Source organism: Streptomyces sp. R818 (genome assembly GCF_056172735.1).
Genome location: NZ_JAOCNE010000002.1, coordinates 207,061 through 261,334, shown reverse-complemented (window position 1 = coordinate 261,334; position 54,274 = coordinate 207,061). Strand labels below are relative to the sequence as shown.

The 54,274-nt window shown below is 72.4% G+C and carries 59 protein-coding genes and 1 tRNA gene (2 of these 60 running past the window's edge); 27 read left to right on the top strand and 33 right to left on the bottom strand.

Going from position 1 to position 54,274, the window contains the following annotated elements; all coding sequences use genetic code 11:
• A protein-coding gene (locus N5I75_RS03985) for an FMN-binding protein (protein ID WP_476674323.1) crosses the window boundary here: on the bottom strand, positions 1-424 show its 5' portion. 23 nt of this gene lie to the left of the window's left edge; 424 of the gene's 447 nt are visible here — the first part of the coding sequence; it begins with the start codon at positions 422-424; its stop codon lies off the left edge, out of view.
• A gap of 25 nt (positions 425-449) precedes the next feature.
• The gene (locus tag N5I75_RS03980) at positions 450-1,787 is read right to left on the bottom strand and encodes a ferredoxin reductase family protein (RefSeq protein WP_476674322.1); all 1,338 of its coding nucleotides are present in this window, start codon (positions 1,785-1,787) and stop codon (positions 450-452) included.
• 223 nt (positions 1,788-2,010) lie between these two features.
• Between N5I75_RS03980 and N5I75_RS03975 the strand changes: the two genes are divergently transcribed.
• Together N5I75_RS03975 and N5I75_RS03970 are read left to right on the top strand one after the other, a co-directional pair.
• Positions 2,011-2,724: a response regulator transcription factor gene (locus N5I75_RS03975; protein WP_476674320.1), complete on the top strand. Its 714-nt coding sequence runs from the start codon at positions 2,011-2,013 to the stop codon at positions 2,722-2,724.
• 23 nt (positions 2,725-2,747) lie between these two features.
• Entirely contained in the window at positions 2,748-4,193 is a 1,446-nt protein-coding gene (locus tag N5I75_RS03970; RefSeq protein ID WP_476674742.1) for a sensor histidine kinase, read from the top strand.
• Positions 4,194-4,431: 238 nt separating this feature from the next.
• Here the strand turns inward: N5I75_RS03970 and N5I75_RS03965 are convergent, their stop codons facing one another.
• On the bottom strand, positions 4,432-4,761 hold the full coding sequence (locus tag N5I75_RS03965; protein WP_476674318.1) for a WhiB family transcriptional regulator: 330 nt from the start codon (positions 4,759-4,761) through the stop codon (positions 4,432-4,434).
• Between the two features lie 164 nt (positions 4,762-4,925).
• Between N5I75_RS03965 and N5I75_RS03960 the strand changes: the two genes are divergently transcribed.
• Together N5I75_RS03960 and N5I75_RS03955 are read left to right on the top strand one after the other, a co-directional pair.
• Positions 4,926-5,369 carry a cupin domain-containing protein gene (locus N5I75_RS03960; protein ID WP_476674316.1) on the top strand — a complete coding sequence of 148 codons (444 nt, stop codon included), beginning with the start codon at positions 4,926-4,928 and terminating at the stop codon, positions 5,367-5,369.
• A 124-nt stretch (positions 5,370-5,493) separates the two neighbouring features.
• Complete coding sequence (locus tag N5I75_RS03955) at positions 5,494-6,738, top strand: globin domain-containing protein (protein ID WP_476674740.1); 1,245 nt, start codon at positions 5,494-5,496, stop codon at positions 6,736-6,738.
• Positions 6,739-6,794: 56 nt separating this feature from the next.
• On the opposite strand, the gene N5I75_RS03950 is transcribed toward N5I75_RS03955, so the two are convergent.
• From N5I75_RS03950 to N5I75_RS03940, 3 genes are all read right to left on the bottom strand, one after another.
• A complete protein-coding gene (locus N5I75_RS03950; protein ID WP_476674314.1) occupies positions 6,795-7,970 on the bottom strand; it encodes a helix-turn-helix domain-containing protein in 1,176 nt (391 codons plus the stop codon).
• 101 nt (positions 7,971-8,071) lie between these two features.
• On the bottom strand, positions 8,072-9,175 hold the full coding sequence (locus N5I75_RS03945; RefSeq protein WP_476674312.1) for a winged helix DNA-binding domain-containing protein: 1,104 nt from the start codon (positions 9,173-9,175) through the stop codon (positions 8,072-8,074).
• Positions 9,176-9,231: 56 nt separating this feature from the next.
• Positions 9,232-9,654 (bottom strand): VOC family protein, encoded by a 423-nt coding sequence (locus N5I75_RS03940; RefSeq protein ID WP_476674310.1) that lies wholly within the window; start codon positions 9,652-9,654, stop codon positions 9,232-9,234.
• 133 nt (positions 9,655-9,787) lie between these two features.
• On the opposite strand from N5I75_RS03940, the gene N5I75_RS03935 reads away from it, so the two are divergent.
• Positions 9,788-10,786 carry a helix-turn-helix transcriptional regulator gene (locus N5I75_RS03935; protein ID WP_476674308.1) on the top strand — a complete coding sequence of 333 codons (999 nt, stop codon included), beginning with the start codon at positions 9,788-9,790 and terminating at the stop codon, positions 10,784-10,786.
• Here N5I75_RS03935 and N5I75_RS03930 read toward each other — a convergent pair.
• The 3 genes from N5I75_RS03930 to ctaD all read right to left on the bottom strand — a co-directional run bounded on the left by N5I75_RS03930 (position 10,747) and on the right by ctaD (position 13,843).
• Positions 10,747-11,136, bottom strand: a complete 390-nt coding sequence (locus N5I75_RS03930; protein ID WP_476674306.1) for a ribosomal maturation YjgA family protein — start codon at positions 11,134-11,136, stop codon at positions 10,747-10,749. The two genes, N5I75_RS03935 and N5I75_RS03930, sit on opposite strands and share 40 nt — an antisense overlap.
• Positions 11,137-11,184: 48 nt before the next feature.
• Positions 11,185-12,153 carry a S8 family peptidase gene (locus N5I75_RS03925; protein WP_476674304.1) on the bottom strand — a complete coding sequence of 323 codons (969 nt, stop codon included), beginning with the start codon at positions 12,151-12,153 and terminating at the stop codon, positions 11,185-11,187.
• A 70-nt stretch (positions 12,154-12,223) separates the two neighbouring features.
• The gene (gene ctaD, locus N5I75_RS03920) at positions 12,224-13,843 is read right to left on the bottom strand and encodes an aa3-type cytochrome oxidase subunit I (protein WP_476674302.1); all 1,620 of its coding nucleotides are present in this window, start codon (positions 13,841-13,843) and stop codon (positions 12,224-12,226) included.
• Positions 13,844-13,959: 116 nt separating this feature from the next.
• On the opposite strand from ctaD, the gene N5I75_RS03915 reads away from it, so the two are divergent.
• Together N5I75_RS03915 and N5I75_RS03910 are read left to right on the top strand one after the other, a co-directional pair.
• Positions 13,960-14,517, top strand: a complete 558-nt coding sequence (locus N5I75_RS03915; RefSeq protein ID WP_476674300.1) for an RNA polymerase sigma factor — start codon at positions 13,960-13,962, stop codon at positions 14,515-14,517.
• Entirely contained in the window at positions 14,510-14,941 is a 432-nt protein-coding gene (locus N5I75_RS03910) for a hypothetical protein (RefSeq protein WP_476674298.1), read from the top strand. The genes N5I75_RS03915 and N5I75_RS03910 overlap by 8 nt, the downstream gene beginning before the upstream one ends.
• 105 nt (positions 14,942-15,046) lie before the next feature.
• On the opposite strand, the gene N5I75_RS03905 is transcribed toward N5I75_RS03910, so the two are convergent.
• Positions 15,047-15,268, bottom strand: a complete 222-nt coding sequence (locus N5I75_RS03905; protein ID WP_476674297.1) for a DUF7489 domain-containing protein — start codon at positions 15,266-15,268, stop codon at positions 15,047-15,049.
• Positions 15,269-15,471: 203 nt separating this feature from the next.
• On the opposite strand from N5I75_RS03905, the gene N5I75_RS03900 reads away from it, so the two are divergent.
• Together N5I75_RS03900 and N5I75_RS03895 are read left to right on the top strand one after the other, a co-directional pair.
• On the top strand, positions 15,472-16,479 hold the full coding sequence (locus tag N5I75_RS03900) for an NAD-dependent epimerase/dehydratase family protein (protein ID WP_476674295.1): 1,008 nt from the start codon (positions 15,472-15,474) through the stop codon (positions 16,477-16,479).
• A 93-nt stretch (positions 16,480-16,572) separates the two neighbouring features.
• Positions 16,573-17,694, top strand: coding sequence for an NAD(P)/FAD-dependent oxidoreductase (locus tag N5I75_RS03895; RefSeq protein ID WP_476674293.1), 1,122 nt, complete (start codon positions 16,573-16,575; stop codon positions 17,692-17,694).
• Here the strand turns inward: N5I75_RS03895 and N5I75_RS03890 are convergent.
• A complete protein-coding gene (locus N5I75_RS03890; RefSeq protein WP_476674291.1) occupies positions 17,681-18,403 on the bottom strand; it encodes a VOC family protein in 723 nt (240 codons plus the stop codon). The two genes, N5I75_RS03895 and N5I75_RS03890, sit on opposite strands and share 14 nt — an antisense overlap.
• Positions 18,404-18,509: 106 nt before the next feature.
• Here N5I75_RS03890 and N5I75_RS03885 point away from each other — a divergent pair, with 106 nt between their 5' ends.
• Positions 18,510-19,214 (top strand): HAD family hydrolase, encoded by a 705-nt coding sequence (locus N5I75_RS03885; protein WP_476674289.1) that lies wholly within the window; start codon positions 18,510-18,512, stop codon positions 19,212-19,214.
• On the opposite strand, the gene N5I75_RS03880 is transcribed toward N5I75_RS03885, so the two are convergent.
• A complete protein-coding gene (locus N5I75_RS03880; protein WP_476674287.1) occupies positions 19,135-19,965 on the bottom strand; it encodes a MerR family transcriptional regulator in 831 nt (276 codons plus the stop codon). The genes N5I75_RS03885 and N5I75_RS03880 overlap by 80 nt on opposite strands.
• Before the next feature lie 238 nt (positions 19,966-20,203).
• Here N5I75_RS03880 and thrS point away from each other — a divergent pair, with 238 nt between their 5' ends.
• Positions 20,204-21,439 carry a threonine--tRNA ligase gene (gene thrS / locus N5I75_RS03875; protein ID WP_476674738.1) on the top strand — a complete coding sequence of 412 codons (1,236 nt, stop codon included), beginning with the start codon at positions 20,204-20,206 and terminating at the stop codon, positions 21,437-21,439.
• 28 nt (positions 21,440-21,467) lie between these two features.
• On the opposite strand, the gene N5I75_RS03870 is transcribed toward thrS, so the two are convergent.
• On the bottom strand, positions 21,468-22,043 hold the full coding sequence (locus tag N5I75_RS03870; RefSeq protein ID WP_476674285.1) for a CGNR zinc finger domain-containing protein: 576 nt from the start codon (positions 22,041-22,043) through the stop codon (positions 21,468-21,470).
• A 248-nt stretch (positions 22,044-22,291) separates the two neighbouring features.
• Here N5I75_RS03870 and N5I75_RS03865 point away from each other — a divergent pair, with 248 nt between their 5' ends.
• From N5I75_RS03865 to N5I75_RS03850, 4 genes are all read left to right on the top strand, one after another.
• Entirely contained in the window at positions 22,292-22,756 is a 465-nt protein-coding gene (locus N5I75_RS03865; protein WP_476674283.1) for a VOC family protein, read from the top strand.
• Between the two features lie 21 nt (positions 22,757-22,777).
• A complete protein-coding gene (locus N5I75_RS03860; protein WP_476674281.1) occupies positions 22,778-23,692 on the top strand; it encodes a pyridoxamine 5'-phosphate oxidase family protein in 915 nt (304 codons plus the stop codon).
• A 252-nt stretch (positions 23,693-23,944) separates the two neighbouring features.
• Entirely contained in the window at positions 23,945-25,045 is a 1,101-nt protein-coding gene (locus N5I75_RS03855) for a glycoside hydrolase family 43 protein (protein WP_476674279.1), read from the top strand.
• Positions 25,046-25,117: 72 nt separating this feature from the next.
• Positions 25,118-25,621 carry an N-acetyltransferase family protein gene (locus tag N5I75_RS03850; RefSeq protein ID WP_476674277.1) on the top strand — a complete coding sequence of 168 codons (504 nt, stop codon included), beginning with the start codon at positions 25,118-25,120 and terminating at the stop codon, positions 25,619-25,621.
• On the opposite strand, the gene N5I75_RS03845 is transcribed toward N5I75_RS03850, so the two are convergent.
• On the bottom strand, positions 25,614-26,174 hold the full coding sequence (locus tag N5I75_RS03845; RefSeq protein WP_476674275.1) for a putative immunity protein: 561 nt from the start codon (positions 26,172-26,174) through the stop codon (positions 25,614-25,616). The genes N5I75_RS03850 and N5I75_RS03845 overlap by 8 nt on opposite strands.
• A 137-nt stretch (positions 26,175-26,311) precedes the next feature.
• Here N5I75_RS03845 and N5I75_RS03840 point away from each other — a divergent pair, with 137 nt between their 5' ends.
• Complete coding sequence (locus N5I75_RS03840) at positions 26,312-26,572, top strand: hypothetical protein (RefSeq protein WP_476674273.1); 261 nt, start codon at positions 26,312-26,314, stop codon at positions 26,570-26,572.
• Positions 26,573-26,696: 124 nt separating this feature from the next.
• On the opposite strand, the gene N5I75_RS03835 is transcribed toward N5I75_RS03840, so the two are convergent.
• Both N5I75_RS03835 and N5I75_RS03830 read right to left on the bottom strand, forming a co-directional pair.
• The gene (locus tag N5I75_RS03835; RefSeq protein ID WP_476674271.1) at positions 26,697-26,924 is read right to left on the bottom strand and encodes a hypothetical protein; all 228 of its coding nucleotides are present in this window, start codon (positions 26,922-26,924) and stop codon (positions 26,697-26,699) included.
• 59 nt (positions 26,925-26,983) lie between these two features.
• The gene (locus N5I75_RS03830; RefSeq protein ID WP_476674269.1) at positions 26,984-27,763 is read right to left on the bottom strand and encodes an SDR family oxidoreductase; all 780 of its coding nucleotides are present in this window, start codon (positions 27,761-27,763) and stop codon (positions 26,984-26,986) included.
• Here N5I75_RS03830 and N5I75_RS03825 point away from each other — a divergent pair.
• Positions 27,762-28,178, top strand: a complete 417-nt coding sequence (locus tag N5I75_RS03825) for a CBS domain-containing protein (protein WP_476674267.1) — start codon at positions 27,762-27,764, stop codon at positions 28,176-28,178. The genes N5I75_RS03830 and N5I75_RS03825 overlap by 2 nt on opposite strands.
• Positions 28,179-28,208: 30 nt before the next feature.
• Here the strand turns inward: N5I75_RS03825 and N5I75_RS03820 are convergent, their stop codons facing one another.
• Positions 28,209-29,075, bottom strand: coding sequence for an AraC family transcriptional regulator (locus N5I75_RS03820; RefSeq protein ID WP_476674265.1), 867 nt, complete (start codon positions 29,073-29,075; stop codon positions 28,209-28,211).
• A 265-nt stretch (positions 29,076-29,340) separates the two neighbouring features.
• Here N5I75_RS03820 and N5I75_RS03815 point away from each other — a divergent pair, with 265 nt between their 5' ends.
• Entirely contained in the window at positions 29,341-30,579 is a 1,239-nt protein-coding gene (locus N5I75_RS03815) for a cytochrome P450 family protein (protein ID WP_476674263.1), read from the top strand.
• Here the strand turns inward: N5I75_RS03815 and N5I75_RS03810 are convergent.
• Positions 30,576-31,616 carry a LacI family DNA-binding transcriptional regulator gene (locus N5I75_RS03810; RefSeq protein ID WP_476674261.1) on the bottom strand — a complete coding sequence of 347 codons (1,041 nt, stop codon included), beginning with the start codon at positions 31,614-31,616 and terminating at the stop codon, positions 30,576-30,578. The genes N5I75_RS03815 and N5I75_RS03810 overlap by 4 nt on opposite strands.
• 506 nt (positions 31,617-32,122) lie before the next feature.
• Between N5I75_RS03810 and N5I75_RS03805 the strand changes: the two genes are divergently transcribed.
• Both N5I75_RS03805 and N5I75_RS03800 read left to right on the top strand, forming a co-directional pair.
• On the top strand, positions 32,123-33,499 hold the full coding sequence (locus N5I75_RS03805; protein ID WP_476674259.1) for an extracellular catalytic domain type 1 short-chain-length polyhydroxyalkanoate depolymerase: 1,377 nt from the start codon (positions 32,123-32,125) through the stop codon (positions 33,497-33,499).
• A 117-nt stretch (positions 33,500-33,616) separates the two neighbouring features.
• Positions 33,617-34,882 (top strand): GDSL-type esterase/lipase family protein, encoded by a 1,266-nt coding sequence (locus N5I75_RS03800; protein ID WP_476674257.1) that lies wholly within the window; start codon positions 33,617-33,619, stop codon positions 34,880-34,882.
• Here the strand turns inward: N5I75_RS03800 and N5I75_RS03795 are convergent.
• Positions 34,851-36,131: an RsbRD N-terminal domain-containing protein gene (locus tag N5I75_RS03795; protein ID WP_476674255.1), complete on the bottom strand. Its 1,281-nt coding sequence runs from the start codon at positions 36,129-36,131 to the stop codon at positions 34,851-34,853. The genes N5I75_RS03800 and N5I75_RS03795 overlap by 32 nt on opposite strands.
• A gap of 277 nt (positions 36,132-36,408) precedes the next feature.
• Here N5I75_RS03795 and N5I75_RS03790 point away from each other — a divergent pair, with 277 nt between their 5' ends.
• Complete coding sequence (locus tag N5I75_RS03790) at positions 36,409-37,374, top strand: alpha/beta hydrolase (protein WP_476674253.1); 966 nt, start codon at positions 36,409-36,411, stop codon at positions 37,372-37,374.
• A 122-nt stretch (positions 37,375-37,496) separates the two neighbouring features.
• Positions 37,497-37,724: a DUF5133 domain-containing protein gene (locus N5I75_RS03785; protein ID WP_476674251.1), complete on the top strand. Its 228-nt coding sequence runs from the start codon at positions 37,497-37,499 to the stop codon at positions 37,722-37,724.
• A 9-nt stretch (positions 37,725-37,733) separates the two neighbouring features.
• On the opposite strand, the gene N5I75_RS03780 is transcribed toward N5I75_RS03785, so the two are convergent.
• Positions 37,734-38,126 carry a thiol-disulfide oxidoreductase DCC family protein gene (locus N5I75_RS03780; RefSeq protein ID WP_476674249.1) on the bottom strand — a complete coding sequence of 131 codons (393 nt, stop codon included), beginning with the start codon at positions 38,124-38,126 and terminating at the stop codon, positions 37,734-37,736.
• A gap of 17 nt (positions 38,127-38,143) precedes the next feature.
• Positions 38,144-40,105 (bottom strand): heavy metal translocating P-type ATPase, encoded by a 1,962-nt coding sequence (locus N5I75_RS03775; RefSeq protein ID WP_476674247.1) that lies wholly within the window; start codon positions 40,103-40,105, stop codon positions 38,144-38,146.
• A gap of 127 nt (positions 40,106-40,232) precedes the next feature.
• Between N5I75_RS03775 and N5I75_RS03770 the strand changes: the two genes are divergently transcribed.
• Positions 40,233-40,604 (top strand): ArsR/SmtB family transcription factor, encoded by a 372-nt coding sequence (locus tag N5I75_RS03770; RefSeq protein ID WP_476674245.1) that lies wholly within the window; start codon positions 40,233-40,235, stop codon positions 40,602-40,604.
• Positions 40,605-40,618: 14 nt separating this feature from the next.
• Here the strand turns inward: N5I75_RS03770 and N5I75_RS03765 are convergent, their stop codons facing one another.
• From N5I75_RS03765 to N5I75_RS03750, 4 genes are all read right to left on the bottom strand, one after another.
• Positions 40,619-42,001: a mycothione reductase gene (locus N5I75_RS03765; protein ID WP_476674244.1), complete on the bottom strand. Its 1,383-nt coding sequence runs from the start codon at positions 41,999-42,001 to the stop codon at positions 40,619-40,621.
• A gap of 120 nt (positions 42,002-42,121) precedes the next feature.
• Positions 42,122-42,331 (bottom strand): hypothetical protein, encoded by a 210-nt coding sequence (locus N5I75_RS03760; protein WP_476674242.1) that lies wholly within the window; start codon positions 42,329-42,331, stop codon positions 42,122-42,124.
• A gap of 17 nt (positions 42,332-42,348) precedes the next feature.
• Complete coding sequence (locus tag N5I75_RS03755) at positions 42,349-43,407, bottom strand: glucose 1-dehydrogenase (protein ID WP_476674240.1); 1,059 nt, start codon at positions 43,405-43,407, stop codon at positions 42,349-42,351.
• Between the two features lie 42 nt (positions 43,408-43,449).
• Entirely contained in the window at positions 43,450-44,013 is a 564-nt protein-coding gene (locus tag N5I75_RS03750; protein ID WP_476674238.1) for a DUF488 domain-containing protein, read from the bottom strand.
• Between the two features lie 435 nt (positions 44,014-44,448).
• On the opposite strand from N5I75_RS03750, the gene N5I75_RS03745 reads away from it, so the two are divergent.
• Entirely contained in the window at positions 44,449-44,898 is a 450-nt protein-coding gene (locus tag N5I75_RS03745; protein ID WP_476674236.1) for an STAS domain-containing protein, read from the top strand.
• 253 nt (positions 44,899-45,151) lie between these two features.
• Entirely contained in the window at positions 45,152-45,745 is a 594-nt protein-coding gene (locus tag N5I75_RS03740; protein WP_476674736.1) for a DUF5701 family protein, read from the top strand.
• 34 nt (positions 45,746-45,779) lie between these two features.
• On the opposite strand, the gene N5I75_RS03735 is transcribed toward N5I75_RS03740, so the two are convergent.
• Positions 45,780-46,706, bottom strand: coding sequence for an NADP-dependent oxidoreductase (locus N5I75_RS03735; RefSeq protein WP_476674734.1), 927 nt, complete (start codon positions 46,704-46,706; stop codon positions 45,780-45,782).
• Between the two features lie 329 nt (positions 46,707-47,035).
• On the opposite strand from N5I75_RS03735, the gene N5I75_RS03730 reads away from it, so the two are divergent.
• Positions 47,036-47,842: a bestrophin-like domain gene (locus N5I75_RS03730; RefSeq protein ID WP_476674234.1), complete on the top strand. Its 807-nt coding sequence runs from the start codon at positions 47,036-47,038 to the stop codon at positions 47,840-47,842.
• A 51-nt stretch (positions 47,843-47,893) separates the two neighbouring features.
• On the opposite strand, the gene N5I75_RS03725 is transcribed toward N5I75_RS03730, so the two are convergent.
• From N5I75_RS03725 to N5I75_RS03695, 7 genes are all read right to left on the bottom strand, one after another.
• Positions 47,894-50,227: a hypothetical protein gene (locus tag N5I75_RS03725; RefSeq protein ID WP_476674232.1), complete on the bottom strand. Its 2,334-nt coding sequence runs from the start codon at positions 50,225-50,227 to the stop codon at positions 47,894-47,896.
• Positions 50,228-50,230: 3 nt separating this feature from the next.
• Positions 50,231-50,302, bottom strand: a tRNA-Pro gene (locus N5I75_RS03720).
• Positions 50,303-50,338: 36 nt separating this feature from the next.
• Positions 50,339-50,842: a nuclear transport factor 2 family protein gene (locus N5I75_RS03715; protein WP_476674230.1), complete on the bottom strand. Its 504-nt coding sequence runs from the start codon at positions 50,840-50,842 to the stop codon at positions 50,339-50,341.
• 128 nt (positions 50,843-50,970) lie between these two features.
• Positions 50,971-51,420, bottom strand: a complete 450-nt coding sequence (locus tag N5I75_RS03710; protein ID WP_476674228.1) for a helix-turn-helix domain-containing protein — start codon at positions 51,418-51,420, stop codon at positions 50,971-50,973.
• A 93-nt stretch (positions 51,421-51,513) separates the two neighbouring features.
• Positions 51,514-52,092: a DUF1062 domain-containing protein gene (locus N5I75_RS03705; RefSeq protein ID WP_476674226.1), complete on the bottom strand. Its 579-nt coding sequence runs from the start codon at positions 52,090-52,092 to the stop codon at positions 51,514-51,516.
• A gap of 156 nt (positions 52,093-52,248) precedes the next feature.
• Positions 52,249-53,319, bottom strand: coding sequence for a bile acid:sodium symporter family protein (locus N5I75_RS03700; protein WP_476674224.1), 1,071 nt, complete (start codon positions 53,317-53,319; stop codon positions 52,249-52,251).
• Positions 53,316-53,966: a phosphatase PAP2 family protein gene (locus N5I75_RS03695; protein ID WP_476674222.1), complete on the bottom strand. Its 651-nt coding sequence runs from the start codon at positions 53,964-53,966 to the stop codon at positions 53,316-53,318. The genes N5I75_RS03700 and N5I75_RS03695 overlap by 4 nt, the downstream gene beginning before the upstream one ends.
• Before the next feature lie 142 nt (positions 53,967-54,108).
• On the opposite strand from N5I75_RS03695, the gene N5I75_RS03690 reads away from it, so the two are divergent.
• Positions 54,109-54,274: the start of a BlaI/MecI/CopY family transcriptional regulator gene (locus N5I75_RS03690; RefSeq protein WP_476674220.1), read on the top strand. Its footprint extends 206 nt past the window's final position; 166 of the gene's 372 nt are visible here — the first part of the coding sequence; its start codon is at positions 54,109-54,111; its stop codon lies beyond the right edge, outside the window.

The following is a 54,274-nucleotide window of genomic DNA, read 5'->3' as shown; positions in this document are numbered from 1 at the left end:
CCGCTTGCAGGGACTCCGCGTAGGCGTCGCTGGTGATCGTCGCGCCGGTGACCGTGTCGACGTCGGCGCTCTGGACCTCCAGCGTCTGGGCCACCAGCTTCGGTACGGCCGCCGCCGTCTGCGGGTGGTTGGGCTGCTGGAGCAGTTTCACGGCGGTGATCCTGTCACCTTCGAAGGTGACCTGGACCTGGACCGGTCCCTTCTCCGTCGTGATGGTCGACCCGGTGACCACCTGGGACGACGCCGAGGACGACGAGGATCCGGTCGGGGCCGAGGCGGACGCCGAGGGCACCGGGGCGGCGGGCTCCACGACGGCCTCCGTCGCCGTCGTACCGGCGACGGAGGGCTCGTAGCGCCAGACGGCGACCAGGCCGACGATGCTGAAGGCGACGACGGGTATGGCGCGGGGGACGGTTCGCTTCACGTCTGCTTCCTCGTGGTCGTCGGCGTCAGTCGGCCAGGCTGAAGCGCTCGAAGTGGATCTGTTCCTTGGGCACGCCGAGATCGCCGAGCGTGCGCAGGACGGCGTTCATCATCGGCGGCGGCCCGCACAGGAAGACGTCGCGGTCGGCGAGGTCGGGCACGAGGCGGGCCAGTTCGCGCGGCGCGAGCCGGTCGGGGACGGGCGGGCCCGTCACCAGGTGCAGCTCGGCGCCCTTGGCGAGGGCGAGGCCGCGCAGTTCGTCGTGGAGGACGGCGTCGCGCTCGGCGGCGACCCGGTAGATGACGACGGTGTGGCCGTCCAGGTCCTCCAGGAGCGCGCGGATCGGGGTGACACCGACACCGCCCGCGATGAGCAGTGACGCGCTCCGCGTCCGGTGCAGGGCGGTGAAAGCCCCGTACGGGCCCTCCGCGAAGACACGTGTGCCGGGCTTCAGGTGTCGCAGGTTCGCGCTGCCCTCCCCCACCGCCTTCGCGGTCAGGCGCAGGCCGCGGCCGTCAGGTGCGGCGGAGAGCGAGAACGGGTTGGCCTGCCACCAGCGGCCCTTGGTCAGGAATCGCCACAGGAAGAACTGGCCTGCCTGGGCGGGGAGTTGGTCGAGATCACGGCCGGTGATGTGCACGGAGACCACGTTGTCCGACTCGGGGACGACGGCCGAGACGCGGAACTGATGGCGCTGGTTGCGCCACAGCGGCAGGACGACGCGGCCGACGAGGACCGCGCCGAGGGCCACGCCCCACAGCGCGTACCAGTACGCGGTGGCGACGGACGACGACGTGAACGTCGTACCGACCGCGACCTGATGGGTGAAGGCGAGCACCACGGCGACATACGTGTACAGGTGGATGAAGTGCCAGGTCTCGTAGGCGAGACGGCGGCGGGCCCAGCGGGCGGAGACCGCGCCGACGACGAGGATGAGGCCGAGGGCGACGACCGCGCGCAGGACGCCTTCCGTCGTCTCGGCGAGGTCCACGATCTCCGTGACGGGCCCGACGCCCGCGCCGTCCGCGTAGCCGAAGCCGATGAAGACGGCGTGGGCGAGCAGCGACCACAGCAGGGCGAAGCCGGTCCAGCGGTGCCAACTGGTGAGGCGGTCCATGCCGATGCGGCGGTCGAGCCAGGGCAGCCGTGCCACGAGGACCAGCTGGAACGCCATGACCAGCGCGCTGTAGAGGCCGGCGAGGCGGCCGATGACGATGAGCGCGTTGGAGGCGAAGCCCGCCTGGGCGAAGAACCAGGCGACGACGGAGGCGTTGGCGGCGAGCACCGCGTAAAGGCCCGTGCGGGCCACCACTCTGGGGCGTATCGCCGTGGGCGGCGCGGAGGGTGACTGGACGGTCGTCACGGGACGGCAGCTCCTTGGTGGGGGACGGCTGGGTCGTGCGGCGGGGGACGGCTGGGTCGTGCGGCGGAGGCGCCGGGGTCTGTCGGGCGGGGGCGCCGGGGTCTGTCGGGCGGGGCGCTTTCGAGCTTGGCCCGGGGAAGCTGTCGGGAACCTGTCGGACTGCTGACAACTCCTTATCAATGAGCCCGCTGTGTGAGCCGGGGCACACGGTCCGACCTGCGGCATGACGCACTATGAACGGGTGGAAAAAGTGCGCCTCCTGGTCGTCGACGACGACCCCCCGATCGCCGATCTCGTCGCGACCGTCGCCCGCTACGAGGGCTGGGACGCCGTCACCGCGAACTCCGGCGAGGAGGCGCTGACGCTGGCCGGCGAGTTCCGGCCGGACATCGTGGTGCTCGACCTGATGCTGCCGGGGGTGGACGGTTTCGGCGTCCTCGACCGGCTGCGGGCGGCGGGCACGATGGTGCCGGTGGTCTTTCTCACCGCGCGGGACGCGGTCGCCGACCGGGTGGCGGGGCTGACCCGGGGCGGCGACGACTACCTGGTCAAACCGTTCGCGGTGGAGGAGCTGATGGCACGCCTGCGCACGGTCCTGCGGCGCAGCGCCGGGCCTGACTTCCAGCGGTCCGTGCTGCGGATCGGCGAGCTGTCGATGGACGAGGACACCCACGAGGTGCGCCACGGCGAGCGCTCCCTGACCCTCACCCCCACCGAGTACGAGGTGCTGCGCTTCCTGATGCGCAAGTCGCCGACCGTCATGACGAAGGCGCAGATCCTCGACCACGTCTGGGAGTACGGCTTCGGCGGGCGCTCGAACGTCGTGGAACTGGTCGTCAGCCGCCTGCGCCGCAAGCTGGACGACGACGACAGCGGGGCGCCGGTGATCCAGACGGTGCGCGGTTTCGGCTACGTCATACGGCAGGCGAGCGAGTGACACGTGTGCGAGGTGTGCGCAGGTTGCTCGTGCGGGTGCGGGGCACGTATCGGCGGCTGCGGCTCGGTACCCGGCTCGCGCTCGGCCTCGGCGCCCTCGCCCTCGTCGTGTTCGCCGTCGTCGGCACCGCCCTGACCACGTACATGCGGGACTACCTGACGCACCAGCTCGACGACCAGCTCGGGCTCGCCCAGGTCGCCCAGTCCAAGAGCATCGCGGCGAACGGCACGCTCCAGGGCAAGAAGTACTACCGCTGGTACTACGCCGTGTACGACGTGTCGGGCCGCACCGCCGAGCTGCGCTCCCCCGAGGAACGCGGCGACCTGCCCCGCGACATCGCGCCGCTCACCTCCCTGGCCGAGACACAGATCTCCGACCGCACCGAGGTGCTGCGCACCGTGCACCTCGACGGCGACGGCGAGTACCGGCTGCGGGCCTGCGCCGTGGAGCCCGGAGTGGTGCTGGTCAGCGCGGCGCCGACCCATGACATCGACGACACGTTGCGGCGGCTGATCGGGGTCCAGGTCGTCGCGTTCGCGCTGGCGCTGGCCGCGCTCGTGGAGTTCGGCCGCCGCATGCTGCGCCGTGGCCTGAACCCGCTCAGCGACATGGCCCACACCGCGCACGGCATCGCCTCGCACGACCTCACCGAGTCCGCGGCCCGGCTGCCGGTCCGCGCCGACAAGCGGGGCGGAGGGCCCGAGGTCGAGGAGTTGCGGGCCGCGTTCAACACGATGCTGGAACACATCGACGACTCCCTCGCCGTCCGCGCGGAGGCCGAACAGCGGCTGCGCCGCTTCGTCGCCGACGCCTCGCACGAGCTGCGGACCCCGCTCATGTCCGTACGGGGTTACGCCGACCTCTTCCAGTACGCGGCGGCCAACGCGCCCGAGGAACGCGACAAACACCTGGCACGGTTGCGCGCCGAAGCCGCCCGCATGGGGGTGCTCCTCGACGACCTGCTGCTGCTCGCGCGGCTCGACGCGGCCGAGATGGACGCGCCGCTCCGGTTGCGCGACGCGGACCTCGTGGAGCTGGCCGAGGAGGCCGCCGCCGCGTTCCGGGCCGGGAACCCCGGCCGCCCGCTCACGGTGACGGTTCCGCCGGGCGCGGCCCCGCTGCGGCTGCGCGTCGACGCGGACCGCGTCCGGCAGGTGCTCGACAACCTGCTCGCCAACGCGGCCGTGCACACACCCGCCGGCACACATGTGTCCGTGGAGGTCGTGCGGGAGCGGGACACGGCGGTGGTGCGGATCGAGGACGCGGGGCCCGGCATCCCGCCCGCCGACCGGGCGAAGGTCTTCGACCGCTTCTACCGCGTCGACAAGGCCCGCACCCGCGAGCGCGGTGGCAGCGGGCTCGGCCTCTCGGTCGCCCGCTCCCTCACCCACGCGCACGGCGGCACGCTGACCCTCACCAGCCGGCCGGGGTCGACGGTGTTCACGGTGCGGCTGCCGCTTCCTTCCTGACGGGTGCCACGGCGGTGGCCGGTGCCTGCGCGGCGGCGACGAGCATCAGGAGCAGCACCGGGACCATCACGGCGCGCAGCCCGTGGTGTTCGCCGAGGAAGCCGAGCGCGGGCGGGCCCGCGAGCAGCGCGACGTAGCCGATCCGGGAGGTCAGCGCGGTGCGGCCGACCGTGTCGGGGCCGGACTCGGGCCGCCGCGCGCCTGCGCGACTCCGCGAACTTCCGAGTTCGCCGGACGCTCAGGCGGCCGTCGTCCCCGGTCCCGGCCGGCCGCGCACCCCGCGTCGTCGCACGGCGCGTCGTTCCTCCTCCGTGGTGCCGCCCCAGATGCCGTCCACGAACCCGGAGTTCATGGCCCATCGCAGGCACTGCCGTACCACGGGGCAGGTGCGGCAGACCTCCTTGGCCTCGTCGATCTGTACGAGGACGGCGAAACCGGTGCCGTTGCCGATCGGGAAGAAGAGGTCGGGGTCCAGACCCTGGCACGCGGCCGCCTCACGCCAGTCCGCCGCAGGCCCGTCCGCCGCAGGCCGGTCCGCCCCGTGTCGATCCGTGCCATGTCCGTCCATGAGCTTCCTCCCGTGCGCAGCCCGCTCTCTGCTTCTGAAGACAGATCGGTCGCCGGTTCTGTGACATCGCCGAGCCAGGCTCGCTCCATAGACAGCGCCCGCTCCGCACCACACACTGTCCGACACCGTTTTCCCCTCAGAGAACCGTCCCGGAAAGGACCGTCATGCGCCCTCTGTCACGTCTGGCAGTGATCGGCACCGCATGCGCCACCCTCGCTCTGTCCGCCGCCACCGCCACCACCGCCCACGCGACACCCGGCGGCCCCGGCGTCACCGCGAAGCTCATCGCCCGCACCACCGTCGGCGACCGGGACTACATCCTGCGCGAGATAACCGTCCCGCCCGGACAGGGCACCGGCTGGCACTACCACGACGGCACCTTGTACGGCTTCGTGAGACAGGGCACTCTCAGCCACTTCGACGCCACCTGCGCCTCGGACGGCGTCTACAAGAAGGGGAGTTCACTCAAGGAACCGTCCGGCGCCGATCATGTGCATCTGGGCCTGAACCGTGGCACCGCCGACGTCGTCCTCGATGTTCTCTATGTGCTGCCGCACGGCGCCCCCTTCGCGCAGGACGCGCCCAATCCGGGGTGTGACTTCGGGTGACGGTGCGTCAGCGGCCGGAAACACACCCCCGGTAAAACGCGCCACGCACCCGGCTGACCCCTTCTCCCTAAGGTGTTGCGGTGCGTAACAGGTACGCATGTCGCACACAGCGATAGGGGTCACCTTGCTCTCCTCACAGTCGGCACCGGTCGTCCGTGCCACGCTCCCTGCGGTCGGAGCCTCCCTCGGTGCCAGCACCGAACTCTTCTACACGCGCATGTTCCAGGAGCGCCCCGACCTGCTGCGCGGCCTGTTCAACCGCGCCAACCAGGCCAACGGGGCGCAGCGCGAGGCGCTCGCGGGCGCGGTGGCTGCCTTCGCCACCGCGCTCGTGGAGCGCCCCGACGAACGCCCGGACGCCGTGCTCGGCCGCATCGCCAACAAACACGCCTCATTAGGGATCACGTCCGACCAGTACACGCTCGTGGGCCGTCATCTGCTCGGCGCGGTCAAGGAGGTCCTCGGCGACGCCGTCACCCCGGCCGTGGCCGCCGCCTGGGACGAGGTGTACTGGCTGATGGCCAACGCGCTCATCGCGATGGAGGCCCGCCTGTACGCCGAGGCCGGTGTCGGGGACGGGGTCGTGTGGCGCGACATGGAGATCGCCGAGCGCACCGAGGAGACGGCCGACACCGCGTCACTCGTCCTGCGCCGCCCCGACGGGCTCCCCAGCGAGCCGTTCCTGCCGGGCCAGTACATCAGCGTCCAGGTCGAACTCCCGGACGGGGCACGGCAGATACGCCAGTACAGCCTCACCACGGCGCCCGGCCGCAAGACCTGGCGCGTCACCGTGAAGCGGGAGCGCTCGGCCGACGGGCAGTTCCCCGAGGGCGAGGTGTCGACCTGGCTGCACACCCACGCACGAGTGGGCCTGACCCTTCAGGTGTCGCTGCCCTTCGGCGACCTCGTGCTCCCCGACGGCGACTCCCCGCTGCTGCTCGCCTCCGCGGGCATCGGCACCACGCCCATGCTCTCCATGCTCGACCATCTGGCCACCGTCTCGCCGGACCGCCCGGTCGTCGTCGTCCACGCCGACCGCTCCCCCGCCCAGCACGCCCACCGGCTCGAACTGACCGAACTGGTGGGCCGGCTGTCACACGCTTCGTTGCACCTGTGGTACGAGAACGGTGCCGGAGAGTGGGACGAGACCAATGCCGGTGAACCGGGCGAGCCGTTCCCCCAAGAAGTACGTGTACGCGAAGGCTGGGCCGACGTCACCGGCCTCGCACTGCCCGCGGACACCACCGCCTTCCTGTGCGGTCCGCTGCCGTTCATGCAGGCGGTCCGCGGCGACCTGCTGGCCCACGGGATCGGCCCCGCGGCCATCCACTACGAGGTGTTCGGCCCCGACCTCTGGCTCAGCAAGTAGACACACCCGGTGGCTCGGCCCGGCCGGGTCGCGCCGGGCCGAGCCACCGGACCGCCTCAGTTCCCGGCGCACGGGACGCGCCCGCGGCGCTCGTCCTCCGCCAGGAAGAACAGGGCGACCTCCGCCTGGAGCCGGTGGAGCGGCCGGTCGAGGTCGAGGCTGGTCAGCTCCCTGATGCAGCGCAGCCGGTACGTCATGGTGTGGCGGTGGATGAAGAGACTGCGGGCGGCCGGGGCGGAGCGCAGCCCGTGGGTGAGGTAGGCCCGTAGCGTCTGGACGAGGTGGGCGTTCTGTTCGTCGGTGTAGAGCGGTCCGAGGCAGGCGGTGAGGAACTCCTGGCGCTCGGGCGGGCGTTGGTCGAGCGCGGGGATGAGCGGCCGGATCTGCCGGGCGTCGACGAGCGGGTGACGGTAGTCGTGGGCGAGGCCGGCGCAGATGCCGGCGTAGCGGGCGGCCTGTTCCGGCGAGGTCTCGACGGCGGCGAGGCCGCTGGGCGGGAACCCGTCGGGCAGTGCGGGCCGCTCGTGCTGGTAGGCGACGAGCGTCCGGTCGAGCGCGGCGGCCAGGGTGCCCGGGTTGGCGCTCCGCAGCTCCAGCACCGCCTCCTCGGCGAGCGCGGCGGAGTCGAGCCGGCTGACCAGGCACCAGCGCAAGGGGGTCCGGACGTCCTCGGGCAGTCGCGGGAGGACCGTGTCACCGGCGGCTCGCATCAGCGCGCGGACTGCCGGCGCGGGCCCGGCGCGGCCCTCTTCCGGCGGGTGTGAGGTACGGGCGCGTACGGCGCGGTAGGCCTCGGCGATCGCGGTGACGGCCGGTCCCGAGCAGCGGTGGGTCACCGCGTCGAAGGCCCGTATGGCGGCGGCGCCGTCCTGGGCGGGGCGCACGAACCGGGTCTGCTCGGCGACGACTTGGCGCAGCACGGCGACACACGTGTGCTGGAGCACGATGGCGTCCTCGGGGCGGACGTCCTTGCGGGCGTACTCCTGGCCGAGGAGGCGGAACCGGTGATCCACCTCGGTCGGCGGCAGCGTGCCGGCCAGGATGTCGAGCCACAGCCACAGGTCGTCCATGGCGTCGGTCAGGGGTGGCGATCCGGGAGGCGCGGGGATCGCGCACTCGGCGATGCGGGCGGTGAGGGCGGGGCGGGTGCGCTGCAGGTGACGGGCGATCTGGCGGAGCGGTGCCACGTAATGGTCGGTCGCCGTGCGCGGTGATTGTGGGGGGATGGTCATACGATTCCCTGTCCGTTGACGGGACTCCCTGTCCGTTGACGGGACGGTGCCCTTGGGAACGTGCGGCATATGCCACTGTAAAAAGGCAACGTCCGGGCCGGTCAGGACCGTACGGGTGAAACGGGCGGTATGACGACCTGCTCGTTCAGGAAGCCGGCCAGCGCGTCGGCCTCGGCGTCGACGGCCTTCCGCTCGGCGGTGGTGAGGGGGCGCAGCGGGCTGACCTCCGGGCGGCGGTCGTCGCGCACGGTCCAGGTCGCCGCGACGCGGCCGTCGACGAGGACCACGCGGTGTCCGGCGACGGACAGGCCGAGGTGGTCGTCGTCGATGATGCGGCTCCGGTCGCGGTAGCCGAGGACGGCGTTGTCGAACGCGGGCAGGAACCTGACCGGGGCCGGGGTGTCCGGGTCCGGGCGCGGCGCGTCGGGCAGGTCGAGGAGTTCGCGGCCGCGTTCGTCGCGGAAGGCCACGAGCTCCTCCCGTACGGCTCTGACGGCGGCGGGGAGACCGGCCAGGCCGCACCAGGCGCGCAGGTCGGCGGTGGAGGCCGGGCCGTGGGCGGCGAGGTAGCGGCGCAGGAGACGCTGCCCGACGGGGTCGATGCCGTCGTCTTCGGGCAGGGGGTCGATGTCCCGCCCCAGCCAGGTGGCCAGGGGCAGGTTGCGGACGCCCGCGGTCCGCCGCCACAGGCCGCGGGGTGGGAGCTGGGCCATGGGCACGAGGGCGGCGACGAGCAGTTCACCGAGGGCCCGCCGGGGCGGGTCCGGCCAGCGCTCGCGGACGGCCTGCACCAACTCGGCCATGGTGCGCGGCTGTTCGTCGGCCATGACCGCGCGGGCCGCCGCGGCGGCCTCCGCCAGGTCGACGCCCGCCAGCTCCTGGCGGTAGGTGCCGAGGACGCGCTGGCGGAGCATGGCGTCGTGCCTGGCCCGCCACGCGAGCGCGTCCTCGGCCGTCACGAGGTGGACGGTGCGGCGCATGAGGTGGGTGCGCACCACGGTGCGGCCGGTCAACGCGTCGTCCAGCTGACCGGGTGCGAAAGCGGCGAGCCTCGACCACAGCCCGACGAACGGCTCCTGCGGCTCCTGCGCCTGCAGTCCGCACAGGTGGGCCACGGCCGCGGAGACGGAGGTGTCTGCGCGTGTGAGCAGGTGTTGGCGGGCGAGGGAGGCCCGGTTGAGGGCGCGGCTGTCGAGCACGGTCATGGGGTTCTCACACGTGTGTGTCGAGGTCAGGTGGGGTGTGTTCAGGCGGCCGAGGATCAACCGGTGTAGGGCGCGGTGACGTCGAGGACCCATGTGACGCCGAAGCGGTCGGTCAGCATGCCGTACAGCGGTGCCCACTGCGCGGGCTCCAGCGGACGTACGACGGTCGAGCCCTCGGCCAGCTTGCCCCACAGGGCGGTGATCTCCTCGGCGTCGTCGCCTCGTACGGAGACGAAGAACGGGTTCTCGCCCTGGTTCCAGGGCAGGTGGGAGGGCACGTCATAGGCCATGACGTGGAAGCCGTCGGCGCCGGCCACCTCGCCCCACATGACCCAGTCGGCCTCGCTCTCGTTCCCGACGGCGCCCGCGTCCTTGTAGGTGACCGCGACGGTGCGGCCACCGAAGACGGACCCGTAGAAATCGAGCGCCTCGCGGGCGTCGCCGCGGAAGTTCAGGTGTGTGGTGGTGGTGACGGACATGTCGGGCTCCTTGCCTCGGTGGTCAACGGGGGCGACTCGTGTGCCACTATGACCGAGGTAGCGGACAGCTTGTGTCCTCTACCGGACCGGCCGTCACCGACGACGCCGACCGTGATCTCCGGAAAGGGCACATGTGCAGAAGACGTCCTCCCGTCTGCTCGCCCTGCTCTCGCTGCTGCAGACACACCGGGACTGGTCCGGCGAACACCTCGCCGAGCGGCTCGACGTCACCCCGCGCACCGTGCGCCGCGACATCGACCGCCTGCGCGCACTCGGTTACCGCATCACGACCGCCAAGGGGCCGTCCGGCGGCTACCGGCTGGACGCCGGCACCCATATGCCGCCCATGGTGTTCGACGACGGTCAGGCGGTCGCCCTGGCCGTCGCGCTGCGGACCGCGGCCGTCGACGCCACCGTCGCCGAGGACGCCGCCCGCGCCCTGGCCACCCTCCGCCAGGTCATGCCGTCCCGCCTGCGCCACCGCATCGACTCCCTGCACGTCACGGCGGTCCGGCCGCCCGGCGCCCCTGACGCACCCGATGCGGAACGGACCGACAGCCGGATCCTCGTGGAGCTGAGCCGTGTCATTCACGCCCGTGAGGAGCTGCGCTTCGACTACGCCACTGCGAACTCCTCGGCCCCGCGCGCGGAGCCGCGCCGCGTCCACCCCCACCACCTCGTCACCTGGTCCCACCGCTGGTACCTCGTGGCCTGGGACCTGGACCGGGAGGACTGGCGCGTCTTCCGCGTCGACCGCGTCCGGCCGCGCACCCCCACCGGCCCCCGCTTCACGCCACGGGAACTCCCCGCCGACAGTGTCTCCGCCTTCGTGGTCAGCCGGTTCCGCGGCAACGACGGCACCGCCACCGAGTGGCCCTGCCAGGGCGAGGTCGTCCTCCACCTCCCCGCCGCCGAGGCCGCGCCCTTCGCCGGGGACGGCATCGTCGAGGAGCTGGGCCCCGATCGCTGCCGGCTCACCCTCGGCTCCTGGTCATGGACCGGGCTCGCCGCCGCCATCGGGTTCTTCGACGCCGAGTTCGAGGTGGTCGGACCGCCCGAACTGCGCACGGCGTCCGCCGATCTGGCCGCCCGCTACGCCCGCGCCGCGCCCGCCGGCGGGTCCGCGGGGTGACCGGCCGCGCGGCGCCACCCCGGCACCGCGAGACTCCATCCCACCCCCGCCCCGACGACGTACCAGAACAGATCCGGCGCGTTGAACGTCGCGCCGAGCAGCGGCCGCAGGGCCGCCGGGATCCCGACGATCTGCAACAGCTCGACGGCCCAGCTGAACCCCAGCGCGGCGCCCGCGACGACGACGGGCCGCAGCCGGGGCGCCACCACGACCAGCACCGCACACACCGCCACCGTGTAGAGCGCGTCCCCCGCGTACTTCGCGAAGGCCCCGCCGGTCCACGCCCTGACCGCCAGCCCCGCCGCGACCGTCAGCGCCCCGGCGCCGAGCCCCCGCCACCGTCTGTTCATGCCCGGACCCTACGCGCCGCGAGCACCCCGGGGCGTACGGGGACCAGGTCAGCCGCTCGCCTTCTTCACCGCCGCGTTCGCGTCCACGACGCCTCGGCCCAGCTTGTCCTCGTGTCCCGGGTTCGTGGCGGTGTCGCGGATCGTGGACATGATGGCGTCCGGCTTCAGGCCCTGCTGGTGCAGGAGCGCCGCGAGCGCGGCGACGTACGGTGACGCCATCGACGTACCGGAGAGCTTCCCGTACCCGGAGGTGTCCTTCAGGGACTCCTTCGTCCGGTACGTGGGCAGCGTGGACAGGATGTCGACGCCGGGCGCCGAAACCGCTTGCTCCGCGCCGAAGTTGGAGAAGGAGGCAGGCTTGCCGTCCTGGTCGCTGGCGCCCACGACGAGCACAGGTGTGTCCACCTTGTACGGCTGGGTGTCCGCGCCGTCGTTGCCCGCCGCGGCGACGACCACGGCGCCCTTGTCGTGGGCGTGCCGGATGGCCTGGTTGAGGATGCCGCCCTGGAGCAGGTTCGACATCAGCGGGCCCTCGCCGAGGGAGAGGTTGATGACGTCGGCGCCGTGGTCGGCCGCCCACACGATGCCCTTGGTGATGTTTCCGTTGCTGCCCGAGCCGTCGGCGCCGAGCACCCGCACGGGCATGATCTTCGCGCCGGGCGCGCCGCCCGCGACACCGAGCCCGTTGTCGGTGTGCGCGGCGGCGATGCCGGACACATGGGTGCCGTGGCCGTTCATGTCCTTGGGCTCGTCGTCGTTGTCGACGAAGTCGTGCCCGTCGACGAACCGCCCCTTCAGGTCGGGGTGGCCCAGGTCGGCGCCCGAGTCGACGACCGCGATCACCGTGTCGTCGCCCTGCGAGACCTTCCACGCCTGCGGCAACGCGGCCGCGTCGAGGGCCCACTGGTCGTCCCGCATGGGGTCGGGGTCGGCCTTGTCACCGTCGCCACCGCAAGCGGTGGTGACCACGAGTGCGCCGACTGCCAGGCACAGAGCGAACGAGGTACGGATACGCATGCTCCGAGCCTGAGCGCGGTAGGTGCACACCGCACGCGCTGTGGGGCCGATCGTGGGGCGCCCCGCGCGGTCACCGGTCGGCGGCCACCGGATCGAGCGCGGCGGTGCCGGGGGCGTGGCGCAGGTCGTACGCCGGTGACTCCGAGCGGATCCTCGGCAGCGCCACGAAGTTGTGCCGGGGCGGCGGGCACGAGGTGGCCCATTCCAGGGAGCGCCCGTACCCCCAGGGGTCGTCGACGCCGACCGGCACCCCGTACTGCGCGGTCCGCCACACGTTGTAGAGGAACGGCAGGAACGACATGCCGAGGACGAACGAGAAGACCGTCGAGACCGTGTTGAGCCCGGTCAGCCCCTCCACGGCGAGGTAGTCGGGGACGCGCCGCAGCATGCCCCCGGCCCCGAGCCAGTGCTGCACCAGGAACGTCCCGTGGAACCCGATGAAGAGGGTCCAGAAGGTGATCTTGCCGAGCCGCTCGTCCAGCATCTTGCCGGTGAACTTGGGCCACCAGAAGTGGAATCCGGCGAACATGGCGAAGACGACGGTGCCGAAGATGACGTAGTGGAAGTGGGCCACCACGAAGTAGGTCTCGCCGACGTGGAAGTCGAGCGGTGGCGCCGCGAGGAGCACGCCGGTCAGGCCGCCGAAGGCGAAGGTCACCAGGAACCCGATCGCGTAGAGCATGGGTGTCTCGAACGACAGCGAACCCTGCCACATCGTCCCGATCCAGTTGAAGAACTTCACACCCGTCGGCACCGCGATGAGAAACGTCATGAAGGAGAAGAACGGCAGCAGCACACCTCCGGTGACATACATGTGGTGCGCCCACACCGTCACCGAGAGCCCCGCGATCGCGATGGTGGCGCCGACGAGGCCCGAGTAGCCGAACATCGGCTTCCGGCTGAAGACGGGGATCACCTCGGAGATGATCCCGAAGAACGGCAGCGCGATGATGTAGACCTCCGGGTGCCCGAAGAACCAGAACAGGTGCTGCCACAGCAGCGGGCCCCCGTTCGCCGCGTCGAAGAGGTGCGCCCCGAACTTCCGGTCGGCCTCGAGCGCGAACAGCGCGGCCGCGAGCACCGGGAAGGCGAGCAGGACGAGGACGCCCGTGAGCAGCACGTTCCAGGTGAAGATCGGCATGCGGAACATGGTCATGCCGGGCGCGCGCAGGCACACGATCGTCGTGATGAAGTTGACCGCCCCGAGGATCGTGCCGAATCCGGAGAGCGCGAGCCCCATGATCCACATGTCGGCCCCCACGCCCGGCGAGTGCACCGCGTCGGAGAGCGGCGCGTACGCGAACCACCCGAAGTCGGCGGCCCCCTGCGGCGTGAGGAACCCGCCGACCGCGATCAGTGAACCGAGCAGGTACAGCCAGTACGCGAGCATGTTCAGACGCGGGAACGCCACGTCGGGCGCGCCGATCTGCAACGGCATGATCCAGTTCGCGAACCCGGCGAAGAGCGGCGTCGCGAACATCAGCAGCATGATCGTGCCGTGCATCGTGAACGCCTGGTTGAACTGCTCGTTGGACATGATCTGCGTGCCGGGCCGGGCCAGCTCCGCCCGCATGAACAGGGCGAGGACGCCGCCCAGGCAGAAGAAGGCGAACGCCGTGACCAGGTACAGCGTGCCGATGGTCTTGTGGTCCGTGCTGGTCAGCCACGTGACCCACCTCGAAGATCTCATGCCCCGTACGTGTCCGGACCCGTCCCGCGCTTCACCGCGCGGGCCCGTTCGACCCCGCCGGAAAAATCACACGGAACACCTGTGAAGATCGGCGTCGTGCCGGACATCAACGCAGCATGAGCACGACCGACGACGAAGCCTTCGCGGCGGCCTACCGCGCGCACTACTGGGCGGTCAGCCGCTTCGTGGCGCGCAGACTCGACCCGGGAGCCGCCCACGAGGTCGAGGAGGTGGTCGCCGACGTCTTCTCCATAGCCTGGCGGCGCCGGGCGGAGCTCCCGCCCGAAACACCGCTGCCCTGGCTGTACGCCGTCGCGCGCAACTGCCTGGTTAACACCGTGCGCGGGCTCGGCCGGCGGCGCCGGCTCCTGGACCGCATCACGCACCACGAGAGCGCCCACCGCCGCCACGTCGTCCCGGGACCCGACGCCGAAGAGCCCGGCGCCTGGGTGCACGAGGCGCTGGCCCGCCTGAGCCCCGCCGACCAGGAGGCACTGCGCCTCACCACCTGGGAGGAGCTGACGCTGGAGGAGCTGGCCGTCGCCCTGGAGTGCGGCAGGCCCGCGGCGGCGATGCGGCTGCACCGCGCCCGGCGCCGGCTGCGCGCCGAGATCGACCGGATGAACATGACCGTCACCACTGCCACGACCGCTGGAGGCCGCGACCGTGCCTGACCCCCTCGACACCCACGGCCCGGCACGCCGCGCCGCCCCCGCCCCCGCCCCCGCCCCCGCCGACGACCTCGCGCCGTCGGTTCCTGACGACCTCGCCCTCCTGCGCCGCGCCAACCCGGTCCCGCCCGACGATCCCCGCTACGCGGACGGCCCTCTGCACCACCGCGCCGAGCGCGCCCTCGGCCGGCTGCTCCACAGCAGCCGCACCCGACGCGCCCGCCGGACCCTGGTCCTGCGCGCCGAGATCGCCGTGTGCGCCGTCGCCGCGCTCCTCGTCCTCGCGCTGTCGTACGCGGCCGCTCCCCCGGCGAGCGCGACAGGTCAACTCCGTTCGGAGCGGCCCGAGTCGGCGCCGCGCGACATCTCGGAGCAGAGGCTGCATCCGAATCTGCCGCAGGAGGAGAAGAGGTATCCGAGGCGTTAGGCCCTGCCCCCGCTTGCCGCCTCCGCCGCTGTCGGTGGCGCCGGGACGCCTGCACGCTCCGGCGTCACCGACGTTTTCGCCCGCTCAGTGCCCGGGAGCCCGCCGTCAGCCCTTCACGGGATCGCTGCCCGCCTCCTTGATCAGCCGGTCCCCGACGGAGACCGCCTTCCAGAGCCGCCGGTCGACCCGGACCCTGAAGGACTCGCCGTCGCTCCGGCGGACCTCCACGAAGTGGTACATGTTCGAACCGTCGAGCATGCCCCGCGACTTGTCCTCGACGACACCCTCCCAGGCGTCGTCCCGTCCTGGTTTGTGCGTAATGACCATGCGCCGAGTCTACGAACGGCGGCGACCCGCGCGGCAGAGTGACGAGTCCTGTCCTGCGGGGGACAAATGTCGTGCGCCCGGCCGGACACATGTCCCGCCACCCCTCGACGGCGGCGGCGTACGGCACCGCTGCACCGTCAACCCCCCTACGCCCACGGCGAAGCAACCGTCCGCGGACGCGGACCCCGTGCTTGAGTCGCCCGATGGAGATTCTGGTGCTGGGCGGAACAGCGTGGGTAGGCCGGGAGATCGCGGGGCAGGCGATGGCGCGCGGGCACCGGGTGACCTGCCTGGCCCGCGGGGAGAGCGGCGACGTGGCGAAGGGCGCGGCGCTCGCCGTCGCCGACCGGCGCGATCCGTCCGCGTACGAGGGCCTCGCGGACCGGGACTGGGACGCGGTGTTCGAGGTGTCGTGGCAGCCCGGGTTCGTTCGCGGGGCCTTGGCGGCGCTCGGCGCGCGGGCGGCGCACTGGTCGTACGTCTCCTCGGTCAGCGCCTACGCCACGCACGCGCGGCCCGGCGCGGACGAGTCGACGCGGCTGCTTCCCGCGGCCGAGCGGGACGAGGTCGGCCACGAGGAGTACGGCGAGGCCAAGGTCGCCTGCGAACAGGCGGCCACGGCCGCGGTCGGCGACCGGCTCCTCATCGCGCGGGCCGGACTGATCGGCGGCCCCGGCGACCACAGCGGCCGCACCGGGTACTGGGTCGGGCGCGCGGCGCGCGAGCCGCTGGCACCCCTGCTCGTACCGGCCCCGGACGGCATCGTGACGCAGGCCGTCGACGCCCGGGACCTCGCGGCCTGGCTGCTCGACTGTGCGGAGAAGAGGACGACCGGTACGTACGACGCGGTCGGCCCCGTCGTGCCCTTCGCGGAGTGGGTCGCGCTGTCCCGGGAGATCGGCGGCCACACCGGGCCCGTCGTGGAGCCGGATGCCGCATGGCTGCTCAGGCAGGAGGTCGCGCAGTTCATGGGCCCGGAGTCGCTCGCGATGTGGATGGCCGACCCCGACTGGGCCGGTTTCAGCGCCCGCACCGGCGCCGCCGCCCACGCGGCCGGCCTCCGGCACCGTCCCCGGGCCGGGATGCTGGAGGACACGTTGCGCTGGGAGCGCGAGCAGGGCCTGGACCGTCCTCGCCGCGCGGGGCTCAGCGGTGCGCGGGAGCGTGAGCTGCTGGAGGCGTGGGGGCGAGAGGTGTCGGCCCGGGGTTAGCGTCGACACGACCACGGGCCGGCCGGACGGCATCCTTGACCCCTGCGCACGTATGTTTTCGCGATTTCGCGACAGCACGACCGGGAGGAACGTTTGTCGGACGTTGTCGTCGTCGTGGGTGCGGGGATCGTCGGCGCCTCCGTCGCGTACCACCTGGCGCGTCGGGGCGTCCCGGTCACCCTGATCGAGCGCGGGCCCGCACCGGCCGCCGATGTCACCGGGGACTCCTTCGCCTGGATCAGCGGGGCGGGTGGCGACTGGCCCGGCGGGGCGCGGGAGCTGCGCCCGTACGTCCTCGCGGACCACAGCCGTCTGGAGGCGGAGCTTCCGGGCGTGACCGTTCGCCGGACCGGTTCGCTGACCTGGGACGATGCGAGCGTCGTACCGCCCGGGACGGGTCCACGGTCGGCGCCGGGTCCACGGCCGGCGCCGGGTCTACGGTCGGCGCCGGGCCCACGGCCGGCGCCGGGCCGCTTCCGTGTCGGGCGGAGCGACATCGCGGCCCTGGAGCCCCACCTCCGCGACCCGCCCGACACGGCTCTCCACACCCCGAGCGACGCGGGCGTGGACCCGGTGGCGCTGACCCGTGCGCTCGTGACGGCGGCCGGTGCGTATGGAGCGACCGTGCTGCACGACACCGAGGTGACCGGGCTGGACATGTCCGGCACACGTGTGAGCGGCGTGCTGACGTCGGCGGGCAGCCACCCCGCCGCGACCGTCGTCCTCACCGCCGGAACCGACATCCCGCGCCTCTGCGCACCCGTCGCGCCCGGACTGGTCGTGACCTCCTCCCCCGCCACGCTCGTCCGGGTCGGGGCCCCGCCCGGCCTGGTCAAGTCCATCGTGGCCGGGCCGGGCTTCGAGGTCCGGGAGGTCCGGGACGGTGAACTCTGGATGCCGCTGGCCCGGGGCCTGGGCGGTGGCGCGGCGATCGCTCCCGCGTCGGCCGCGCGGGATGCGCTCCGCCGCCTGCGCACGCTCTTCCGGGGCGCCGAGCAGTGCCGCCTCCTCGGTCACCGCACGCGCGGGCGACCGGTTCCGCCGCACGGGCCCGTCATCGGGTACGTGGCACCGGGCCGGTCCGTCTACGTAGCCGTGATGCACTCCGCGATCACGCTGGCGCCGACGGTCGGACGCCTCGTGGCGGACGAACTCGTGACCGGAGCGGCCGCTCCCGAACTACGGCGCTGCCGCCCCGCCGTCACTCTTGGATGAGCAGCCAGAACTCGTTGCCGTCGGGGTCGGTCATGGTCGTCCGGTCGAGCGTGCCGTGGTCGTTGTCGATGCGTTTCGCCCCGAGGGAGAGCAGGCGCTCGATCTCGGTGCGCCGGTCCCCGTCGGCCGGCGGGGTGACTTCGAGGCGCCACCGGTCACCGCCGGTCCGCGGCATCAAGGGCGGGCCGCCCCAGGTGATCTTCGGGCCGCCGTGCGGCGAGCGGATCGCGGTCTCCTGGTCCCGGTCCCAGACCAGCGGACAGCCGAGCGCCGCGCTCCAGAAGTAGCCGACTTCCTGGGAGCCGTCGCAGTTCAACGCGCCGATGAAGCCGCAGTCGGCGAGGAACTGGTTGCCCGGTTCGATCACGCAGAACTCGTTGCCCTCGGGGTCGGCGAGCACCACGTGGCCGTCCTCCGGCCCCTGCCCGATGTCGATGTGACGTGCGCCGAGGGCCAACGCCCGCTCGACAGTGCGCCGTTGATCTGTCAGCGAGGTGCTCGTCAGGTCGAAGTGCATGCGGTTCTGGCCGGACTTGCGCTCCCGGGTCGGCGGGAAGCGGAGCCGGAACCCGGTGTCGTCGCCGGGAATCAGCCCGACACCGGCGCCGGGGTCATCGGTCAGCTCCCACTCCAGGACCCGGGACCAGAACCGCGCGAGGTCCAGCGGCTGGTTCGCGTCGATACATACCGCCGCCAGTTGGGACGTCATGCCTGTGCACCTCCGTTGCGCCCGACTGCGGTTCCCGCGCCGCGCAGCATAGGGGGTGGGATGCGCGGTGCGGCCCTGTCCTTCGCGCCAAGTCCCGTGTTAGATCATGGACGTGACCACTTACGGGGCCGACGACGGGCCCTTCGACGCCGTGCTCTGCGATCTCGACAACGTGATCCGCTTTTACGACACGACGGAGCTCGCGGATCTGGAGCGCGCGGCCGGGCTGCCCGTCGGGACGACGGAGGGGGTGGCCTACGCGCCCGAGACGGATCTGCCGTTGCTGCTCGGCGCGATCACCGTGGAGCAGTGGGTGGAGGCCGTCACGGCCGGGCTCGCGGGGCGGGTGTCGTGGGCGCGGGCGCGTGAGCTGGCGACGGCGCTGGCCCGCGCCCCGTTCCGGGCCGACGCAGTCGTGGTGGAGATGTTGCGTGCGGCGCGGGCGCACGTGCCGCTGGTGCTGGTCACCAACGCGACCCTGGCGCTCGAGCACGACCTGGAGACACTGGGACTCGCCGACCTCGCGGACCATGTCGTCAGCAGCGCCCGCGTACGGGTCGCCAAGCCGGACCCGGAGATGTACGAGATCGCGGCCCGGCGCGTCGGGGTCGCCCCGGACCGCTGCCTCTTCGTGGACGACCGGCCCGAGAACGTCGACGCCGCGGTCGCGCTCGGCATGAGCGGCCTGCTCTACCGCGGCCCCGACGGTCTGCGCGCCGTCCTCGACCGGCTCAGGACCGGTTCAGCGGTGCCACCGGTGCCTGCAGCTCCGTCACCCAGTCGTCGCGGTTCTCCGGGCACTCCAGGCTGATCTCGCGCGGGTACCCGATCGACCGGTATCCGTGGGCGTCGACCCAGCGGGCCAGGGTCTGGGCGGCGGGCAGGACGGTGTCCATGGAACCGCGGTGCACGATCGTCGCCGCCTGGTGGAGGGACGGCAGGTCGTGGACGCGCAGGGCGCCGTCCTGCGGCGGCGCGGAGACCTGGACGGCGGCGTGGACGGTGATGCGGCCGCCGCCCTCGGCAGCGTCCTCGTAATAGGCGACACCCGGCCCCGTCGGGGCGATCCCCGCCTCCCCCAGACGCCGGAACAGCTCGTCGTAGAGCGGTCCGATGACCGGGCCGATGTCGGCCGGTTCGTACCCCGCGGCGGTCGCGGACAGCTCTGCCACCCGGACACTCGGGACGCTCTTGAGGACAACGTCGTTCGTGGGCATGTGCCCCTCGCTCTCGATCGCTCGGAGCCTCGCCTCGACCTGCACCAGCCGCGCCTCCGCGGCGGCCACCGCCGTCTCCAGCTCGGCCTGCCGCAGCCGCAGCATGCCGCGCAGCTCCTCGGCACCGACCTTCTCGTCCACGATGTCCCGGACCTGCTGAAGGGTGAAGCCGAGGTCCTTGAGCGCGATGATCCTGTTGAGGCGGGCGAGTTGGGCGGCGCTGTAGTAGCGGTAACCACTGACCGCGTCGACCCGTGCCGGGAGCAACAGGCCGGTGGCGTCGTAGTGCCGCAACATCCGTACGGACACGCGACCGTGCCGGGCGAAATCTCCGATGGTGAACATGATGTCTCCGAGCTGACCGCCTGACACGGTGTGAGAGTCAAGTACGGGTCAGCCAACCATCGACAAAGCGGGCGCGCACATCCCCACCCCCCTGCTACCTTGCAGCGCATGAAGCGCGCTGTGGAGACGACGACGCCGGTGGGTGGCCCGGTGCGCTGACTGATGTCGTAGTGCGAAGCCCCGGGTCGGGTGACCCGGGGCTTTGTCTTGCGGTCGCTCGGCCGGTGACCGTGAGGAGATCACCATGCACGACCACCGCAGACTCGGCCGAGAGCTGGGCCTGTTCGACACCGACCCGCTGATCGGTGCGGGCCTGCCGTACTGGCTGCCCGACGGTGCCGCCGTGCGGCACACCCTGGAGGAGTACATCCGCGACGTCGAACGGCGGGCCGGGTACCGGCACGTGTACTCGCCGGTGCTCGGCAAGCGGGAGCTGTACGAGATCTCGGGGCACTGGGCGCACTACAGCGACGACATGTTCCCGCCGATGGAGCTCGGCGGCGAACAGGTCGTCCTGCGGCCCAGTCTCTGCCCGCATCACGCGGTGATCTATCGCGCTCGCTCTCATAGTTATCGTGAACTGCCTCTGCGTATGGCCGAGTTGGGCGGCATGTACCGCTCCGAGCTGTCCGGCGTGCTCGGCGGCCTGTCCCGCGTGCGGGCCATCCAGCTCAACGACGCCCACGTCTTCTGCACCCTGGACCAGGCCGCCGATGAGGCACGCGCCGCCCTCGCACTGATCCGCCGGGCGTACGAGGCGCTCGGCATCGCCCCGGCCCGTTACCGCCTCTCCCTGCCGGGCCCCGGCGGCAAGTACGTCGCCGCCCCGGAGAAGTGGCGGCGCTCCGTCGAGTTGCTCACCGAGGTTCTCGATCGCTCCGGGCTTCCCTACGAGGCCGCCGAGGGCGAAGCCGCCTTTTACGGGCCCAAAATCGATGTGCAGGTCCGCGACAGCGCCGGCCGGGAGTTCACCTTGTCGACCGTGCAGGTCGACTTCCATCAGCCCGAACAGTTCGATCTGCACTACATCGGAGCGGACGGCGCCCGGCACCGCCCCGTCATGATCCATCGCAGCATCATCGGCAGCGTGGAACGGGCCATGGCACATCTCATCGAGCAGCACGGCGGCGCCTTCCCCGCCTGGCTCGCCCCCACCCAGCTGGTCATCCTGCCCGTCTCCGGCGCCGAGCTGCCGGACGCCGAGGCCCTCGCACGGCAGTGCCTCGACCGCGGACTGCGCGCCGAGATCGCCGGGCCGGAGAGCGGGACCCTCGGCGCCCGCATCCGCGCCGCCCGCCTGGCCCCCTACCAGGCCGTCATCGGCCCCAGGGAGGCGGCGGAGCAGCACGTGGCCCTCCGCCTGCGGGACGGGCGCCGGCTCGATCCGCGACCGGTCGGCGAGGTACTGACCCGCGTCTCCGCCCTCGTCGAGGCGCACAGCACCGACCTGTGGGACGAAGACCTGGCGGCGTAGACACAGGCCCTCCGTCACCCGCCGCCGCTCAGGCGTTCCGCTCCTGCTGCCTCGCGTAGTGGCGGCGCGTCTTGGCCCGGTTGCCGCACAGGGCCATCGAGCACCAGCGGCGTCCGCCGTTCTTGGACAGGTCGTAGAAGCGCAGGGAGCACACCGGGTTGGCGCAGCGCCGGATGCGGTCGGGCCGGTCCTCGAGGAGTCGCAGGTAGGACTCGGCGGCGTGCCAGGCGGCGAGCCAGCCGGGGGTGTCCGTCTCGATGACGGTCCGCGGGCCGGCCGGCTCGAGGACTCGGCGGACCCGTCCGTGGTCCAGCGTCGCGTTGAGCAGACGTCGCGACCGGGCCGGGTCGGGGTCCGCGGTGTCGACGAGCGCGGCCAGGGCGTCACGTGTGCTCAGGAGCGCGTCGAGCGTCTCGGGAGTGTCCGGGGCCGTGTCGGCGAGTCCGGCCGAGGAGAGCCAGATCGCGAGCCCGCCGGGGTGTGCGAGCAGATCGTGGGGGCCGGCGTCGTCGGTCCAGCGGGTGTTGAGCAGGTCCAGGGGCAAGGGCTCGCCGAGGAGGGGCCGGGGGTCCGCGTCGGTGGCGTGGACGGGGCGTGTGCTCATGCTGTGGGCCCTTTCGTGTCAGGAGCCATGCCATCACAGGATGCCATCGCAACCGGCTAAATGCTTTTTGCCGGTTGCAGGCCGACCGGCCAACCACTAATGTCGGTTTCACCGGTTAGGCCTTCGGCGCGGATGGGTCGTCCCCTGCGTCGGACCGTCCACCGTCGGACCCACCGACTGCCGGACCCACCGACTGTCGGACCCGTCGAACCGTCGGGACCGTCGACCGCGAGACGTAAGGAAAACCCATGACCACGTCCCCCGCCCCCGCCGCACTCCGCACAGGCCACATCGGCCTCAACGTCACCGACCTCGACCGCTCCCTCCCCTTCTACGCCCGCGTCTTCGGCTTCGAGACCCTCGCCGAGGGCAAGACGGACGACAGGCGCTGGGCCTTCCTCGGCCGCGACGGCGAACTCGTGGTGACCCTGTGGCAGCAGAGCGCGGAGGGGTTCGCCACCGGCGCCGCCGGGCTGCACCACCTCTCGTTCCAGGTCGACTCCCTCGACGACATCGCCGCGGCCGAGGCCGTACTGCGCGAACTGGGGGCCGAGTTCGCGCACGACGGCGTCGTCGCCCACGCCGAGGGCGCCGCGTCCGGCGGCATCTTCTTCACCGACCCCGACGGCATCCGCCTGGAGATCTACGTCCCCGCGGGCGCGGAGGGCGCCCCGGCCCCGGCCGGCACCGAGCCCACCTGCGGCTTCTTCTAGACGGCAGGCGGATCGCTGATCATGGTCACGCACCCCACGTACCACCACGGCGAACTCACCGCCCAGCGGCGGGCCGGTGCGAGCGAGGCGGCCCGCTCCGTCTCCGCGGTCATCAGGAACCGGTTCCCGGAGGCGGCACGCCTCTTCCTCGCCGAACAGCCCATGATCGTCGTCGGGGCCGCCGACAGCCGCGGCGACGTCTGGGCCTCGCTCCTGACCGGCCGCCCCGGCTTCCTCACCGTCACCGGCCCGTCGACGCTGACCGTCTCCGCCGCGCCCGCACCCGGCGACCCCCTCCACCCCGTCCTGACGGACACCGCCCGCGTCGGCATGATCGCCCTGGACCCCGCCGGCCGGCGCCGGATGCGGATCAACGGCACCGCGCGCCGGACGGCACACGGCCTGGAGATCGAGGCCGACCAGATCTATGCCAACTGCCCGAAGTACATCCAGAAGCGGGTGGCGCGGTGGCAGCCCGGCACCCCGGGTGAGCCCCGGCACGCCCGCGAACTCGGCGCGGCCGACATGGATCTCGTCCGGGCGACGGACACCTTCTTCGTCGCCACGGCCGACGCCGACGGCAACGCCGACGCCTCCCACCGCGGCGGCAACCCCGGCTTCCTCACCGCTGTCGGCCCCACCCGCCTGCGCTGGCCCGACTACGTCGGCAACTCCATGTACAACACCTTCGGCAACCTGGAGGTGAACCCCCGGGCCGGTCTCCTGCTCCCCGACTGGGCCAGCGGCACCCTGCTCCACCTCACCGGCACCGCCACCGTGGACTGGGACCCGGCGCACGCGGAGGCCCTGCCCGGGGCCCAGCGCGTCGTCGACTTCACCGTCGAGCGGGCCCTCCGCGTCGCCGACGCCTCCCCGCTGCGCTGGAGCACCCCCGACCTCTCCCGTTTCAACCCGCCGCACGAGCCCGCGTGTTGACGAGGGCGTTGACATGCCTCATGTGCTTCGGGAGCCTGTGGGGGCGCTCTTTCAACGATGTAATTCGTTGGTGTGACACGTTGACGCGACGCATTGATGTGACGCATTGATGTGACGCATTGACGTGACGCATTGACGTGACGCATCCATGTGGCGCATCGATGTGACGCGTTCATGTGATGCGTCGCCGGCTCGTCCCCCCGCATGCCCCCGCGCACGCCCCACGCGTGCCCCCCACAAGGGAAGAAGCCCATGGGATTCCTCAGACGCTCCCCCGCTGTCGCCGCTCTCGTCCTGGCGGGCGCGCTCGCCGTCCCGTTGACCCTGTCGGTGCCCGACACCGCGCAAGGAGCCGCACCCGAACGGGCCGAGGCCGTACAGGGCGCGACGGGGCTGCGGGCCGCGGACCCCAGCGTGCTGCGCGTCGGCGGCACCTACATCGCGGTGCAGTCGGCCGACGGCGGGATCGTCGTACGGCAGGCGTCGTCGCTCGACGGCCTCGCGTCCGCCCCCGCGAGGAAGGTCTGGTCGGACACGGGCGGGCTCGGCGGGGTGTGGGCGCCGGAGATCGTGCGGGACGGCGGCCGGTACTACATCTACTTCGCGGCCGAACGCTCCGGCGTTCGCCGCATGTACGTGATCAGCTCGGCCGCGCCGGACAGCGGCTACTCGGCCGCGAAGAAGCTGGCGCTGCCCGACGACAAGTGGGCCATCGACGGAACCCTGTTCACGTTCCAGGGGCAGCGCTGGTTCGTCTGGTCGGGCTGGGCCGGTGACACCAACGTCGAGCAGAACCTCTACATCGCCCGGATGAGCGACCCGACCACGCCGACCGGCGGCCGGTCGATCATCTCGCAGCCGCGCGAGGGCTGGGAGCGCGTCGTCGGCAATCCGTACATCAACGAGGCCCCGGAGGCCATCAAGGACCCGAACGGGCAGCTGCACATCGTCTACTCCGCCAACGGCAGCTGGAGCGACCAGTACTGCCTCGCCGACCTGCGGCTGCGGGCGGGCGGCGACCCCACGTACGTATGGGACTGGTACAAGTCCAACGGCTGCCTGTTCGGTTCGCACCGCGAGACGATGATGACCGGCTGGGACCCGACGCTGTACGTCGACGGGCCCGGCCACCACAGCTTCGTCCTCCTCGACGGGGACATCAACACGAGCCCGCCCGCCGGGCAGAAGTTCCCCTCCATGTACCACGCGGTCCCCAAGGGGACGCCGTACAGCTGGGAGAACCGGCACTGGTACAGCGGCTCGTTCGTCTGGTGGGGCAACACCACGTACAAGCGCGCCAATGTGCCGGGCGCCGAGACCAATACGGGGTGGAGCCTCAAGTTCTTCGAGTGACGTCCACGGGCGTCCGGTTGCTCAGCGGCCGGGCGCCCGTACTACGTTGGCACGATGGTACGGGTGCGAGAGATGACGGAAGCCGACATCGAGGCCGTCTCGGCGATCCGGGTCCGCGGCTGGCAGTCCGCGTACGCCGGCATCGTCCCCGGGACGTACCTGGACGCGATGACGGCCGAGGACGACGCGGTACGGCGGCGGCAGATGTTCGCGCGGCCCCGGCCGGACTCGGCGGACCTGGTGGCGCAAGGTGACGACGGGCCGATGGGCTGGGTCCGTTTCGGGCCGTACCTGGGCGAGTTGCCCGGCGTGGCAGGGCGGGGCGGCGAGGTCTACGCCCTCTACGTCGCACCGGAGTCGACCGGTCGAGGCATCGGCGCCACCCTCCTCACCGAGGCACATGTGCACATGAGGACGCTGGGTTTCGACGTGTCGGCGTTGTGGGTGCTCCGCGACAACCTGCGAGCGCGGCGCTTCTACGAGCGGGCCGGTTACGCGGCCGACGGCGCCACGCAGGACGACACCTACGACGCGGTCACCCTCACGGAGGTGCGGTACCGGCGCGCGCTCACCTGACCTGCGCGCCGCGCTCGTGTGAACGCAGGACGGTGTCCAGCGCCCGGGTCAACTCACCCACCCGGCCACCTCCGTCGGGCGCCTCCGGATAACGCGCGAGTACGTCGATGACGAGCGGCGTCGTATGCCGTACCGCCCGCTCGACGTGGTCGGCGCCGACGCCGTGATCGTCGCCCGCGCGGAGTTCGGCCGCCCTCGCCGCGTGGGCGGCGGCGCCGAGGATGTGTTTGACCTGCGTGGCCTTGGCCAGCGGATGGAGATAGGCGGAGCCCGCGGCGGACATCGCCGCCCACGCGGCCGCACGGGCTGCCGCCGTCTCCACGCTCTTCGCCGCCTTCAGGGCCGCCGACGCGGTGTCGCGCAGCGCCTTTCCGCGCTCTCCGCCGCGGGCGAACTGCCAGGCGGCGTCGATCGCTTCGCGGGGCCGCGCGTCGTCCGGACGCTCCGCCTCGAACACGTCGATCGCCTCTTCGGCACACGCCGCGGCGAACCCGGTGACCGCGCGCAGTTCCTGCTTGCTCAGCACGATCTCGCCCGCGTCCTCCGTCGTCATGGGCCCCATCCTGCACCACCGGCATCGGCGCACGCGCCGGAAGCGGGGTCAGCCAAGTGGTCCAGAGAAGATGCGGCGCAGCTCAGAACGGCTTTTTGTGTAAGGGATCCACTCCACTCGCACACAAGGAGAAAACTGTGCTGAATCGCATTGCAACCGCTCTCGCCGTCGCCACCTTCGCCGGGTTCCTGGCGGCCGGTCCGGCCATGGCCGACTCCGACGACGACGGCGGCTCGCGCGGCGAAGGCGTCTACTACAACGAGGGCCACGCGGCCGGCCAGTGGGCGTCCAACGTCGGTGGCCCGCTCGGCGTCACCAACATGGGCATGGCCGCGGCCGGCCACGAGAGCGCCGGCGGCTTCCACTGGGAGCAGGGCTACGACTTCGACAACGACTGACGAAGCCGGTCTCGCACGTAGTGTTTCCTGAGCGGTCGCTCGCCCCGAGCCGTCGGCACCCCGACGGTCGTGGCGGCGGCCGTTCAGGCCGTCCGGCCGGTCCGGCGCCCCCGGCCGGCGCCCGTCAGGGCTCCCTGCTCGGCGGAACCGTGTCCGCGCAGACGGGGCAGCGTTTGCCGCGCTGCAGCGGCATCTCCCAGTCGACGTCCTGCTTGAGGGCGTACGGCGACGAGACCCGGTGCGGGATCTCGCCGCCGTCGACGTCGAAGGCGTGGGCGACGGCGTCCGGCTCGACGGCCGTGACCAGGCCGCCCTCGTTCTCCGTCTCGATGGCGATCTTCCAATGTGTCATGGGCACCGAGTGCTCACCTTGGCACGTGTGACACCTCGGACCAGCGTCTCCACGTGTTCTCAGCGGCTGTCCGTCATGCCGCCGGTGACGGCGACGACCTCGCCGACCGTGTAACTCGAGTCGGCGTCCGACGCCAGGTACACATAGGCCGGTGCCAGCTCCTCGGGCTGGGCCACGCGCCCCATGGGGTCCGTCTTGCCGAGGTTCTCCAGGTAGTCGTCCGGGAAGCGCTGGCCCGCGACGTTGAGGACGGTCCAGGTGGGTCCCGGGGCGACCACATTGGCGCGGACGCCGCGCTTGGCCAGGTGCGCGGAGATCGACTTGGTGAAGATGATCTGCGCTGCCTTGGAGGCGGCGTAGTCCATCATCATGTCGCTGCCCTTCAGCCCTTCCTCGGAGGCCGTGGCGATCACGGAGTCGCCGTGGCCCAGGTGGGGCAACGCCGCCTGCAGGAGATGGAAGTAGGCGTACACGTTCACCTTGAAGACCTTGTCGAACTCCTCGAAGTCGAGACGGCCTCCAGGCCGGGCCGCTCCTGCCGTTCGAACCGGTACGGCGGGACGGGCTGCTGCTCCTCCTGGGCGGGGGCACTGTCGTTGCCACGGGACTGGACCACGGTCCTGACCTCCTCGTCGGCTGGTGTCGCCTGCACTGGGTACACACGTCGCGTGACCAGGAGCGAAGCGGACGAAACCGGGCGACCAGGCAAAGATCTCTTTACAGGCGGCTCCCGCCCACGGGGCCCTTCCACGGAAATCGCCTGTTTCAGCCCGCGCCCGCACGGTCACCCGCAGACCCACGACATCCGCGAACGTGACGAAGGGACGGCTGTACACCATGACTACGGCGCGCGACATCATGACCGGCGGAGCGCAGTGCGTGGGAGCGCACGAGAGCGTCCGCGACGCGGCGCACAAGCTCAAGGAGTACGGGGTGGGCGCCCTGCCCATCTGCGGGGAGAACAACCGGCTCGTCGGTGTCCTGACCGACCGCGACATCGTCGTGAAGGTGCTCGGCGAGGGGCTGGACCCGGCCGAGGTGGAGGCCGGCACCCTGGCCCAGGGCGAGGCGGTGACGATCGGCGCGGACGACGGCGCCGACGAGATCTTCGCGACCATGACGCAGCACAAGGTGCGGCGCCTTCCGGTGATCGACGGCACCGCTCTCGTCGGCATGGTCGCCCTCGCGGACGCGGCGCGGGCGCTGAAGGAACCGCAGGCGGGCCGCCTGGTCGAAGCCCTCTCCACGGACTGACCCGCCCGTCCCGCGCACCGGCCGACGCCGTCAGGGCTGCTCGCGCTCCACCGGCAGCCACAGCTCGGCGTCGGCATGCGTCCCGTCCGGCGACATGTCGGTCCGCAGGATCTCCGGTCCCGGCCTGCTGCGGTACGGGTTGGACGGGAACCACTCCGTGAACACGTCCCGCCACAGCTCCTGGATGGCCTGCGGCGCCGGCCCCGACGTGGTGAAGACGGCCCACGTACCGGCCGGCACCGCCAGCGCGACGGTGCCCTCCGGGGCGGGCGCCGAGGTGACGACCCCCTGGTAGTAGTCGAGCTCCGTGCCCTCGGCGCGGCTCGGGTCCAGGTCGTCGCAGACCGCGACGGTGCCCCGGGGCTCCTGGTCCGACAGCTTGTCCAGGCGCTCACGCTCCCGCGGGTCGATCCCGCGGACGAAGTCGATGATCGCCTGGTTCGGCCCCGCGTGCACGAGCGGCACCCGGGTCCTGAGCCCGACCACGGTGAAGTCGGGCTTGTCCACGACGCGATACCGCATACTGCTGCTCCCCTCGACGGTGAGACGGAAGGTCAGCCGGGGCTGCGACACGAGCGCCGCGCCGCCGCGCCGGGCCTCGCCCGGGCCGACCCCGTGCATGGCCCGGAACGCGCGGGCGAACGCCTCGCCCGACCCGTAGCCGTAGCGCACCGCGATCTCCAGGAGCGACTCCTGTGCGGCGAGCGCCTCCGCGCCCGCCACGGTGAGGCGCCTGCGCCGGATGTACTCCGACAGCGGCATCCCCGCGAGGGCGGAGAACATCCGGCGCAGGTGGTACTCCGACGTGGCGGCGATCCGCGCCGTCTCGGCCACGTCGATCCGCTCGTCGAGATGGCGCTCGATGTACTCCAGGGCCTGGTTGAGCCGCTCCAGCACGCCCGGCCTCCTTCCTTTCGACGTCCCTCACGCTAGGCGGCGGCCGGCTGCCCGGACCCGACAATCCGTGCCCGGTCGCATCGGGTCGGCGCGGCCGTGCGCGTCTCCCGCGCCTCCCGTCGTGCGCCGCTGAGCGCCCTTCACCGGCTCGCGATCGCCAACTACGCTGTTGCGCGCTCGAGTTGTTCCTCTGTTGTACGGGGTCGGCGGTGACCGGCCCGCTGTGCACGTCCGCCACTCAGCCGCGTTCTGAGGAGAGCCTCGCATGCACCAGCCGCAGATCCTTGTCCTGGACGCCGCCGCGGGCGACCGGCACGCGGAGGACGCCGAGCTGCGCTCACGCGGTCCGGCCGCCCGCGTCGACGTCCTCGGCGTCGAGGCGTGGGCGGTGACCGACCCCGCCCTGCTCAGGCAGCTGCTCACCGACGCGCGGGTCTCCAAGGACGCCCGGCTCCACTGGCCCCTGTTCCCCGACAAGATCGTCGGAATCTGGCCCCTCGCCCTGTGGGTGGCCGTGGACAACATGTTCACCGCGTTCGGCGGCGACCACCGGCGCCTGCGGCGGCTGGTCAGCCCGGCCTTCGCCGCGCGCCGCATGGCCGCGCTCCAGCCGCGCGTCGAGGAGATCACGCACACGTTGCTCGACGAGCTCGTGACCGCACCGGCCGGTGCGGTCACCGATCTGCGCGAGCGGTTCGCGTACCCGCTGCCCATCCGGGTCATCAGCGAACTCATGGGCCTGCCCGGCCCTGCGCAGCGCGACTTCCGCCGCACCGTGGACAACGTCTTCGACACCCGGCTCGGCGCCGAGGAGGCCGCGGCGAACACCGAGGAGCTGTACGCGATCATGGCCGATCTGGTCGCGGCCAAACGCGCGCGGCCCGGCGACGACATGACCTCCGTACTCATCGCCACCCGCGACGACGACGGCTCCGCCCTCACCGAGCAGGAACTCCTCGACACGCTGCTCCTGGTGATCAGCGCGGGCTACGAGACCACCGTCAACCTCCTGGACCAGGCCATCGCCGCGCTCCTGACCCACCCGGAGCAGCTGGATCTCGTCCGGGACGGCAAGAACACGTGGCCGGACGTCGTCGAGGAGACACTGCGCTACGAGGCGCCCGTCGCCCATCTGCCCATGCGGTACGCGGTCGAGGACATCGAGCTGGCCGACGGTCTGGTGATCCGGCAGGGCGAGGCGATCCTCGCGTCCTACGCGGCGGCCGGCCGGCACCCCGCTCTGCACGGCCCCGACGCCGACACCTTCGACGTGGCCCGGGTCAGCAAGGCCCACCTCGCCTTCGGCCACGGGGTGCACGTGTGTCTCGGCGCGGCGCTGGCGCGCATGGAGGCCGAGACGGCGCTGCGCGGCCTGTTCACCCGTTTCCCGCGGCTCGCCCTCGCGGTCCCCGCCGGGACGTTGCGTTCGGCGGGGTCGTTCATCTCCAACGGACATGCGGAACTGCCGGTGATCCTGCGACCGGAGACGGAGGGCCGGCCCTAGCTCGTCGGTGGCGCCGTCGATCCGCGGGGTATCAGGCTGGGCGCCTGGGCCGGATGGGACGTGGCCTCCTTGCGGAGCATGACCGCGAAGAGGGTCTCCGTCACGTCGGCACCGAAGGAGAAGACGTCGTGGTGCATGGCGGAGAGCGTGGGGCGGGTGAGCTGGCACAGCTGGGAGTCGTCCCAGGCCAGCAGGGAGAGGTCGCGCGGCACCGACAGGCCGAACTCGGCGGCGACGCCCAGCGCGGTCACGGCCATCAGGTCGTTGTCGAAGACGATCGCCGTGGGGCGCTCCGCCGACACGAGGAGGGAGCGGCAGGCCCGGCTGCCCTGGTCGGCGGAGAAGTCCGCGAGCACGGTCTGCGCCTGCAGCCCCAGTTCCCGCGCCGTCTCGGCGAACGCCCTCGTGCGGATCGCGCTGTGGCCCAGCTCGGCCGGGCCGCTGACCCGGGCGATCCGGCGGTGGCCGAGCGCCGCCAGGTAGCGCACCGCCTCCGCCGTCGCGGCCGCGTCGTCGGTCCACACCGAGGTGAAAGGGCCCGCGAGCGAGGGGTCGCCGACGACGACCGCGGGCAGCCCGATCGCCGAGAGCGCGGGGATCCGCGGATCGTCCACCCGCAGGTCCACGAGGATGCAGCCGTTGACCCGGTTGCCCTGCCACCACTCGCGATGGACCCCGATCTCCTCGTCGGCCTCCGCGAGGTGGAGGAGCAGGGAGCAGGAGTGCCGGGTGAGGACGGACTCGATGCCGGAGATGAACTCCATGTAGAACGGTTCGAGGCCGAGCATCCGGGCCGGCCGGGCGATCACCAGGCCCACGGTGTGCGGGGCCTGGTTCTTGAGCGACTGGGCCGCCTGGTTCGGACTCCAGCGCAGCTCGCGCGCGGCGTCCAGGATCCGCTCCCTGGTGCGGGCGGACACCCCCTGCTTGCCGTGCACGGCGAGGGTCACCGCGGAGGGCGACACACCTGCCAGGCGGGCGACGTCCCTGATCGTGGCCTTGCGCCCCGCGCCTGGTGCGTCTGCCGTACGGCTCACCGCCAGTCTCCGTCTTCGTGTCGTCGGTGCGGCCGGCGGATGCGCGCCGGCGGACGGCTCATCGTAGACGAAGCTCCTTGTCGGGCCGGGGGTGTTGAGGCCGCGCGAACGCGGGTCGGCGGCGGCCCCAGGTGTACGTGACGGTCGCACCCGGCGCCACCTTGGTGGTCACACGTGTGCCGGGGGCGCTGAGGGCGGTGGTGTGCTCCGTCCTGGCGGGGTTGTGCACGACCCGCGGGGGTTGGTGAAGGCGCCCGGTACCGGTGGTGCATCCAGCGGCATGAACTCGTCCGGCCGCCGATCACCGTAGACGTCATGTCGGGCCGCGTCCATAAAACGGTCCAGTAAAGGCGCCGAAGTCGAGGTCACCTCCCCAAAACAGAGGGCTCAGAAGCTGACTTGACCGGTACATGGACAGAGCTGGCCGCTGGGTCTACTGTGACGCCGATCCGCACCACCCCGCGCCGTCGACCACCGCCCCGCAGGGGCCCACGAAGGGAGACCGCATGTTCCGGACAGGGGCCGCAGGGTCCGCGTCCCTCGCGACCGCCGCCGCGCTCGCCGCCTGCCTCGCACTCGCCGCGCCCACCGCATCCGCCGCCCCCACCGCCGTCGCCGGGCCGGTCTCGGGTAGGGGCGGCAAGTGCGTGGACGTGGCCGGTGCGTCGTCGGCCGACGGCACGGCCGTCCAGTTGTGGGACTGCAACGGCACGGCCGCCCAGTCCTGGACCGTGGGTTCGGACGGCACGATGCGCGCCCTGGGCAAGTGTCTCGACGTCACCGGGCAGTCCACCGCCAACGGCACCAAGGTCCAGCTGTGGGAGTGCAACGGGTCCGGCGCCCAGCAGTGGACCGCCGAAGCGGACGGGCACCTGAAGAATCCGCAATCGGGCCGCTACCTCGACGTCCCGGGCGGGAACACCGCCAACGGCACCCGGCTGCAGATCTGGGACCGCAACACCAACCCCTGGCAGACCTGGCGCCTCCCCGACGGCGGCGGCACCACTCCCCCCGGCACCTGCACACCTGCCCTGGGGCGCGGCGAGTACAACACACCTGTCTCGTACGGCGGCCACACCTATCAGGTCCTGGTCCACCTCCCCGCGCGTGCGGCGGGCTCCCGGCTGCCCCTCGTTCTCGACCTGCACGGCAGCCAGTCCACCGGGGCCGGGCAGCTCGCCTACAGCGACATGGCACCGGCGGCCGACGCGAACGGCTTCGTCGTCGCCGCGCCGACCGGAGTGGTCCCGGCGGGCAGCGGCTTCCTGTGGAACGTCCCCCAGGTGACCCCGAGCGGCACACGTGACGACGTGGGTTTCCTGCGGCAGGTGATCGACACCCTCACCGTCTCCGCCTGCCTCGACCCGTCCCGGATCTACGCGACGGGCTACTCCGGCGGCGGCCGCATGACCTCGGCGCTCGGCTGCCGTCTCGCCGACAGGATCGCCGCGATCGCGCCCGTGGCCGGGCTGCGGGCGGGCCGCCCCGACCCCGCCGACGGAAGCCGGCCGGATCCGTCGTCCTGCACACCGTCGCGCGCGGTGCCGGTCATCTCCTTCCACGGTGAGCAGGACGCGACCAACCCGTACAACGGCGGGGGCGACAGCACCGCCTGGCGCTACTCGGTCCCCGTCGCCCAGCAGCGCTGGGCGGCCCTGAACGGCTGCACGGCCGGACCCGCCACCACCCAGGTCACCTCACATGTCCGCCGGACCGCCTACAGCGGGTGCCGCGACGGAGCCGACGTGACCCTCTACACCGTCTCCGACGGCGGTCACACCTGGCCGGGCACCCCGGTCGACAACGGCAATGGGAAGGTCACCCACGAGATCGGCGCCAACGACCTGATGTGGCAGTTCTTCCGGCAACACCCCATGTCCTGACGGCCGTTCGGTGACGGCATGACGACACACGCGCCCTACTCGCACCAGGGGCACATGTGTTTTCATGCCGCCCATGGCTCCCCCTCTCCCCCACCACGCCACCTCGAAGGAGCGTCCATGTTCCGAGCCGCATCGGCCCTACTGCTCGCCGCCGCGCTGACCTGTACCGCGACCGTCGCGGCAGCCGACGCACCGGGTGCCGACGGCGCCCGGCCCGCGGCCAAGGGTTCCTGGCACACCTCGTGGGCCGGCTCGCAGCACAGCCTCGCGTCCACGCCGCTGCGCGATCAGTCCGTCCGGATGATCAGCCACCTCAGCCAGGGCGGCGACGCGCTGCGGATACGGGTGCAGAACACCCTCTCCGAGCGCCCGCTGTCCATCGGCGCGGCCACGGTCGCGGACAGCGACGGCACGAGCGCGGCGCTGCGCGGCCCGGCCCGGTCGGTCACGTTCGCGGGACACAAGGCAGTCGTGGTGCCGGCCGGGGGCGAGGTGTGGAGCGACCCGGTCGCGCTGCGGACCCGGGCCCAGGGCGATGTGGCGGTGTCCCTGTCGGTGTCGGGGCAGGCGGACGCGGGCCGCCACGGCTCCGCCTTCCGCACCAACTACCTCTCCGCGCCGGGCTCGGGCGACCGCACCGGGGACGCGGGCGGCGACGCCTACACGCATACGACCGAGTCGACGTACCTGGTCAGCGCCGTCGACGTACGCAACAGCAGCCTCAAGGGCACGCTCGTCGCCTATGGCAGCTCCGTCGTGGACGGCACGGGATCCACCCAATGCGGTCCGGGCTGCACCGAACTGGGCAACAACCGGCGCTGGACCGACGACCTCGCGCGCCGCATCCGCGCCGAACTGCCCGCGGGCCGCCAGTTCACCGTCGCCAACGCGGGCGTGGGCGGCACCACCAGCTACGCCGACTGCCCCGGCATGGGCGCCGACGTCCGCGGCCTGGACTCCCTGGCCCGCCTCGACCGCGACGTCCTGTCGCTGCACGGCGTCAAAGCCGTGCTGTTCTACTACGGCACCAACGACCTGGCGGCCGGGTGCGACGCCGACCAGATCATCGGCAGCTACCGCGCGACCTTCACCCGACTGCACAAGGCGGGCATCAAGGTCTACGTCACCCCCATCACCCCGCGCCCCGGCTACACCGACGCCGACAACCGGAACCGGCAGGCGGTCGGCGACTTCGTGAAGAAGTACGGGAACTGCTCCGGCACCTGCGACGGAGTCCTCGACTTCGACCAGGTCCTGAAGGACCCGGTGAAGCCGAACAGCATCAACCCCGCCTACGACACCGGGGACGGGGTCCACGTCAACGTGGCCGGTCAGCAGGCGCTCGCCGACTTCATCTCGCTGCCGATGGTGACGTCCCGATAGCGCCCTCCGCCGCGTCGAGAGCGCTGAGCGCGGCCCGGACCCGCAGGGCGTCCGGGCCGCTCGTCACGTCGAGGCCGGTGATCTCGGCGGCGCGGCGCAGCCGGTAGTCCACCGTGTTGGGGTGCACGCACAACTCCTGGGCGGTGGAGCGCCGGCTGAGCCCGCACCGCAGATACGCGCGCACCGTGTCAAGGAGTTCGGGGCGGGCCGCCAGGGGCCGCATGAGCCGCGCCAGTTCGTCCCGCGCCGGTCCCGGCCGCATCAGCTGGTACTCCAGGAGCACGTCCGGGAGCCGGTACAGGCCCGCCGGTCGCTCCGAGGCGGCCGCCACCCGGCGCACCTCCTGGGCGAGGGCCACGGCGTCGGGGATGTCCTCGGGGGCGGCGGCGGCCGCACCCGCCATGATGTCGACGCCCGCCACCCGCCGCATGTGGGTGAGGGCGGCGGTGACCCGTGCCCAGTCCTCCTCGGTGACCTGGTCCGGTGCCGTGCGGCAGGGAACGAGCGCGAGGCCGCCGTCACCGGACAGGGCGGTCAGGACGGTGCCGTCGACGTGCCGGTCGAGCTCGACACGTATGCGGCGCAGTTTGCGTTTGCCCGCGATGACCGGGCTGACCCCGTCGAGCGCCTCGTCCGGGTGCGCGCCGAGGGCGAGGTCCAGGACGAGGTAGCACGGGGGCACGTCGAGGCCCCAGCGGGCGGCGGTGCCCGCCGCGTCCGCGCCCTCGACGAGCGCGGTGAGGAGCGCCTGCCGCGCCGACTGCTCCTCGCCGAGGACGGCCTGCCGCTCGGCGAAGAACCCGGCCACCACGGTGACCGTCATCCGCTCCAGGAACTCCAGGACCAGGACGGTGACGGCCTGTACGTGTTCCAGGTCGTCGGCCGTGGCGTGGCCGAGCATCTGCTGCAGACATTCCTGCGCGCCGACGTGGTAGGCGCGCACGACGGCCTCGACAGGCACCCCTTCCTCCGCGCGTTTGGCGGCCGACTGCCGCAGTGCCAGGAGGTGGTTGTCCGTGGGGAGCCGCCCGGTGCGCAGCATGGCGGCGAAGGAGCCGATGCCCTGCTCGACGACGCGCCGGATCTCGCCCCTGAGCTGCTCGGCGGGCATGGTGTCGTAGACCGGTACATGGTCGACGAGCCGCTCGAGCACGCGCCCCGCGAGGACGGGGAGGGCGTCGCTGAGGCGCTGGTGGAGGACGACACCGTCGAAGGCGAGGGGCACCGGCGTGCCGTTCCCGTGGTCCATGCGGCCGCCCTTCCTTCCGCCCGGTCCGAGATCGTTCCCTCCGCGGCGGTAGCAAAAATCGCTGGCCCGGCGTGAGGCGTCAAGGGCGTGGCGGCTGGTGTGAGCGAGGTCTCGGAGCGGATCCTCCTTTGTGACGGGTCACAAACGGTGCCCTTGATGTCTGGACGACAGCCGGGGTCCGTGGGGCGGCTGGTCCCTCAGTCTGCTGAGACACGCGGTCGGCTGTGACACGCAGTCCGCGGTGACACGCCACCCCACCACGCACTCGGGAGACCCCATGCCAGTGTCCATGTCGTCCGCGCGCACCCTCCGCGCGGGGCTGACCTCGGCGGCCGTCTGCGCCGCCACCGTCCTCACCGTCGCGTCGGCCGCTCCGGCGCAGGCGCAGGAGTCCGCCCCGCTGCGCGAGGGGGGTGTGGCGGAGGCGCTGTGGAACTACGTGAGTTCGCCGGACGCGGTGCCCGGCGCCAACGACTGGTCGTGCCGGCCGAGCGCCGAGCACCCGGAGCCGGTCGTCATGCTGCCCGGTACGTTCTTCAACTTCGGCGCGAACTTCGTGAAGGCGGCGCCCCGGCTGAAGAACGCGGGGTACTGCGTCTACGCGATGAACTACGGCTTCACGTCGGTGTCCCTGAACCGGATCGGCGGCCTCGGCCCGAACCGTGAGTCGGCGGCGCGACTCGACGCGTTCGTGGACAAGGTCCGCGCGTCGACGGGCGCCGGGAAGGTGAACATCATCGGGCACTCGCTCGGCGGAAGCGTGCCGATGTGGTGGATGAAGAAGATGGACGGTGCGCGCAAGGTCGACAAGTACGTCGGCTGGGCGCCGAGTTCGCACGGGACGAACCTCAACGGCATCGTCGACCTGGGCGAGAAGCTGAACCTCATGGGGTTCGTGACACACCTGTCCAACGTGGCGCAGTTCCCCGGCGTCATCGAGCAGACGAACACCTCGAGCTACACCCGTGAGATGTGGGCGGACGGCGACACCGTCCCGGCCGGTCCGCGCTACACGGTCGTGCTGACGAAGTACGACACCGTCGTGACGCCGTACACGAGCCAGGCGCTCAAGGGCGAGGACGTGAACAACGTGGTCCTGCAGGACGCCTGCCCCACCGACCGCGCCGGGCACATGGGCCTCTTCAACGACGATCCCACCCTGCAGATCACCATGAACGCCCTGGCCGACGGCCCGAAGGACTTCAAGCCGCAGTGCCGCGGCTTCGGCCTGCAACTCCTGTGAGCAACTCCGCCCACCGGGCCCGTATCTGACGTGGCATATGCAGGTGTGAGGGTGACGGGCGGGGGCACTGGGGCGTCGACCCGCCCGGCGCCCCGCGCTCCGCACCCCGAAGGAGTCCCGTCATGCTGATGGCCCACCCCGCCGTACTGACCGACCTCGTCCAGCAGTACGAGACGCTGCGCTCCCTCAACGCCGCCGAGGGCAGCGAAGCGGTGCGGCAGCGCATGGACGACGTGGCCTACACCCTCTGCATCGCGACCGGCACCGCCGACATCGACGCGGCCCTCATCGCCGCCCGCCACCGCCTCCCCGGCGCCCGCCCGGAGGACGACTCCCTCCTGGCGGCCTGAGAGCCTGGCCTACATCCGGTCCGAGGGGCGGCGGCCGGCCACGGCGCAGGCCGCCGTCCCTCCCGGCAGGCGCTGCCGGTTGTTCGCGATCAGCCGGTAGACGCCGTGCGCGGCCCAGCTCACCGGGGGCAGCGTGAGGAGCGCGCCGAGCACCGGCCAGGCCCCGCCCGCGCTCATCAGCGCCTTGGCGACGGCCCGGGAGCCGCCGTACACCGTGCCCGCGGGGGTCACCCAGAGCGCCTCGTACTCGGCGCGTTCCTGGGTGGTGCCGAGCGCGTCCAGGTCCGCGAACTGCCATGCGACGATCTCGCAGCGCGGCCGGACCCACCGCTCGGCGAACTTCACCGACGTGGTGCAGAAACCACAGTCACCGTCGAAAACGAGAGCGGGCTGAATCATCATGCTTCCAGCATGACGCGTCATGCCCGCCCGCCCCGCGACCCGGTCCAGGCGGCGTCGCGCAGGAGGCGCAGCCCGTTGAGGCCGACGAGGACGGTGGAGCCCTCGTGCCCGGCGACGCCGAGGGGCAGCGGCAGTGTGCCGATCAGGTCCCAGGCCACCAGGACGGTGATGAACACCCCCGCCACGACGAGGTTCTGCACGACCAGGCGGCGCGCCGTGCGGGCGAGGGTGACGACGGCGGGGATCGTCGCCAGTTCGTCGCGTACGACGACGGCGTCGGCCGTCTCCAGGGCGAGGTCGGAACCGGCCTTGCCCATCGCGATCCCGGTGTGCGCGGCCGCGAGCGCCGGGGCGTCGTTGACCCCGTCGCCGACGACGAGCACCCGGCGCCCCTCGGCCTCCCACGCGCGGACCGCCGCGACCTTGTCCTGCGGCAGCAGCCCGGCCCGTACGTCGGTGATGCCGACCTCGGCGGCAAGGTGGCGCGCGGCGCGTTCGTTGTCACCGGTCAGCAGGGCCGGTGCCCGCCCGGTCAGCGCGGTGAGCGCGGCGACGGTGGCGGCGGCGTCGGGGCGCAGCCGGTCGGCGATGCCCAGGAGCCCGGCCGCCGCTCCGTCCCGGACGACGAGGATCACCGTACGGCCCGCTTCCTCCAGGTCCTCGACGGCGCCGGTGAGGTCCGGGGCGAGGCGCGCCGGGGAGCCCACCTCGACCGTGTGTCCGTCGACGACGGCGGTGACGCCCTTGCCGGGCGCGGAGGCGAAGCCCTCCGCCTCGGCGAGCGTCAGTCCGCGCTCGCGGGCGGCCCGGACGACGGCGCGGGCCAGCGGGTGCTCACTGGGGTGCTCGGCCGCGGCGGCGAGCGTGAGGAGTCCGTCCTCGGTCAGCCCGGAGCCGGGCAGCGGGCGGACGTCGGTGACGTGCGGGGTGCCCTCGGTGAGGGTGCCGGTCTTGTCGAGCGCGACGGTGTCGACCGCGCCGAGGCGCTCCATCACCACGGCGGACTTGGCGAGGACACCGTGGCGCCCCGCGTTGGCGATCGCGGAGAGCAGCGGCGGCATGGTGGAGAGGACCACCGCGCACGGCGAGGCGACGATCATGAACGTCATGGCCCGGAGCAGCGCCGACTGGAGGTCGGCGCCGACGGCCAGCGGGATGCCGAAGACGGCGAGGGTGGCGACGACCATGCCGAGCGAGTAGCGCTGCTCGACCTTCTCGATGAAGAGCTGCGTCGGCGCCTTCGTCTCCGAGGCCTCCTCGACCATCTTCACGATGCGGGCGATCACCGAGTCCGCCGGGTCGCGCTCGACGCGGATCCGCAGGGCGCCGGTGCCATTGACGGTGCCCGCGAACACCTCGTCGCCCGCCCGCTTGGCCACGGGCAGCGGCTCGCCGGTGATGGTCGCCTGGTCGACGTCGCTGGTGCCGTCGAGGACGCGGCCGTCCGCGCCGATCCGCTCGCCGGGGCGGACCAGGACCGTGTCGCCGACGGCCAGCGCGTCGGTGGGCACGCTCTCCTCGCCGCCGCCCGGAAGCAGGCGGGTGGCGGCGGTCGGGGCGAGGTCGAGCAGTCCGCGCACCGAGTCGGCGGTCCGGGCGGTCGCCAGCGCCTCCAGGGCGCCGGAGGTGGCGAAGATGACGATGAGGAGGGCGCCGTCGAGGACCTGCCCGATCGCGGCGGCGCCGAGCGCCGCGACGACCATCAGCAGATCGACGTCCAGAGTTCTGTCCTTGAGGGCCTTCAGCCCCTCCCAGCCGGGCTCCCAGCCACCGGTGACGTAGACGGCCGCGTACAGCGGGCCCCAGGTCCAGGCCGGGGCGCCGAGGAGGTCGAGGGCGAGGGCGAGCAGGAACAGGATCAGGGCGGCCAGGGCCCATCGCGCCTCGGGCAGCGCCAGGGCACGGGTGCGGCGGCGCGGGGCCGTGGGGTGCGGCCCCGCGGCGGCCGGTGCGGGCCGCTGATCGAGGACAGAAGGCATGGCGGAGCAACCCTTCGCGGGTACGGGTCGGGGGAGGACGGGCGTCGGCCGGGTGGCGACCGGCCGACGCGCTCACCATACAGGAACACCTGAACAGGTCTTCACATGTTGCCGGTATGATGCCTCCATGGGCCACGGAACGGACACCGCAAGCAGCGCCACCACGCGCGAGCGCCTCGACGCCGTCGGCACCGCCGACGTCGCCGCCACCCTCCAGGCCCTCGCCACCCCGTCACGGCTGCGGATCCTGGCCCGCCTCCAGGAAGGGTCGTGCTCGGTCGGCGAACTGGCCGAGGCCGTCGACATGGAGGCCTCGGCCTGCTCCCACCAGCTGCGCCTGCTGCGCAACCTCGGCCTCGTCACCGGTGAGCGGCACGGGCGCTCGATCATCTACGCCCTGTACGACAACCACGTCGCCGAACTCCTCGACCAGGCGCTCTACCACGTGGAGCACCTGCGCATGGGCATCCGTGACACGCCCGGAGCGGCTGGCGAGTGACGCCGGTGACGCCCTTACCGCAGGCGGTCGAGGGCGTCGCGCAGCGCGTTCTCGACGACCTCCGTCAGCGCCGGGTGGATCCACAGCGGGCCCTCGGCCACGTCGTGCGCGGAGATGCCGTGGGTCATGGCGAGCACCAGCGGCTGGATGAGCGTGGCCGCCTGAGGCCCGAGCACGTGTGCGCCGAGGATCAGCCCCGTGTTCCGGTCGACGAGCACCTTGCAGAAACCCTCGGTGTCCTCCAGGGCCCACCCGTAGGCCACGTCCTCGTAGGCGCAGCGGCCGACCACGTAGTCGAGCCCTTGCTCCCGCGCGTCCTGCTCCGTGGTGCCGACCTGCCCGATCTGCGGGCGCGCGAAGACGGCAGAGGGGACGGCGTCGTAGGACATCTCGCGCGGCCGGTCCGGGTGGAGGAGGTTGTGGGCGGCCACCTCCGCCTGGCGGTTGGCGACATGTTTGAGCGGCGGGCCGCCGTCGGTGATGTCCCCGAGTGCCCACACCCCGTCGACGCTGGTGCGCAGTTGGGTGTCGACCTTGATGAAACCCTTGTCGTCGCAGGCGATACCCGCCTCCTCGACATGGAGCGAGTCCGTGTTGGAGCGGCGCCCCACCGCGACGAGCAGGGTGTCGGCGGGCAGGCGCGTGCCGTCGTCGAGGAGCACGGTCAGATCGCCGGGGCTGCCCTCCAGACCGGTCACCTCACGGCCGAACCTCAGGTCCCAGCGGGTCCGCGCGTGGTCCGTGTACGCCTGGGAGACCTCTTCGTCCTGTTCGCCGGAGAGCAGCCGGTCGCTCTTCTCCACGACCGTGACCTCGGCACCCGCCGTGTGGAACACGTGTGCCAGCTCGGCGGCGATGTATCCGCCGCCCACCACTACGAGGCGTCCCGGCACGGACGGCATCCGCATCACGGTGTCGGACGTCTCGTAGGGCAGCCCGGACTCCTCGACCGGCGGCGGCACGACCGGACGGCCGCCGCCCGCCACCAGGAACCGGTCGGCGCTCACCCGTTCCTCGCCGGACTCCGTGGTGACGAGGAGTTCGCGGTCGCCGGTGAAGCGCGCCCGGCCCCGGTAGACCGTCACCCACGAGGTGTCGCGCCTGCCCTGTTCGCCCTCCGCGGCCTGCGCGTCGAGCCTGCCGAACACCCGCTTCTGCACCCCCGGCCAGGAGAGGTCCTGGAGCGCGGCCGTCACGTTGTGCCGCTCGCTGTCCCGGACCGCGTCGGCGACGTCGGCCGTGACGGACAGCATCTTGCTGGGGATGCAGCCCGCGTTCAGACAGGTGCCGCCGAAGGGGCCCTCGGAGACGATCGCCACGTCCAGATGCGCGAAGCGGTCGTCGATGACGGAGTTCCCTGAGCCCGTACCGATCACGACCAGATCATGATGTGCCATAACGCATCAGTAGCCCGCGCCGGACGATTCATACCGCCCGCGGCGCACAGGACGCGCGCCGCTCACGGGGGGGCTCGGCCGGTCACGGAGGGCTCGGCCGGTCACGGGGCGCTCGGCCGGTCACGGGGACTCGCGCAGGAACAGCGCGCCGCAGGAATGGCAGAACGGCTTCGCCTCGTCCGTGCCCCACGCCTCGGGAGGCAGTGTCGTCTCCCCAAGATCGATCTTCCGGCCGCACATCGCGGACGTCTCACCGGCGCGGACCATGTGCCACTCCTTGAGGCTGCCGCCGCCCGGTTCGGTCCGCTCGGCGATGATGTGGTGCTCCATCGTCTTCCGCTCCTTCGCTACGCGTGCTCGTCCAGGGTGATGACGACCTTGATGTCATCGTCCTGCGCGGTGAAGGCCTCCGCCGCGCGTTCCAGCGGGACCCGCCGGGTGATCATCCGTTCCAGCCAGCCGCGGTCGGCGCGGGCGAGGGCGTCGGCGGCCTGCCGGTAGTGGCGCAGGTTGGCGTTGACCGAGCCGACGACCGCGTCGTTCTCCAGGACGAGTTCGCGGTTGAGGGCGCCCGCGTCCACGGTGATCCGGCGGCCCTTCGGGGAGACCCCGGTGAGGCAGACGACGCCGAAGGCGGCGGTGCCCGCGATGGCCTCGAAGACGATGTGGCTGGCGCCGGTGGCCTCGACGATGATGTCGGGCCGGACCGCTTCGACGGCCCGCTCGATGCCGTCGCTGTGGTACTTCGCCCCGAGGTCGCCGACCAGGGCGGGCTTGGGGCCGCTGTCGACCTGGTCGAGCACGTGCACGTCGAGGCCGCGCTCCGTGCCGAGCAGCGCGGCGAGGAGCCCGATGGGTCCCGCGCCGGTCACCAGGACGCGCCGCGGCTCGAACCAGGCGCGCGCCCCGACCCGTTCCACCTGCTCCCACGCCTTGGCGACCACGGTCGTGGGCTCCATCAGCACCCCTACGCGGTCGAGCCCGGGGTCGAGTTTCACGGCGTAGTCGCGCTCGACCGTCCACACCTGGGAGGCGTAGCCGTCCCGCTCCTTGATGCCGCGCTCGGTGTAGCCGCCGTTGCGGCACATGTCGAACTCGCCGTGCGCGCACGCCGGGCACGGCTCGGGGTCGGGCCGCCGCACCACGCCGACGACCAGGTCACCGGCGCTGAACCCGCTCCCCTCGGGGGCGCGGCGCACCCGGCCGAGGGACTCGTGGCCGATGACGAGCCGGTCCTCGCCGGCGGGCGCCCAGCCGTAGTCGCCCGCGACGATCTCCTTGTCGGTGCCGCAGACGCCGACGGCGAGCCCGTCGACGAGCAGTTCGTCGTCGCCGGGGACCGGCTCGGGCACCTCACTGACTTCCAGCGAGTCCGGACGGTTCGGCCGGACGGTCACCGCGCGCATCGGGGCTCCTTCTTCGTCATGTGTCCTCTCCCCCGGCCAACGTCATGTGTCCTTTCCCCCGGCCGCTCGCACGTCGTCGTAGACCAGCAGCCCGTCCGGGCGCAGACGCACACCCGGTGTCGGCGGGTGCTCCACCAGACGACCGTCGTGCATCAGGTGGTGGACGGGGATGTCGCGGGCCACGACGGCGAAGTCGGCGATGAGCCGCCGGTGGCACCGCCACCAGACCGCCTCGCTGCACATCACGGCCGTCCGCGTACCGGCGGCGTCCGCGAGGAGCCGGTCCATGGCGGCCACGAAGCCGGGGTCGCGGGTATGGGCGGCGTAACCCCGGAAGGACTCGTTGCGCCAGATGACGTCCGGGGAGTCGGGCGGCGCCTTGCGGAAACCTCCCAGGTCCCTCTCCCAGCGGTAGCCGACACCCGCGTCGGGCAGCCACTCGGCGAGGCGGTCCCGGGCCAGGTGCGGGCTGCGGCGGCTGCCGGGACCGATGCGCACGTCCACCACCGAGCGCACCCCCGCGCCCCGAAGGAGTTCGACGAGGGCCTCGGCATCCGCTGTGCTGTGTCCGAACGTCACCAGGTCTTCCGGTGTACCCGTGCTCACCTGCCGTATCCCTCCGCACTGCCACGTCGTGCCGCGTCCATCGTTGAACACGAACGGGGCGTGCGCACCCGGCGCGGAGCCGGCTTGCGGTTTCCCGGGACTGACAGGCAGTCCCGGGAAACCACGAGGCTGTGGTCCCAACCTCGTGCGCACGGTATCCCGCGGACCCGTACCCCCGGAACGCCGACAGGCACGCGACCTCCGCGTCGTTCCGGGAACCGCGGCGAGATAACGATTCGGGCACGGAGGTGCCAGGGAGAGTGATGTCGCTTCATCGGGTGGATGGCTTGTTCCCTTCGGTGGGACGATGCAGGTGCTGCACCCCTGGGGGCTCTCATGCGCACATCCGAGACCGATCTCGAACAAGCCGCGCCGGCGCACCACCTCGCCGCCGCTGTCCCACCCCGGCGCATTCTCGCGCGGGCGTGAGGCGGAGTGGTCGCCGATCCGGGCAGGCGGTGCGGCCGGCACCTGCGCATGGCGGTGCGGCGCACCCCCGTCACGCCCGGCTTCTTCATGGCGTTCACGCTGGCCGGTGAGCTGGACACCGGCAGCATCCCCACGCTCTGCGACGCGACGTCGGAGGTGCTGGCCGAGGGCAGCCGCCATCTGCTCATGGATCTGTCCGCGGTGACCCGGTGCGACAACGCCACCTTCTACACGCTCCTGGGCATGCGCGACGCCCTCCACCAGGCGGGTGGCAGCCTCACCCTCGCCAACCCCAGCCGCTGCGTGGAGACCGCGCTGTCCCGCAGCGCCGTCCGCGACCAACTCCCCCTGCGCGACGTCCCCGCCTCGTCACCCCCGTACCGCTATCCGGCCAACGGGGTCAGGTTCGCGGTGGGACCGATGGGATCGGCGGGACCGGCGGAATCGGTGGACTGAGCGGAATCGGGAACACCGGGCCGGGTTGCCCCGTTCGGGTTCGAGAACCGTCTCTCCGGACGGACCGTCTCTCTGGACGGACCGCTCTCCAGACCGCTGCTCGCCGCGAACGACCCGAGGGAGTGCCTTGCCCGAGACCTCGCCCGCCGCCACCGTTCCCACCCCCACCGTTCCCGAAGCCGCCGTTCCCGGAGCCGCCGTTCCCGTCCCCACCGTTCCCTCTCTTCCGCCGCTCGCCGCCCAGGCGGACCGTCTGATCGAGCTGGGGGTGCACGCACTCGCGGGGCTGACCGCCGACGAGATGCGCGCCTTCGCCGGGAGCGCGGATGCGGGGGACGGGGACGTGCTGCTGGCCGTCCACCCGGACCGCGCGCCCGCCTCCGCGCTCGCGCCGCTGCTCCGCCGCGACGGGAAACCCGGGTTCGTCGTCGTCGACATGGCTGATGTCGACGCGTTCGCTCCCTGCGGCGTCGAGGTGCCCGACGCACCGCTCTACCTCGTCAGGGGCGTCGACCGCGGCGACCGCATGGCCAACTGGAGCCCGGAGGAGGCGCTGCCCGCCCTCGCCGGGGAGGGCCGCACGCCGCTGCTGCTCACCGAGGGCATCCACTGGGTGCTGCAGGAGCCCGCGGCCCTCGAGCGGAACCGGTGCTTCATGACGATCGGCTCCCGGCTCCGCAAGGCCAACGGCTCCCACGACGCCCGCACCCCGGCGATCTGGATCAGCAACGGCACGGGGCGGGACGGCCGCGAGCGGCGCGGCGCGCCGAAGGTCGGCTGGTGCTGGTGGGGCAACCGGCACACGTGGCTGGGGTTCGGCTCCGCCACGGGCCGCGGAGCGCGGTAGCGGCCGACGCGGCCCCGTCAGCGCTTCGCGGGTCCTACTCGTCCGAGACCCGGATGAGGATCTTGCCGTGGACGTGTCCTCCCTGGCTGAGCTCGAAGGCGTCCGCGACGCGCTCCAGGGGGAACGTCTCGGCCACGGGCACCCGGAGCTTGCCCTGGTCGGCGAGGTCGGCCAGCGCGCGCAGACCCTCGGCGTCCGGGCGGGCCCAGAGCCACTGGCCGCCCGCCCCGATGACATCCGGGTCGGCGATCGAGGCGTGCCGGCCGCCCTCGCGCAGGACCGCGCGCGTGGTGTCCAGGACGCCGCCCACGTAGTCGACGACCACGTCGACGCCGTCGGGTGCGAGCTCCTTGATCCGGTCGACCTCGCCGTCCCCGTAGGCGACCGGTTCGGCGCCGAGCTCGCGCAGCCGGTCGTGGTTGCCCTCGGAGGCCGTGGCGATGACACGTGCGCCGAGCGCCTTGGCGATCTGCACACCGAAGGTGCCGACACCGCCCGCCGCGTTGTGGATCAGCACCGTCTCACCGCTGCTCGTGCCGAGCCGGGTCAGCGACTGGTACGCGGTCAGCCCCGCCAGCGGCACCCCGGCCGCCTCGCCCCAGCTCAGGGAGCGCGGCTTCGCGACCACGGCCCGCGCGGGGACCGTCACGTACTCGGCGAACGTTCCCCCGTGCACATAGTCCTTGCGGGCGTACGCGTACACCTCGTCGCCCGCCGTGAACTCCGGGGTGTCGATGCCCACACGTTCCACGACACCTGACACGTCCCAGCCCGGGACCACGGGAAAATACGTGTCCATCATCGCGTCGAGGCCGCCGGACATCACCTTCCAGTCGACCGGGTTCACGGCCGCGTACCGCACCCGTACGAGGACCTCGCCAGGACCCACCTTGGGCACGGGGCGCTCGGTCAGGGACAGGACGCCGTTGTCCCCGTACTTGTCGTAGGTGATGGCCTTCATCGTGGCCGTCTCGTTCTGGTCGTTGCTGCCCATGTCTCACTCCGGACGGACGTCATGTGCGGTCGTCGTGTACGACGCTGTGTGCGGTCGTTCGCTGCGTACGCGCTATGTACGCGCTATGTACGCGCTATGTACGCGCTATGTACGGAAACACTCCCGGTACCCATGTTTGCCGCAGGCAGTCGGCGGGGCCACCGGTGCCGGTGGCGCAAGCGGCGTAACCCGTTAGAAGGCACGGGAGGCGCGCGCCGTGGCAGCCGCATGTGCCACGGGCACCTTCATCAGACCCGCCCCGGGTTTCGGGGTGTCCCCGCACCGGAGGTGTCCCCGTGGTCGTCGTCATCGTCGTCGCCGTGCTCGCGCTGCTCGCGGGGCTCGCCGCCAACCGGTGGCTGCGGCCCCGGCTGATCAGCGCCGACGACGACGAGGGCATGGCGGTGAAGGACCTCGTCGGGCCCATGCTGACACTGACGGTGCTGCTGCTCGCGTTCGTCCTGGTCACCGCCTCCGGTTCGTACGGGAAGGCCGAGGTCGCCTCGCGCGGTGAGGCCCGCGCCGTCGACCAGCTCGTCGAGAGCGCGGAGTACGCGCCCGCCGAGCAGCGGGCGAAGGTGCAGGCCGACGCGGTCTGCTATGCGCGGGCCGTGAGCGCGCAGGAGTGGCCGGCGATGGCCGACGGGCACGGTTCGGCCGCGCCGAGCGTCTGGTCGACGGACCTGCGGCGCACCTTCGGGAAGCTGGAGGGCAAGCCGGTGTTCGGCATGCTGACGGCCGCCGACAACAAGCGCTCCGAGGAGCGCGACGAACGGCTCACGCAGGCGACGGCCAGCATTCCGAGCGCCATCTTCTGGTTCCTCCTCGCGACGCTGCTCGTCACCGTCATGGCGCTCGGTGTCTGCCTGCCCCGCAAGAACAACCGGGGCCAGCTCATCACGCTCGCCGTCATCACGGCGCTCCTCACGACGGCGCTGTGCATCATCCGGGACGTGGACCGGCCCTTCGGCGGCATCACCTCGGTGGACCCGACCGCGATCACCGAGACGGAGCGGCAGGCCGAACGCGACTTCCGCGCCCACGGCTCCGCCGCCGACCTCCCGTGCGACGCCGCCGGCAACCGCCGCACCACCACCACGTGACCCGGCGCCCGTCCACCGGCGCCCCTCGGTGCTTCAGTGCACCTCGGTGCTTCAGTGCACCTCGGTCATCCAGTGCCGCTCGGTCGTCCAGCCGAGGAAGCGCCGGGCGTCGGGCGCGTGCGCGGACCTGCCGTCCGGCGTGAAGGAGAATCCGGTGTCGGTGAGGGCTGGACGCAGCCCCGCGCGGGCCGGGGCCAGCCGGGCGGCGACATGGTCCGGGTGGCGTGCCGCCTCCTCGTCCGTCCAGGCCAGGAAGGCGCGCTGGGCGTCGGGCGGGCAGAGGGAGACGTAGAAGAGCATCTGGCGCCACGCGTACGCCGCGTCCTTGACCGTGGCGAGCGGACGCGGATTGCCCTGTACCCGGGCCGCCAGCCGGCACACGGTACGGAAAGCGCGCCGGGCCAGATCCTCCCAACCGGGGCCGGGCGCGATGCCGACACGGTGGACCAGGGTGGCCAGATTGTGCGTGGTGAGGATCTGCTCCTGCTCGATCACCTTGCCGTTGGCCGCGACCGACCAGTCGTCACGGCCGACCCCGGCCCGCGTCGCGCACAGTTCGGCGAAGCCCGGTGATGTCGCGATGCGGCGGGTGCGGGACAGATCGCGGCTCGTCTCGACGATCGCCAGGTTGCGGACGGCCGCGTAGTCGATGCCGTAGTAGCGCTCGTACGGCGTGCCGGTGAGGAGTTCGGCCGCGACGCGGGCCGCCTTGAGGAACTTGGGTGTGAACGTACCCATGAAGATGTCGGCGGCCAGCTCCTCGACGAAAGGTGCTCCCAGCTCCGCCTGCGCGGCGAGGACGGAGAGTTCCCGGACGAGCGGGTTGGGCAGGAGAGTGCCGGGAAACGCGGTCACCGCCAACTCACCCACCTGACGCAGCACTTCGTGCGCTGTCCCCTCGACCGCCCCGGTGTCCCGCAGCGGGGCCAGCACCCGTGTCCAGGGCAGCTCTTCGACGCGTATCTGACGTTCCAGGTTGAGCAGGAGCAGGGAGCGGCGGGCGCGGAAGGCCCGGTAGTTGGCCGCGACCAGGGTGCGCAGCGCGTCGTCGGGGTAGGCCTCGGCGGTCGTGGCGGCGACCAGTTGCGGGACGAGTCCGGCGAGGACCTCGGCGGAGGGCACCACGCCTCGCTCGACGAGCACGTCGACGCTCGCGCTCAGTGCCGTCTCCACCGGGCGGCGCAGGACGGGCGGGACGGGCGCGCCCGCGGGCAGCCCGGTCGCCCGGCTCTCCTCGCCGGTGACGGGAGCGGTCAGCGGCGCGATGTCGGCTGTACCCGCCTCCTGAGGCAGGGGTGCGAGGCGGCGCAGCAGGAGCTGGGCGAACGCGTGGTGCGAGGGGAGCGCCGCCTGGGCCGCCTGGTCGTCGCGCAGGGCGCGGAGCCGGTCCGAGCCGGGCAGGCCGCGGCGGCGCACCATGGAGGTGACAGCGTGCCGCAGCAGGCCGAGCCGGCGCGCGTCGAGGGCCCGTCCTGCGACGGTCTCCTCCAGGGCGCCGCGCAGGATGCCGAGGTTTCCCTTGGGGTTGCGGTGCTTGGTGCAGAGGGTGTGCTCCTCCGCCAACACGTCATACCGGGCGAGCAGTTGCGCGGCGCGTCGCTGCCATGCCGGGTCCGGTTCGATGCCGAGGACCCGGCCGTCCGCCCCGGCCGTCTCCAGCCAGAGGGCGAGCAGTGCGTCGCCGAAGGGCTGCCATACGGTGAGCGCCTCGCGCTGGGTCTCTATCGCCTGGTTGGGGCGACGCCGGGCGAGGGTGTGCGCGGCGTCGCCCACGGTGCGGCGGTGGACGGCGCGGGCGTCGGGGGCCGGGGTGGCCGACGGCCGGGGCAGGAAGCGCAGCCGGTCGGCGTACGGCCGTACGGCACCGACGAGTTCGACAGCCGCGTCCACCTCGCCCGCGCGCACGAGCCACGCCACTGTCAGCAGGACGGCCTCCTCGGGGACGGCCACCTCGTAGCGGCCGGAGTCGAGCAGCGCGCCGAGGCGGGCGAGCCCCGGTTCGGTGAGGCTGTACGCGAAGAGGGCGCCCCGTTCGGCGGGGACACCGGCGGCACGGGCCGCCTCGGTCTCGTACGGCAGCAGGTCGCCGCCGCCGCTCGCGGCACCGGTGGCGAAGCCGCCCCGGACCACCTTCGGGGTGGCCCAGGCGGGCAGCCCGCGCACGGGTGTGCGCGAGCCGATGCGGAGGGTGCCCGCGGCCATCCCGGAGAGCACGGCGCGCCAGTCCCGCACACGCCCTTCGGCACGGTCCCTGGCGGCGCCGTCCTCGTGGGTCAGCGCGGTGACGAAGGCTTTGGCCAGTTGGGCACGTGCGTACCCCGTGGAGACGGAGACGGGCTCGTCCGGTACCCGGTCAGGGTGCTGCTGCTCAGCGTCATCTTTCATAAGCCGACGTGGCAGGTGCCGCCCCTGCGCCCTCCGGGTCCCGAGCCCGGTGCTCTGCTGCTGAGCTACACGCCGTCGAACCGGGATCGTAGGCGAGGGTGTCGACGCCGCTCAACGGAGTTTCGGCGCCCACGCGGACCCGGCACACACTTCGGCGATGGCGTGCGTGTCCCAGTAGAACGGGCGCACCTCGGCGATCCGCCCGTCCCGAACGGTGATCGTCTGCAGGAGCGGGAAGCGGATGTCGCGGCCGGTCGCCCGGGCCCGTGCGCCGACCTCGGTGAGCACCACCGCAGTCGGGCCGGTCGCGAGAAACTCCTGGCCCACCATGTCGAACCTCTCCCAGACCTCCGCCATCGCGCGGAAGAAGTCCTCCATCCCCTCCCGCCCGCGCCATGTGCCCGCGTAGGGCAGTGCGTCGGCCTGGTGGAGCACGACGTCCGGTGCGAAGAAGGGGGCGAGCGTCTCGAACGACGCTTCGCCCGGCCCGCCGGCTGCCAGGTAGGCGGACTCGGCCGCGTACATGCCGGTGAGGACTGTTCGTGAGTCCGTGGTCCCGGTCTGCGCAGTGCCGACGTGCCGGGCGGACGTGTCTGTCGTGTCAGGAGGCTGCATGCGGTGAGTCTGAACGGCACGGCCGTGCCTCGCTGGCCGGAATCGGACATCGTCCTGCGGCGGTGGGGCCGGGGCGGATTCCGTGGGGGATCCGCCCCGGCCCCTCCGGGGACGTGTCCTCGGGACCGCTAGGGGACGGGGGCCGGGGCCGTGGCCCGCCACGCCCCGTCGTCGTCCTGGTCCGCCAGGCCGTGGGTGGCCAGGGTCTGGAGGTGGCGGGTGACGGTGCGCGGGGTGAAGCCGACCGCCTCGCTCACCTCTTCCACCGTCCGGGCGCGCCCGGGCGCCGCCTCCCGCAGCCATGCCCAGGTGGTGTGGGTGGTCCGGTTGAGCTTGGCGACCACCTCGGCGTCGGCCCGGCCCCGCTCACCGTCGTGCTGTGCCTCGGTGGCGGGGGCCGGGACGGCCGGGGCCTGTCTGCGCTCGCCGTCCGCGGGAGAGGCCAGGTCCGGGCGGGACCGGTCCGCCGGGCGGGCGGAACCCACCGGGCGGGGCGTCCGGTTGACCGTCCGGTGCCTGCGGCCCTTCTTCTTGCTCTTCTTGCTGCTCCTCTTGGCCTGCTTGCTCGTACGCGTCAATGCGTCGCCTTTCTCTTCATCGAACAGGTGTCAGACACACAGACCAACGAGACAGGGGTGCGAGGGGCACGCCGTGAACGGAGGGACAGGCGCTCAGCGTTTGAGCGCGAACGTGAAGTCGGCGGACAGTCTGCGCTCCAGGCGGATCGCGGAGACGAGGCGGCCCTCGCCGATCAGCCGTCCGATCTCGGCGCGCGGGAGGCCGCAGCCCTCGGCGATCAGGCGCATCGGCCGGACGGGTATGCGCGCCGCGAAGCGGACGGTGACGTCGAGGGGCGCATGCCCTTCACCGGCCGGGCGGTGACCCGGCCCGCCGGTGTCGAGGCGCCAGGCCCCGTCCCAGTCGAGGGCGATGCGGTTGCGGTGCCGGACGGCCGGGTCCTGCAGCAACTCCGCTGCCAGATGCGGGTCGTTGCCGTGCAGGCGGTCGAGGAGCGCGGGCCGTACGGAGCGCACGGGCATCCGCTCGAGGACCGTCAGCTTGGCCGTTTCGCCGCACCCGGCGCAGCGGACGAGGAGCCAGGCGTCGATGCGTTTGTGGTGGGCGTTCACACGGAACGTGCCGTCCGCCCGGAAGCGTGTGGACACGGGTGTCAACACCGACGCACACGTGTGGCAGCGACGGAGGACGACGGGCAGGCAGGTGGGTGTGACCCACCAGGTCGTGAGCACAGAGGTACACCGTTCTCGGTGAGAGGAGACCGCAGCGGAAAGCGGCGCGACGCGCAGGCGCGGCGCGCGACCGATCAGCGTTCGGGGCGTCTCACGAGGTGTACAACGGCACGTCCTTGTCCGGCGGGAGTGGTCCGGCAGCACGGTAGCCAGACGTCAGTGGCGCGCTCCACTGTTTTTCGGGCGCCCGGCCCCGGCCCGCTCCCGTGGGCGTACGACACGGTTCGCGGCGGTCTTCTGCATCAGGCCGTACGCCAGGACCGGCATGAGCAGATGGGGCTTGTCGGGCAGGGCGGTGGTGAGCAGGACCGCGCTCGCGCTGCTGTTGTTCATGCCGCAGGCCAGGGTGAGGGAGGAGGCCACGGGTGCGTCCAGGCGCAGGGCGCGGGCGGCGAGGCGGCCGAGGGCGAAGGAGAAGGCGCAGACCAGCGCGGCCACGGCGACCGCGGCGAGGAGCAGCAGAGGGCGCGGCCGGGCGAGGAACGAGCCGAGCGCGCCGCTGGCGTTCACGTAGGTCAGCAGCAGTGAGCCGACGAGGGCGGCGGGGACGACGGCGCCGGAGAGCCGGTCGGTGCGGCGCGACGGCAGCAGCAGCCGGCACAGGAGGCCCGCCGCGCACGGCAGCACCACCGCGCCGAGCGTGGCCCCGCCGTGCAGGCGCGCACCGGCCGCGGCGAGGGTGTGCGCGTAGCCGCCCGCGAGGAGCGGGGCCAGGGCCGCCACGGTCAGCGGGACGGTGAGCGGGCTGAGCAGAGTGGACGCCAGGACCAGGGCGACCATGGTCGGCTGGTCGCCCTCTCCCTTGCCGGTCCAGACGGTGGCCCCCGCCGCGACGGGCATCGCGACGACGAGGATCATCGCGGTCACCAGTCCGCTGCCGCCGTCGGCGTCCGGCGACCGGCGCAGCACGAGCACCACGAGCGGGATGATCAGCAGCGGGGCGCCCAGGTGCAGGCCGATCCCGGTGAGCAGGATGCCGGGCCGTCGCGACAGCCGCCCCAACGTCCGTACATGCACCTGGAGTCCGGCCGAGAACAGCACCAGCGCGAGCAGCCAGGCGCTGCTGCGGACCGGCACCGCGCACCCCGCGGCCAGGGGCAGCACATGGGGGCGGCGCAGCCATTCGCCCGGCCCCGGCACGAGCAGCGCGGCGAGGTAGGCGGCGGTGACGGCCCACCCCAGGTGCCGGCGCAGGAGGTGGACGGCGCGTCCGCCGGGCGGGTTCACGGTGACGCCGCGAGGAGCAGCGGCCGCAACCGCGTGGCGGCGAGGCCCCGGGCCAGGGACGGGCGGCGTCGCAGCACGGTGGTTCCGGCGAGGGCGGTCAGGGCGCCGACCGCGGCCCCCGCGAGGACGTCGTGCGGGTAGTGCGCGCCGACCCACACCCGGGAGACGGCCATCGCTGCGGCGGCGAGCACGGCGAGGGCGCCGAGGCGGCGCGAGACGCACCACAGGGCCACCGCGGCCGCCGCCGCGATCGCGGCGTGGTTGCTGGGGAAGGACCAGTCCCCCGGCGCCGGGCACGCCTCCAGGGTGGCCAGGTGGAGGGTGCGGCAGGGGCGGTTCTCGCGCACCGCGGACTTCAGCGCGAGGTCCACCCCGGACGCGGCGACGACGAGGACCGGCGCGGCGAGCGCGAGCAGCGCGGCCTCGGCGCCGGTGCGGCGCGCCCGCCACCAGCCCCAAGCCATGAGCGCGGCGAAGAGCAGCAGCCCGTACGCGGACCAGTCGGCGACCGCCGTGTCCAGCCAGCCGGGCGCGCGCCCGGCGAGCCGCACCACGTCCGCGTAGGCAGGTCCGTCGACGTAGGGGGAACGGATGTCCGGCGCCGCGGCGGCGAGCTGCGACGATAGGTGATGTATGGCTGTGGTCATCGCCGTGGGCCCTCGCATCGTGGTCGTCCGTTCCTCGTGTGCGTCCGTGACCGGTCGGGTCCGTGACACCCCGCGGCAACCGACTACAATGCTGTAGACGGTCTACATGACTGTAGACGATAACGGGGTGAGGAACGTTCCCATGACCACTTCCGGTGACGAACGCCGCCCTTCGGGCGAGCTGGAGGCGGCCGTCATGGCCGCGCTGTGGGCCGCCGAAGGACCACGCACCCCGGGCCAGGTGCAGGCGGGTCTCGCCCGCGACCTGGCGCGGACCACGGTGACGACGATCCTCACGCGCCTGTACG

Excerpts from the sequence above, each read along its gene's own strand:
- N5I75_RS03975 (WP_476674320.1), top strand. The coding sequence starts at position 2,011 with ATGACGCACTATGAACGGGTGGAAAAAGTGCGCCTCCTGGTCGTCGAC.
- N5I75_RS03965 (WP_476674318.1), bottom strand. The coding sequence starts at position 4,761 with ATGGACGGACATGGCACGGATCGACACGGGGCGGACCGGCCTGCGGCG.
- N5I75_RS03960 (WP_476674316.1), top strand. The coding sequence starts at position 4,926 with ATGCGCCCTCTGTCACGTCTGGCAGTGATCGGCACCGCATGCGCCACC.
- N5I75_RS03950 (WP_476674314.1), bottom strand. The coding sequence starts at position 7,970 with ATGACCATCCCCCCACAATCACCGCGCACGGCGACCGACCATTACGTG.
- N5I75_RS03945 (WP_476674312.1), bottom strand. The coding sequence starts at position 9,175 with ATGACCGTGCTCGACAGCCGCGCCCTCAACCGGGCCTCCCTCGCCCGC.
- N5I75_RS03940 (WP_476674310.1), bottom strand. The coding sequence starts at position 9,654 with ATGTCCGTCACCACCACCACACACCTGAACTTCCGCGGCGACGCCCGC.
- N5I75_RS03930 (WP_476674306.1), bottom strand. The coding sequence starts at position 11,136 with ATGAACAGACGGTGGCGGGGGCTCGGCGCCGGGGCGCTGACGGTCGCG.
- N5I75_RS03925 (WP_476674304.1), bottom strand. The coding sequence starts at position 12,153 with ATGCGTATCCGTACCTCGTTCGCTCTGTGCCTGGCAGTCGGCGCACTC.
- ctaD (WP_476674302.1), bottom strand. The coding sequence starts at position 13,843 with ATGAGATCTTCGAGGTGGGTCACGTGGCTGACCAGCACGGACCACAAG.
- N5I75_RS03915 (WP_476674300.1), top strand. The coding sequence starts at position 13,960 with ATGAGCACGACCGACGACGAAGCCTTCGCGGCGGCCTACCGCGCGCAC.
- N5I75_RS03905 (WP_476674297.1), bottom strand. The coding sequence starts at position 15,268 with ATGGTCATTACGCACAAACCAGGACGGGACGACGCCTGGGAGGGTGTC.
- N5I75_RS03900 (WP_476674295.1), top strand. The coding sequence starts at position 15,472 with ATGGAGATTCTGGTGCTGGGCGGAACAGCGTGGGTAGGCCGGGAGATC.
- N5I75_RS03890 (WP_476674291.1), bottom strand. The coding sequence starts at position 18,403 with ATGACGTCCCAACTGGCGGCGGTATGTATCGACGCGAACCAGCCGCTG.
- N5I75_RS03885 (WP_476674289.1), top strand. The coding sequence starts at position 18,510 with ATGGACGTGACCACTTACGGGGCCGACGACGGGCCCTTCGACGCCGTG.
- N5I75_RS03880 (WP_476674287.1), bottom strand. The coding sequence starts at position 19,965 with ATGTTCACCATCGGAGATTTCGCCCGGCACGGTCGCGTGTCCGTACGG.
- N5I75_RS03870 (WP_476674285.1), bottom strand. The coding sequence starts at position 22,043 with ATGAGCACACGCCCCGTCCACGCCACCGACGCGGACCCCCGGCCCCTC.
- N5I75_RS03865 (WP_476674283.1), top strand. The coding sequence starts at position 22,292 with ATGACCACGTCCCCCGCCCCCGCCGCACTCCGCACAGGCCACATCGGC.
- N5I75_RS03860 (WP_476674281.1), top strand. The coding sequence starts at position 22,778 with ATGGTCACGCACCCCACGTACCACCACGGCGAACTCACCGCCCAGCGG.
- N5I75_RS03855 (WP_476674279.1), top strand. The coding sequence starts at position 23,945 with ATGGGATTCCTCAGACGCTCCCCCGCTGTCGCCGCTCTCGTCCTGGCG.
- N5I75_RS03850 (WP_476674277.1), top strand. The coding sequence starts at position 25,118 with ATGACGGAAGCCGACATCGAGGCCGTCTCGGCGATCCGGGTCCGCGGC.
- N5I75_RS03845 (WP_476674275.1), bottom strand. The coding sequence starts at position 26,174 with ATGACGACGGAGGACGCGGGCGAGATCGTGCTGAGCAAGCAGGAACTG.
- N5I75_RS03835 (WP_476674271.1), bottom strand. The coding sequence starts at position 26,924 with ATGACACATTGGAAGATCGCCATCGAGACGGAGAACGAGGGCGGCCTG.
- N5I75_RS03825 (WP_476674267.1), top strand. The coding sequence starts at position 27,762 with ATGACTACGGCGCGCGACATCATGACCGGCGGAGCGCAGTGCGTGGGA.
- N5I75_RS03830 (WP_476674269.1), bottom strand. The coding sequence starts at position 27,763 with ATGGTGTACAGCCGTCCCTTCGTCACGTTCGCGGATGTCGTGGGTCTG.
- N5I75_RS03815 (WP_476674263.1), top strand. The coding sequence starts at position 29,341 with ATGCACCAGCCGCAGATCCTTGTCCTGGACGCCGCCGCGGGCGACCGG.
- N5I75_RS03805 (WP_476674259.1), top strand. The coding sequence starts at position 32,123 with ATGTTCCGGACAGGGGCCGCAGGGTCCGCGTCCCTCGCGACCGCCGCC.
- N5I75_RS03800 (WP_476674257.1), top strand. The coding sequence starts at position 33,617 with ATGTTCCGAGCCGCATCGGCCCTACTGCTCGCCGCCGCGCTGACCTGT.
- N5I75_RS03795 (WP_476674255.1), bottom strand. The coding sequence starts at position 36,131 with ATGGACCACGGGAACGGCACGCCGGTGCCCCTCGCCTTCGACGGTGTC.
- N5I75_RS03790 (WP_476674253.1), top strand. The coding sequence starts at position 36,409 with ATGCCAGTGTCCATGTCGTCCGCGCGCACCCTCCGCGCGGGGCTGACC.
- N5I75_RS03785 (WP_476674251.1), top strand. The coding sequence starts at position 37,497 with ATGCTGATGGCCCACCCCGCCGTACTGACCGACCTCGTCCAGCAGTAC.
- N5I75_RS03780 (WP_476674249.1), bottom strand. The coding sequence starts at position 38,126 with ATGATGATTCAGCCCGCTCTCGTTTTCGACGGTGACTGTGGTTTCTGC.
- N5I75_RS03775 (WP_476674247.1), bottom strand. The coding sequence starts at position 40,105 with ATGCCTTCTGTCCTCGATCAGCGGCCCGCACCGGCCGCCGCGGGGCCG.
- N5I75_RS03770 (WP_476674245.1), top strand. The coding sequence starts at position 40,233 with ATGGGCCACGGAACGGACACCGCAAGCAGCGCCACCACGCGCGAGCGC.
- N5I75_RS03765 (WP_476674244.1), bottom strand. The coding sequence starts at position 42,001 with ATGGCACATCATGATCTGGTCGTGATCGGTACGGGCTCAGGGAACTCC.
- N5I75_RS03760 (WP_476674242.1), bottom strand. The coding sequence starts at position 42,331 with ATGGAGCACCACATCATCGCCGAGCGGACCGAACCGGGCGGCGGCAGC.
- N5I75_RS03755 (WP_476674240.1), bottom strand. The coding sequence starts at position 43,407 with ATGCGCGCGGTGACCGTCCGGCCGAACCGTCCGGACTCGCTGGAAGTC.
- N5I75_RS03735 (WP_476674734.1), bottom strand. The coding sequence starts at position 46,706 with ATGAAGGCCATCACCTACGACAAGTACGGGGACAACGGCGTCCTGTCC.
- N5I75_RS03725 (WP_476674232.1), bottom strand. The coding sequence starts at position 50,227 with ATGAAAGATGACGCTGAGCAGCAGCACCCTGACCGGGTACCGGACGAG.
- N5I75_RS03715 (WP_476674230.1), bottom strand. The coding sequence starts at position 50,842 with ATGCAGCCTCCTGACACGACAGACACGTCCGCCCGGCACGTCGGCACT.
- N5I75_RS03695 (WP_476674222.1), bottom strand. The coding sequence starts at position 53,966 with ATGACCACAGCCATACATCACCTATCGTCGCAGCTCGCCGCCGCGGCG.